Raw genomic sequence first — 57,671 nt, forward strand, 5'->3', positions numbered from 1 at the left:
GCGGGGGCCGGATTTGAACCGACGACCTTCGGGTTATGAGCCCGACGAGCTACCAGGCTGCTCCACCCCGCGTCCGTGGAAGCGCACTATACTCTCCGCGCTAATTGATGCAACCCCTTTTTGCAGATAAAAGCCAAATTAACAGCCAGTTGCTGAAGGATTCTCCCATCTGGTTAAATAGTGAACCGATCCGCACTCGCTCACCGCGGATGGATTTCATTCTGTCGGGGGCTTTGCTATCGTCGCGGGGCGAACAGTTATAAAAAGAGAAGATAATGAAAGCACATTGGGCGAAGTATGCACTCACTGGCGCGTTAATCACGCTGCTGGCAGCCTGTAGTTCTAAACCGACCGACCGCGGTCAGCAATATAAAGATGGCAAACTGGAACAGCCGCTGGCGCTGGTGAATCAGCCTAACGCCAAAGGCGCGCCGGTCAACGGCAAAGATTTTGGCGATCAGGTGCGGCAGATCCAGTCCGCCTCGTCGGGCCTCTATAGTCGTAACAACGGCACCTATAGCGCGATCGAAAGCTGGCTGATGGCGGGCGCAGATACCCGTCAGCTTCGCCAGTATGGCCTGAACGCCTGGCAGATGGAGGGGACGGATAACTACGGTAATGTGCAGTTCACCGGTTACTACACGCCGGTGGTTGAAGCGCGCTACACCCGTCAGGGCGAATTCCAGTATCCGATCTATCGCATGCCACCGCGCAAACGGGGTGAAAAATTACCGAGCCGCGCCTCTATCTATAGCGGCGGACTCGATGAGCGCTACGTCATCGCCTACAGCAACTCGCTGATTGATAACTTCATGATGGATGTGCAGGGCAGTGGCTATGTCGACTTTGGCGACGGCCGCCCGATGACCTTCTTTGGTTACGCCGGTAAAAATGGCTGGGGTTATCACAGTATCGGTAAAGAGCTGATCGATCGCGGTGAAGTGAAGCGCGAAGATATGTCGATGCAGGCGATTCGCCAGTGGGCGCAGGAGCACTCACCGCAGGAGGTGCGCGCGCTGCTGGAAACCAACCCATCGTTCGTCTTCTTTAAGGCGGAGCCGTTTACACCGGTGCGCGGGGCCAGTGCGGTGCCGCTGGTTGCCAAAGCGTCGGTCGCCTCTGATCGCTCCATCATCCCGGCGGGCACCGTGCTGCTGGCGGAAGTGCCGCAGCTGAATGAGAAAGGCAAATTCAACGGCAAATATGAGATGCGCCTGATGGTGGCGCTCGACGTAGGCGGTGCGATTAAAGGCCAGCACTTTGATATTTATCAGGGTATCGGCCCGGACGCCGCGCATCTGGCGGGCTTCTATAACCACTACGGCCGTGTCTGGGTAATCAAAGCCGCGCCGGGCGCCGGACAACCGCTGTTCTCCAGCCCGCAAAACGGTAATAATGGCTCACTGCTACTCGGTTCTAACTAATTTCTTCTCTGCGGGCCTGCGGGCCCGCACGACGTCACAGGTTCAACTATGAAAGTGTTAAATGACGCCTGGCATCAGCGCTTTGGCGGCACGGCGCGTCTCTATGGTCAGGACGCGCTGCAACGTTTTGCTGACGCGCACTTCTGCGTCATCGGTATTGGCGGCGTCGGCTGCTGGGCGGCGGAGGCGCTGGTGCGCACCGGCATCGGCAAAATCACCCTGATCGATATGGATGATGTCTGTATCACCAATACTAACCGACAACTGCATGCGCTGCATGGCAACGTCGGCAAAGCCAAAACAGAGGTGATGGCGGAGCGGCTGCGTGCCATCAATCCCGACTGCGAGGTGATCTCTATCGATGATTTTATTACGCCAGAGAACACGGCAGAGCTGATGGCCGCCGGTTTCGACTACGTCATCGATGCTATCGACAGCGTACGGCCTAAAGCTGCGCTGATCGCCTGGTGCCGCCGCAACAAGATCCCGTTGATCACCACCGGTGGGGCGGGAGGGCAGATCGATCCGACGCAGATCCAGGTAGCCGATCTGGCGAAAACCATTCAGGATCCGCTGGCGGCGAAGCTGCGCGAGCGGCTGAAGAGTCTGGGCGTGGTGAAAAACAGCAAAGGCAAACTCGGCATCGACTGTGTCTTTTCCACCGAAGCGCTGGTTTATCCGCAACCGGATGGCAGCGTCTGTGCTTCACGCAGCACGGCGGAGGGGCCGAAGAGAATGGATTGCGCCGCCGGCTTTGGTGCCGCCACCATGGTGACCGGCAGCTTCGGCTTTGTTGCCGTCTCACACGCGCTGAAGAAATTTCTGGCGCGTGCTGCGCGTCAGGCGTCAGCCAGCGCCTGACGTGCGGCGTGCTGAACCGCAGCGGCCAGCGCCTGTAAACCGCTGCTGCGGGAAGCGCTGAGCTGGGCGCGCAGGCCCAGTTCATCAAACAGCTGGAGCGGATCCGCTTCAAGCAGACTCTGCGGCGCTTTGCCTTCAACACCGGTCAGCAGTACCGCCAGCAGGCCGCGCACAATACGTCCTTCACTGTCGCCATAGAAATGCAGCGAACCATCGGGCCGCCGCTGACTGCCCAGCCAGACCCGGTTTTCACAGCCGCTCAGCTCAATGTCGGCGGTTTTCAGTTCCTCAGGCAACGCAGGCAACTGGCGGCTCAGCTGGATCAGCTGACGATAACGATCTTCCCACTGATGAAAGCGGCTGAAACTCTCCTTCAGGCTGGCAACGGTTATCTCCGTGCCAAACGGGTGTGGCGCTAACAGCGGTGAACTCATATTAAAACTCCGATAACAGCGAGATGGCGCTCTGCATGGCGCGCACCAGCGCCTCGACATCCTGCTGGTTATTATAGGGTGCAAACGAGGCGCGCAGCGTACCGCTGACCCCCAGCGCCGCCAGTAAGGGCTGGGCGCAGTGCTGACCGGCGCGCAGCGCGATGCCCTGTTCCGCCAGTAGCGTCACCAGATCGCTGTGATGCAGGCCGCTGAATTCAAAGGCCAGCAGACTGGCGTTGCCGCAGCGAAAACTGCGGAAGCCGGGCAGTTCCGCCAGCTGCGCTTCAGCCTGGCTGGCAAGCTGCTGACTCCAGCGCTCAGCGTCGCCGGAGTCATACTGCTGTAGCCAGTGGAGCGCGGCACTTAATCCCACCACGCCCGCCACATTCGGCGTTCCGGCCTCAAAGCGCCACGGTACGGGTTGCGGCGTGAAGCCATTGAAATCGACGTCGGTGATCATCTTACCGCCGCCCTGCCAGGGAGCCATCGCCTCCAGCAGCTCCGCTTTGCCATAGAGCACGCCAATACCCATCGGCCCGTAAATCTTATGTCCCGAAAAGGCGTAGAAGTCGATATTCAGCGCCTGCACGTCGGGCGGACAGTGCACCACGCCCTGCGCGCCATCGACCATGACTCTGGCACCGACCGCGTGCGCCAGCGCGATGGCCTGTTCCAGATCGGGACAGCCGCCGGTGACGTTTGACATCTGACCGACCGCCAGCAGACGGGTGCGGCTGTTGAGCAGGGCGGGTAACAGGCTGATGTCAGGCAGGCGATCCCCACCTATCGGCCATTTAATCACCCGTGCGCCGCACGCCTGAGCGGCCATCAGCCACGGCACCAGGTTAGCGTGATGCTCAGCTTCGCTGACCACAATCTCATCACCCGGCTGTAAGCGTGGACGCAGCCAGCTGTTGGCGACCAGGTTTATCGCCTCGGTGGTGCCGCGGGTCCAGACGATCTGGCGATCGTCGGCGGCGTTAAGCCAGCGGGCCACCTGGCTGCGCGCCTGTTCATACTCGGTTGTCAGCGCGCGCGCCGCCGCAAACTGACTGCGATGGACTGTGCCAGCGCTCAGGCTGTAAAACTGTTGGGTGCTGTCGATAACCGCCTGTGGCTTCAGCGTGGTCGCGGCGCTGTCGAGATAGACCCCGGCGTCGGCGAGCGCGGGAAACTGCTGGCGAAATGTGCTGGGATTAAATGCGGTCATGCCTGGCCCATGCTGAGAAAAAATAGGACCACACTGAAAGCGTGGCCGGTGTCTGGCAAAGCTGGAAAAGCGCGTTATGCTGATAAATGCAAGGTTTAAACCAACCCGGCATAACGATCGGACGTTACAGAGTCGATCCTGCTTATCGGCTGCCTCTGGTTAGCGTAACGCGGGTGGTTTGATGCAATCAATCTGCAAGGAGATAGAAGATGAAAAAACTTACCGCAGTACTGGCCGCGTGTACTCTGGCCTTTACCCTGGCTGGCTGTTCAAGCAATTACGTCATGCACACCAATGATGGTCGCACCATTGTGGCTGACGGCAAGCCGAAGGTCGACAAGGATACCGGTATGATCAGCTATAAAGATGCCAATGGCAACGAGCAGCAGATCAACCGTACCGATGTGAAAGAAATGGTTGAGATGGGCAAATAAGCAGCAAAAAAAAGCACCGCAATTTGCGGTGCTATTTAAAATCACTATGGACAGACAGGGTAAATCTACAGGAATTAAGAGTATGATCCGCAATCGTCGGATCAAAAATTGCAAACACAACATCACGACCACAAGCCAAAAGCTTTCAGAAAATCTGCGAACTCACTCACAAATCTAAAAACTTTTCGTTCCGGCTCAGGAAGTGCGGCAACTATAGGTATTTGCTGGAGGTTCCTCAACGGACAAATTATAATGCCTCGGATTAAAAATTCTAATACCTGGACGCTTTATATTAGCCCGCGTATTTTTTGCCGCTTCGGATACGGATAACCATGTCGAAACGCCTTCCTCCCCTCAACGCACTGCGTGTTTTTGACGCAGCCGCGCGCCATTTAAGCTTTACCAAAGCCGCTGAAGAGCTGTTCGTCACCCAGGCTGCTGTAAGCCATCAGATTAAATCTCTGGAAGATTTTCTGGGGTTAAAGCTGTTTCGCCGGAGGAATCGTTCGCTGTTACTGACCGAAGAGGGGCAAAGCTACTATCTCGACATCAAAGAGATCTTCTCGGCCATTAACGAAGCGACGCGCAAATTGCAGGCACGCAGTGCCAAGGGTGCGCTGACCGTCAGTTTACTGCCGAGCTTTGCCATCCAGTGGCTGGTGCCGCGCCTCTCCAGCTTTAATATGGCTTATCCGGGCATTGATGTGCGTATCCAGGCGGTAGACCGCGACGAAGAGAAGCTGGCTGACGACGTGGATGTGGCGATTTTTTATGGTCGTGGCAACTGGCCGGGGCTGCGGGTTGAAAAACTCTACGCCGAATATCTGCTGCCGGTCTGCTCGCCTGCGCTGATGACCGGCGACAATCCCCTGAAAACCCCGACCGATCTATCGCGCTTTACTCTGCTGCACGACGCTTCGCGCCGTGACTGGCAGTCCTATATCCGCCAGCTCGGGGTGCAGCATATCAATGTTCAGCAGGGGCCTATCTTCAGCCACAGCGCTATGGTGCTCCAGGCGGCAATTCACGGTCAGGGCGTGGCGCTGGCGAACAATGTGATGGCGCAGAGTGAAATAGAAGCCGGACGACTTATCTGCCCGTTTAACGATGTGCTGGTCAGCAAAAATGCTTTTTATCTGGTTTGTCATGACAGTCAGGCAGAACTGGGTAAAATAGCCGCCTTCCGACAGTGGATACTGGCGAAAGCCGCAAGCGAACAAGAAAAATTCCGCTTTCGTTACCAACAATAACATATTGATTTAACTGCATTACGATGCAATAGCACTCTGAGGATCGTTGAATGTCCAGTCGTGCCATGTTTATTTTTGCGGCCATCAGTGGATTTCTGCTGGTGGCGTTTGGCGCTTTTGGTGCCCATGTTCTGAGTCAGTCACTCGGACCAACCGAAATGGCCTGGATTCACACCGGGCTGGAATATCAGGCGTATCACACCTTAGCGGTGATGGGCCTGGGCGCCGCGATGTTACGCCGCGCCAATATCTGGTTTTACTGGAGCAGTGCGCTGATGGCGCTCGGCACCGTGCTGTTCAGCGGCAGCCTCTATTGTCTGGCGCTGTCGCATCTGAAGTTTTGGGTTTTTATCACACCCGTGGGCGGGGTCTGCTTCCTCGCCGGCTGGATATTGATGTTGATTGGCGCGCTGCGTCTTAAACGAAAGGCAGAACGCCATGAATAAAGTTTTACTCTATTGCCGTCCCGGCTTTGAGAAAGAGTGTGCGGCGGAAATCAGCGCCAAAGCGGCTGAACGTGAAGTCTACGGTTTCCCGCGGGTTAAAGATGACTCAGGCTATGTGCTGTTTGAGTGCTATCAGTTTGAAGATGCTGAGCGGCTGGCGCGTGAGCTGCCGTTTGACGAGCTGATCTTTGCCCGCCAGATGCTGGTAGTAGGGGAACTGCTGCGTGATCTGCCGCAGGAGGACCGCATTACGCCCATCGTGGGAATGCTGACCGGTGTGGTTGAGAAGGGCGGCGAACTGCGGGTTGAAGTACCGGACACCAACGAAGCGAAAGAGCTGACTAAATTCTGCCGCAAGTTTACCGTGCCGCTGCGCGCCGCGCTGCGTGAAAGCAAGATCCTGCTGAATTATGAGAGTCCGAAGCGTCCGGTGGTGCACGTCTTCTTCATCGCGCCAGGTACCTGCTACGTCGGTTATTCGATCCGGGAAAACAGTTCGCCGTTTTACATGGGTATTCCGCGGCTTAAATTCCCCGCTGACGCCCCAAGCCGCTCAACGCTGAAGCTGGAAGAGGCGTTTCACGTCTTTATTCCTGCGGATGAGTGGGATGAGCGCCTGGCCAGCGGCATGTATGCGGTGGATCTGGGGGCCTGCCCTGGCGGCTGGACCTATCAGCTGGTCCAGCGCAGCATGATGGTCTACGCGGTCGATAACGGCCCGATGGCACCGAGCCTGATGGACACCGGCCAGGTGATGCATGAAAAAGCCGATGGATTCAAATTCCGTCCGCCACGCACCAACATCAGCTGGCTGGTGTGTGACATGGTGGAGAAGCCGGTGCGCGTGGCGAACCTGATGACCGACTGGCTGGTCAACGGCTGGTGCCGCGAAACCATCTTCAACCTGAAATTGCCGATGAAAAAGCGTTATGAAGAGGTGACGCAGAATCTGGCGATGATGCAGGAACGGCTGAATGAGAATGGCATTAACGCGCAGATCCGCGCCCGCCAGCTCTATCACGACCGTGAAGAAGTCACGGTACATGTGCGCCGTATCTGGGCCGCCACCGGTGGACGTCGCGACGAACGTTAATTGCCAGGCTGAGTGCGGCTGCACTCAGCCGGTATAACGCAGCGTATTCAGATTGCCCTGCAACACCAGATCCCGCTTCAGGGTCGCCACCTGACGGCTGATCTCTGCCATCTGCTGACCCGCAGCTAATTTTTCACGCCATTTGGCGGGCACCTGATCCAGCTGCTGATAGATTCCTTCAAGCGAGTGAAACTCTGTCAGCAGCTGTTTCGCGCTTTTTGGGCCGATGCCGGTGATGCCCGGAATTTTACTGCTGCTGATGCCGCACAATCCCCAATAGTCGGGCAACCGCTGTGGTGCCACGCCAAATTCAGCCTCAATAAAGGGCAGATCGAGCCACCTTTTCTGGAAGTAGTCACGGATGCGGATCTCCGGGGCCAGCAGCTGGCAGTAGCCTTTATCGGTAGAGACAATCGTCGCCTGATGTCCCGCCTGCGCCATTTTAACCGCCAGCGTGGCGGCCAGGTCATCCGCCTCATCCTCGTCAGCGATCAGACAGCTCACCCCAGCCGCGCGAAAGGCCTCCTGAAGTGCCGGCATCTCTGCCTGTAAATCATCCGGCATCGGTGGACGACCGCTTTTGTAGTCCGGTAACAGCTGATGACGCCAGCCCTGATGGCGCGCTTCGCCGTCAAAGACCGCGACAGCATGGGTCGGCTGCGTATGCCCGACCACCTGACGCAGTGCGGCCATGCAGCCTTCAACACAGGGCGAGCCCTGTACCGCGTGCAGGCGGCGTATCAGATTGAGCGCATCAACAATAAGTAGATGAAAAGCCATGAGATTATGGGCAGCCTGACGGCTGCCTCCTGGTTTATTTGATAATTTCGTAGCAGGGGATGTAGGCGGTGCCTGGCAGCTTCATGCGTTGCTGAGCCACGAAGCCCTGAAGCAATTCATCCATGCGATGCATAATGTCGGCGTCACCGTGCAGTTTGTAGCGGCCCTTCTCGCGGATTTCGCGAATTCCGATCTCTTTCACGTTACCGGCGACAATGCCCGAAAAGGCACGACGCAGATCGGCAGCCAGTTTCTCCGGCGGCTGATTGGTGTAGAGATTGAGGTTAGCCATGTTTTCATGGGTCGGCATGAAAGGCACTTGCAGATCGGGTTCGATACGAATTGACCAGTTAAAGCTGTAGGCATCACCGGTTTCGCGCCGATTCTCTTTTACCTGAGGCATCGCCTTCTTCATCAGACGCGCGACTTCGGCTGCGTCGTCGATGATGACCTGATAATGCTTCCGCGCCTGTTCACCCAGCGTGTTGACGATAAAGTCATCCAGCACGCGGAAGTAGTCTGCGCTCTCTTTGGGGCCGGTGAGGATCAGCGGTAATACCTGATCGTCGTTTTGCGGATTCATCAGAATCCCCAGCAGATAAAGCAGCTCTTCAGCGGTGCCGACGCCGCCCGGGAAAATGATGATGCCATGGGCGATACGCACAAAGGCTTCCAGACGCTTTTCGATGTCCGGCATGATGATCAGCTCATTCACCAGCGGATTCGGTGGCTCCGCCGCAATGATTGAGGGTTCCGTCAGGCCGATAAAGCGGCTATCACGGTAACGCTGCTGAGCATGGCCTACCGCGGCCCCTTTCATCGGCGCTTCCATCACCCCCGGCCCGCAGCCGGTACAGATGTTCAGTTCACGCAGCCCGAGCTGGGTGCCGACATTGCGGCAATATTGATACTCCACCGCGTTGATGGAGTGCCCGCCCCAGCAGACCACGGTGTTGGGGTCTTCGCCGATGTGCAGCGCGCGCGCATTTCGCAGAATCGAAAAAACGGTGTTGGTGATGGTGGCGGAATCGTTCTCTTCGGCCGCGGTAAACCGGCCCGGCATATTGAGCTGGCCGCTGACAAACAGGATGTCGCGCAGCACCGCAAACAGGTTCGCCTGCAAGGAGCGGATGATGCGGCCATCGACAAACGCCTCTTCCGGTGGATTGATCAGCTCCAGTTTGACGCCACGCTCCTGGCGCAGCACGTTGATGTCGAAACTTTCAAAGCGGGAGAGCAGTTCGTGGCTGCTGTCAGTCTGACTGCCGGAGTTAAGCACCGCCAGAGAGCAGTTGCGAAACAGCTGATAGAGGTCGCTGCTGGCGGTACGTTTCAGCATATCGACTTCGAGCTGTGAGAGCAGATCCATTGAGCCAAGAGGGCTGATATGGGTAATCAAATGAACTCCTTAACACCCGCCGGGGTGACTGTTGACACTGCAAAAGGCAGTGACGAAAATCCCTGGTCGGCAACCCACTGATTGCCGCCATCTCCAGAGTAGCCTTGTCGACCTGCGCAGCTCAAGAGGAACCGTGCCTGCCGCATCCAGCCTGCGAGAGATCTCGCAAACTACTGACGCACCAGCCGCGAAAAACCGGGCGAGAAGGGCACGTTACTGCGCCACGGATTAATATCCAGACCGCCGCGCCGGGTGTAGCGTGCATAGACCGTCAGTGCTTCCGGGCGGCAGAAACGCAGCAGGTCGTTAAAGATGCGCTCGACGCACTGCTCATGGAATTCGTTGTGCTGGCGGAACGAGACCAGATAGCGCAGCAACGCTTCGCGATTGACCCGCGGGCCTGTGTAGCGAATCATCACGGAACCCCAGTCGGGCTGATGGGTGATCAGGCAGTTTGACTTCAGCAGATGGCTGACCAGCGTCTCTTCAACGATTTCGCTGCCCGCGGCATCGGCCAGATAGTCGGCATTGAAGCGATAGTCATCAATGGCAATATCCTGCTCATCAATGCAGTAACCGTCAAAATGGCCGATAGGCTGGCCTTCCACTTCATTGAGACGGAACAGCGCGACCCGCACCTCTCCTTCGGCGCAGGCGCTCAGATCGCGCTCCAGCGTCTGGCGAACCTCGCCCCAGTCGGCAAAACGGGTCTGGTTGAAACTGTTAAGATAGAGCTTGAAACTTTTCGACTCGATCAGATTGCGGCTGTGCGCATCCAGCACCACTTCGCCAACGGCGACCTGCGGCAGCCCTTTACTGTTGAGCCATGAGAGTTCATACAGGGTCCAGATGTCACTGCCGGTAAACGGCAGGCTATCGGGAAACAGACCCAGCGGTTCACGATTCAGGCTACGCGGAACCGCCTGCAACAGGCTGTTATCGTAGCGATCGTGATAGGCTGTAGGTTTGCCCAGCGTCAGGTTACTGAGCGCCTGATCCTGTTCGTGCGTAGTCATTGCGGTTACCACCAGAATTAATCAAAGTGGCTAAGTGTAACCCATCAGAAGTGAGAATATGAATGATGCAGCAAACTGCCGCCGCCCTGCGCGACTTCACCACCCGATATTGCCAGCAGTGGCAACAGCAGGCGGGCCATGCCCCGGCCAGCCGTGATCTCTATGGCGTGCCGTCGCCTTGTGCGCTGGAAGATCGCGATGAGCGGGTCGTGTGGCAGCCGCAGCCCTTTAGCCTCGACCCGACGCTGGATGCGGTCAGCCGGGCGATCGATATTCAGCTGCAACCGGCGATCACCGCCTTCTATACCACCCAGTTTGCCGGTGATATGTCAGCCCGTCTGGGGCAGAACCGGCTGACGCTGCTCCAGGTATGGAGTGAGGAAGATTTTCTGCGGTTGCAGGAGAATCTGATTGGTCATCTGTTAATGCAGCGCTGTCTGAAGCAGTCACCCACGCTGTTTATCGCCACCACCGATTCAGAGCAGGAGATTATCTCGCTGTCGAATCTCAGTGGCGAAGTGGTACTGGAGCAGCCGGGGGGTAAACCGCGTGAAGTTTTAGCCGAAAATCTTGAGACATTTCTTAAGCTATTACAACCGGTTATCGACTAAATCGCAGTGATCCGCTGCAAGCTCTGTGAGAGATCTCTTACATATGCTGTAAGAGATCGCCATATAACACTTCAGCGATCCTCATGGGGTGGATGTAAAAATATTGTGAATCATAAACTTAATGGCGTTTTTCTCATTTTGCGCTGCTCATCGCTCACCGGCATGCCGTAACCCCCTTGTGTACGTAACAGGTTCTGTCAAAATGTTTCCCACAGCAGGATGCTGAGGAAAAAGCTATCGTCAGGATGATGATAAGCCAGGAGGCAGGAACGTAACGGAGTTTACGGCACACGGAAGGTTTCAGGACGAAACAGGACAACTCAGGATTGAGTCAGGGACACCTCCAGGATGGAGAACGGGAGCCCCTCAGAAGAGGCGGTGGGCCAGGATGCTAAGGATACATCAGGACGATGCGCGACGGGAGTTCGCACGGGACAAGTTGTCAGGGAAGAGCAGGGAGCACTAACGTAGCGGGATGGCTGCAAACGAACCGGGAGCACTGTTTATACAGTGCTCCCTTTTTTTGTGCCTGTGCCAACAAGTGATATGCTTGCCGCCCAATTCTGACCGCTCGCTGGAGGTGGCTTATGACGCCAGAACAATTGATTACCCAACGGCTGGAGCAGGTTGAAGCGGTGATGCGTGAGCACCAGCTCTGGCAGAGCACGCCCCCGGCGGCCAGTGCGCTGGAGAGCCGCGAACCGTTTTGCCTCGATACCCTTGAGCCGTTGCAGTGGCTGCAATGGGTGTTAGTGCCGCGTATGCATGCGCTGATTGCCGCCAGACATCCGCTGCCGCAAAACTTTGCCGTTGCCCCCTATTACGAAATGGCCCTGGTGCCCGATCAGCCCGGCATTGCGCCGCTGCTGCTGACTCTGCGTCAGCTTGATGCGTTACTCAGGGATGCTGCCCGCTGATGCTGGAGATACTCTATCAGGATGAATGGCTGGTGGCGGTCAACAAGCCCAGCGGCTGGCTGGTGCATCGCAGCTGGCTGGATCGCCATGAAACGGTGTTTGTGATGCAGACGGTCCGCGATCAAATCGGTCAGCATGTGTTTACCGCGCATCGGCTCGATCGACCCACCTCCGGCGTGCTGCTGATGGGGCTTTCCAGTGAGGTCGGGCGTTTGCTCTCTCAGCAGTTTGAGCAGCACCAGATGCAGAAAACCTATCACGCGGTGGTGCGCGGCTGGCTGGAGAGCAGCGGAACGCTGGATTACCCGCTGCTGGAAGAGCTGGATAAGATTGCGGACAAGCATGCCAGTGAAGCGCGCACCGCGCAGCCCGCGGTGACCGATTATCAGGCGCTGGCGACGGTGGAGATGCCGGTCGGCATTGGTCGTTATCCCACTTCGCGTTATAGCCTGGTTGAACTGTCACCGAAAACCGGCCGCAAGCATCAGCTGCGCCGCCATATGTCTCATCTGCGTCATCCGATTATCGGCGATTCGGCGCACGGCGACCTGCGCCAGAACCGGGGAGCCGCGGAGCACTTTGGCGCTAACCGGCTGATGCTGCACGCCAGCAGCCTGGCGTTGACCCATCCGGTGACCGGGGAGCCGCTGCTGCTGCGCGCCGGACTGGATGGCGTCTGGCAGAACCTGATGACGCAGTTTGGCTGGCAGGATCGCATTCCTGAGGTGCCGCGGGTTGAGTTTGCGGCCGCATCAGGACAGGATAACGTTTCAGAATAGGGGAGAGAGCAGATGGCAAAGATTGGTATTTTTGTAGGGACGGTATATGGCAATGCGCTGCTGGTGGCGGAAGAGGCGGAGCCGATTCTGCAACAGCAGGGACACAGCGTAACCCTGTTTGAGGATCCGACGCTGGCAGACTGGCAGGCGTATGCAAACGACGTGGCGTTAATCATCACCTCGACCACCGGGCAGGGGGATTTTCCCGATACCATTTCGGGGCTGTATCATGCGATTAAAGATCAGCTGGGCTATCAGCCGACGCTGCGGTATGGCGTGATTGCGCTGGGTGACAGCAGCTACGACCACTTCTGTGGCGCGGGCAAAACTTTTGACGCACTGTTGCAGGAGCAGGGCGCACAGCGGGCCGGCGGGCTGTTACTGGTGGATGCCAGTGAGAACCCTGAGCCGGAAGTGGTGACGTCGCCGTGGGTTGAAGCCTGGGGCGCGCTGCTGTAACCGCGCGGCCAGGCTTATCTCTGCCGTGAGCGGAAGGATAAGCCTGGCCATTTTCAGGGTTTCCGCCCCGATCAGGTCACCGGCGCCGGGTTAAATACCGCCAGCTGGTTACGAATGCCCCAGCGATCGGACCAGGTCTGCTTCCGGCCACTCGCAATGTCCAGAATCAACTCAAACAGACGCCAGCCCACCTGCTCAATACTCTCTTCACCGGTGGCAATCGTCCCGGCATTGATGTCCATCAGGTCGTGCCAGCGCTCTGCCAGCGCATTGCGGGTCGCCATCTTGATCACCGGAATGGCGGCCAGACCGTAAGGCGTACCGCGACCGGTGGTGAAGACCTGTAACGTGATGCCTGACGCCAGCTGCTGTGTTCCGCAGACAAAATCACTGGCGGGCGTCGCCGCGTAGATCAATCCCCGTCGCGTCGGGCGCTGACCCGGCGAGAGCACTTCGACAATGGCGCTGCGCCCCGACTTGGCAATCGAACCGAGCGCTTTTTCCACCACATTCGCCAGCCCCCCTTTTTTATTGCCCGGCGACGGGTTGGCGCTGCGATCGGTCTGCCCCTGATTAAGATAGTCATCATACCAGGCCATCTCTTCCAGTAAGCGCTTACCGACTTCCTGATCAATCACCCGTGGCGTCAGCAGATGGATCGCGTCGCGCACCTCTGTCACCTCCGAAAACATCACGGTAGCGCCGCAGCGCACCAGCAGATCAGAGGCAAACCCCACCGCAGGGTTGGCGGTGACGCCGGAGAAGGCGTCGCTGCCGCCGCACTGCATACCGACAATCAGCTCCGAGGCTGGGCAGGTTTCACGCTGGCGCTGATTGAGGCGCTGGAGGTGACGCTCCGCGACCTGCAAAATTTCATCAACCATGGCGCCGAAGCCCACCAGTTTTTCATCCTGCAAACGCACAATGTCGTGATCGTCCAGCGAGATTGCCTGCACATCCGGGGTGCCGGTCAGCAGGCGCTCAGGCTGTAACTTTTCACAGCCGAGGCTGACGATCATCACTTCACCGCCGAAGTTGGCGTTCAGCGCCAGATTGTGGATCGTGCGAATCGGTACCACCGCCGCGGGAGCGTTGATCGCGACGCCGCAGCCATAGAGGTGGTTCAGCGCCACCACGCCATCGACATTCGGGTAGCGTGGCAGTAAATCCCGCTCAATCAGCTGCACCACGTGATCCACCACCCCCGCGACGCAGTGGACGCTGGTGGTGATACCGAGCAGGTTGCGGGTGCCGACGCTGCCGTCGGCATTGCGGTAGCCTTCGAAGGTATAGCCTTCAAGCGGCGGCAGCGCGGGCGGTACCTGAGTGGCTAACGGCAGACTCGCCAGCGGCGGGGCTTCAGGCAGCGCCACCAGCGACTCGTCGATCCAGCTGCCCTGGGCGATATTGCGCAGCGCATAACCAATCACTTCGCCATAGCGCACAATTTCTGCACCCTGATTAATCGCGCTCAGCGCAACTTTGTGGCCCTGCGGCACATGTTCAGTCAGCGTCAGGCCATCAGCGAAACGGGTGCCGGCAGGCAGCCCCAGGCTGTTGACCACAATCGCGACGTTGTCGTGCTCGTGGACTTTGATATAGAGCGGTTGTTCTTCTGTTCCGGGATTCATCGCTCACCTTCCGGTCTGTGGTGCCGTACTTATGCAGCACGCTTTAATGATAGGACCTGTCACGGGTTCATGGTTTGCCAGCTTCAGTATAAGGAGAGGGGGCGGGCGGCGCATTGTGCAATTGACCACCATTCCGCCGATTCAGCGCGATGTTTTGGGACGATTATCCAAAAGCAAGTGAAGGGCCTCACAAACGGCAGGGGAAAAGCGCTTTCTGACCGGTTTACGGCGTGGAATTTACCGCTTTCGTGAGCCATGCCGCAGGGTTTTGTGCATCCGCCAGAGAATCAGTTCATCTCACCGGCCATTCCAGGGCGATACGCCAATGTCATCGCGCCAGGCTGTTCTTATACTGATTGCCGTTAGCCAAAGTCAGGTTATCTGTCACGACGTATTACCCATCCTGTTTCAGTTACAGAGGTCCGCCTCGCCCCGACCTGCCTGCGCCCGTTGCGCCGGTGAGTTCAGCAAAGCAGGGCGTAGCACCGGCCGCTGCCGGCTGAAGTAGCGAAGGATAAATAAAGGTTTGCCACAACAAAAAAATCGCCGTGTTTAACCCAACTTCACTCTGATACCCAACGCGATGTGTATGCAGTCAGAGCGAATGTAGCTCACGCTATATTTCAGGAGTGCATCATGAATAGTTTCAGCCAGACCGCGGAAGCGGTGCAGAAACGCACCAACGCCCGCTACTGGATTGTGGTGATGTTATTTATCGTCACCTCATTCAACTACGGGGACCGTGCAACCATTTCGATTGCCGGTTCCGCGATGTCCAAAGAGATCGGCCTCGATTCGGTCGGACTGGGATATATCTTCTCGGCTTTCTCATGGGCTTATGTGATTGGTCAGATTCCGGGCGGCTGGCTGCTCGACCGCTTCGGCTCAAAACGGGTCTACTTCTGGAGCATCTTTACCTGGTCGCTGTTTACCCTGCTACAGGGGTTTGTCGATCTCTTCAGCGGCGTCGGCATCATCATTTCACTGTTTATGCTGCGCTTCCTGGTGGGACTGGCCGAAGCGCCTTCGTTCCCCGGTAACAGCCGCATCGTCGCCGCCTGGTTCCCGGCGCAGGAGCGTGGGACTGCGGTGGCGATTTTCAACTCGGCGCAATACTTCGCCACCGTCATCTTCGCACCGATTATGGGCTGGCTGGTCTCAGCGGTGGGCTGGGCGCACGTCTTCTGGTTCATGGGCGGCCTGGGCATCATCCTCAGCTTTATCTGGCTGAAAGTGATCCACGATCCCACCGATCACCCTGGCGTGAACAAAGCGGAACTGGAGTATATGGAGCAGGGCGGTGCGCTGATCAACATGGATGCCAAAAAGGCGCAGCAAAAAGTGAGCTGGAGTGAGAAATGGTTCCAGATCAAACAGCTGTTGACCTCACGCATGATGCTGGGCATCTACCTCGGGCAATACTGTATCAACGCCTTAACCTACTTCTTTATTACCTGGTTCCCGGTCTATCTGGTGCAGGCGCGCGGCATGTCGATTCTGAAAGCGGGCTTTATCGCCTCAATTCCGGCGGTGTGCGGCTTCCTCGGCGGCGTGCTGGGTGGGGTGATCTCCGACTGGCTGATGCGTAAAACCGGCTCGCTGAATATCGCGCGTAAAACGCCAATTGTGCTCGGCATGCTGCTCTCCATTTCGATGGTGATGTGTAACTACACCGACACCGAGTGGGTGGTGGTGTTCTTTATGGCGCTGGCCTTCTTTGGTAAAGGCATCGGGGCGCTGGGCTGGGCGGTGATGGCCGATACCGCACCGAAAGAGATCAGCGGCCTGAGCGGCGGTCTGTTCAATATGTTCGGTAATCTCTCCGGCATCGTGACGCCGATCGCCATCGGTTACATCATCGCCACCAGCGGATCTTTCGAGGGCGCGCTGGTCTATGTCGGTATTCACGCCTTTGTCGCCGCCTTCAGCTTCCTGGTCATTGCCGGTGACATCAAGCGTGTCGAACTGAAAACCAGGGCATAAAAGGACAGATTATGAATACGCAAAGTTCGCCGGTGATCACCGATATGCAGGTGATCCCGGTCGCCGGGTACGACAGTATGCTGCTCAATATTGGTGGCGCGCACAACGCCTGCTTTACCCGCAATATTGTGGTGCTCACCGACAGCGCCGGTCACACTGGCGTCGGGGAAGCGCCCGGCGGTGACACGATTTATCAGACGCTGGTGGCGGCGATCCCGCAGGTAAAAGGTCAGCAGATTGCCCGGATGAATCGTCTGGTGCAGCAGGTGCACAAAGGTAATCAGTCGGCTGATTTCACCACCTTTGGTAACGGTGCCTGGACCTTTGAGCTGCGGGTCAATGCGGTGGCCGCTCTGGAAGCCGCCCTGCTCGATCTGCTGGGGCAATGCCTGGGCGTGCCGGTCGCGGAACTGCTGGGGCCGGGCAAACAGCGTGATGAAGTGACGGTGCTGGGCTATCTGTTCTATCTCGGCGACCGCCGCAAAACCGATCTGCCCTATCTGAGTGGCGAGCAGGCGAGCCACGACTGGTATCACCTGCGGCATCAGGAAGCGCTGACCAGTGAGGCGGTGGTGCGGCTGGCAGAGGCGGCCCAGGATAAATATGGCTTTAAAGATTTCAAGCTCAAGGGCGGCGTGCTGCCGGGCGAGCAGGAGATCGCCACCGCCGCGGCGCTGAAACAGCGCTTCCCCGACGCCCGCATCACGGTCGATCCCAACGGTGCCTGGCTGCTGGATGAGGCGATAGCGCTCTGCAAAGGGATGCAGGATGTGCTGAGCTACGCCGAAGATCCCTGCGGCGCGGAGCAGGGCTATTCCGGGCGGGAAGTGATGGCGGAGTTCCGCCGCGCTACCGGCCTGCCGGTCGCCACCAACATGATCGCCACCAACTGGCGCGAGATGAACCATGCGGTGATGCTCAATGCGGTCGACATTCCGCTGGCCGATCCTCACTTCTGGACGCTGAGCGGCGCCGTGCGGGTCGCGCAGCTCTGTGACGAGTGGGGCCTGACCTGGGGCTGCCACTCCAATAACCACTTCGATATTTCTCTGGCGATGTTCACCCATGTCGGCGCGGCCGCGCCCGGCAATCCCACCGCCATCGACACCCACTGGATCTGGCAGGAGGGCAACCAGCGCCTGACCAAAAATCCGCTGCAAATCCGCAACGGCAAAATTGCCGTCCCGGACGCGCCTGGCCTTGGCGTTGAACTTGACTGGGATCAGGTGCACCAGGCCCATCAGCTTTATCAGTCACTGCCCGCGGGTGCGCGAAACGACGCCACCGCGATGCAGTATCTGATCCCCGGCTGGACATTTGACCGCAAGCGCCCGGCATTTGGCCGCGCGACAGCATAAGGAGCAGGAGATGAGTTCAACACCTAAAGTGACCGCCATGCAGGTGATCCCGGTTGCCGGCTACGACAGTATGCTGCTGAATCTCAGCGGCGCCCACTCACCGTTTTTCACCCGCAATATTGTGATTATCAAAGACAACGCCGGCCATACCGGCGTGGGCGAGATTCCGGGCGGCGAAAAAATTCGCCAGACGCTGGAAGATGCCGCCTCGCTGGTGACGGGCAAAACCATTGGTGAGTACAAAAATATTCTCAGCCTGGTGCGCAGCACCTTCGCCGACCGTGATGCGGGCGGACGCGGCACCCAGACCTTTGATTTGCGCACCACCATTCATGTGGTGACCGGCATTGAAGCGGCGCTGCTCGATCTGCTCGGTCAGCATCTTGGTGTCAACGTCGCTTCACTGCTGGGCGACGGGCAGCAGCGCGATCGCGTGGAGATGCTCGGCTACCTGTTCTACATCGGCGATCGCAATAAAACTTCGCTCCCCTATCAGCAGCAGCAGAGCGATCCCTGCGACTGGTATCGTCTGCGCCATGAAGAGGCGCTCACTCCCGATGCGGTGGTGCGTCTGGCGGAAGCGGCCTATGAGAAATATGGCTTCAACGACTTCAAACTGAAAGGCGGCGTGCTGCGCGGTGGTGAAGAGGCTGAGGCCGTCACGGCGCTGGCGAAGCGCTTCCCTGAGGCGCGCATCACCCTCGATCCCAACGGCGCCTGGTCGCTGAATGAAGCGATCATGCTCGGCAAACAGCTGAAAGATGTGCTGGCCTACGCGGAAGATCCTTGCGGGGCCGAGCAGGGCTACTCAGGTCGCGAAGTGATGGCGGAGTTCCGCCGCGCCACCGGGATGCCCACCGCCACCAACATGATCGCCACCGACTGGCGGCAGATGGGTCACACCCTGTCGTTACAGTCAGTGGACATTCCACTGGCCGATCCGCACTTCTGGACCATGCAGGGTTCGGTGCGGGTGGCGCAGATGTGTCACGACTTCGGCCTGACCTGGGGTTCGCACTCCAATAACCACTTCGACATTTCGCTGGCGATGTTTACCCACGTCGCCGCCGCTGCGCCGGGCGCAATCACCGCCATCGATACGCACTGGATCTGGCAGGAGGGCAATCAGCGCCTGACCAAAGAGCCGTTCCAGATCAAAGGCGGCATGGTGCAGGTGCCGCAGAAGCCGGGTCTTGGCGTGGAGCTGGATATGGACCAGGTAATGCAGGCGAATGCGCTCTATCAGAAACAGGGCCTGGGTGCGCGTAACGACGCCGAGGCGATGCAATTTTTAGTACCGGGATGGACCTTCGACAATAAACGTCCGTGCCTGGTACGTTAACTTTTCTGGCTCCCGCTGCGGAGCCATCGTCACAGGAGTAGAACCATGAGTAATGCAGCCTGGCCGAATGGATTTCGTCGTCGCTTACTGGCGGGCGACACCCTGATTGGCAGCTGGTGTGCGCTGGCCAGCCCAATCTCCACTGAAATTCTGGGACTGGCCGGTTTTGACTGGCTGGTGCTGGATGGGGAACACGCGCCCAACGACATCACAACTTTTGTGCCGCAGCTGATGGCGCTGAAAGGCAGCCACAGCGCGCCGGTGGTGCGTCCGCCCTGCAATGAGCCGGTGATCATTAAGCGTCTGCTGGACATCGGGTTCTACAACTTCCTGGTGCCGTTTGTCGAAACTGAAGAGGAAGCGCGGCGGGCTGTGGCCTCAACCCGCTATCCGCCCGCCGGGATCCGCGGCGTGTCGGTGTCGCACCGCAGCAACCTGTACGGCACCCTGCCGGAGTACAACAGCACCATCAATGACAACATCACAGTGCTGGTGCAGATCGAAACTCAGCAGGCGGTCGACAATATCGACGCTATCGTGGCCGTTGACGGCGTTGATGGCATCTTTGTCGGACCGGGCGATCTCTCGGCGGCGCTGGGCTACCTCGGTCAGCCCGCGCATCCCGACGTGCTGAAAGTGATTAAACACATTTTTGAACGTGCCAAAGCCGCCGGTAAGCCGAGCGGCATTCTGGCACCGGTGGAAGCGGATGCGCGTCGCTATCTGGAGTGGGGTGCCACCTTTGTCGCGGTCGGCAGCGATCTCGGTGTATTCCGTAACGCCACGCAGGCGTTATGCGACAAATTTAAGCGCTAATTAATTGAGGGGAAACGTAATGAAAATTGGATTTATCGGCCTGGGCATTATGGGCAAACCAATGAGTAAAAATCTGGTGAAAGCCGGTTATTCGCTGGTGGTGCGCGATCACAACGCAGAAACTGAAGCGGAACTGGCGGAGCTGGGCGCGACCGTGGCGAAATCGCCGAAAGAGGTGGCTGAGCAGTGCGACGTGGTGATTACCATGGTGCCCAATTCGCCGCAGGTTATCGACGTTTGCCTGGGCGAAAATGGCGTTATCGAAGGGGCGAAGCCGGGGCTGATTGTGATCGACATGAGTTCGATTGCGCCGCTGGCCAGCCGCGAAGTGCACGATGCGCTGGCGAAAAAAGGGATCAAAATGCTGGATGCGCCGGTCAGTGGCGGCGAACCCAAAGCGATCGAAGGCACGCTCTCAGTAATGGTGGGTGGCGACAAAGCGGTATTTGATCACTGCTACGACATCATGAAAGCGATGGCGGGCTCGGTGGTGCATACCGGCGACATCGGCGCGGGCAACGTCACCAAACTGGCGAACCAGGTGATTGTGGCGCTGAATATCGCAGCCATGTCGGAAGCGCTCTCTCTGGCGACCAAAGCGGGCGTCAGTCCCGATTTAGTTTATCAGGCAATTCGCGGCGGCCTGGCGGGCAGCACGGTGCTGGATGCCAAAGCGCCGATGGTGATGGACCGCAATTTCAAGCCCGGTTTCCGTATTGACCTGCATATCAAAGATCTGGCGAACGCGCTGGATACGTCGCACAGCCTGGGTGCGCATCTGCCGCTGACGGCGGCGGTGATGGAGATGATGCAGGCGCTGCGTAACGACGGACAGGGCTCTGCCGACCACAGCGCACTGGCCTGCTATTATGAGAAGTTAGCGAAGGTTGAAATCGCCCGCTAAAAGCCGGAGCCGGTCTCTGCGGAGGCCGGACCGGTTTCAGAGCATTTCAATTACTCAACTGCGCTCGGATTGCCTATGAAAATCGTAATCGCACCGGATTCATATAAAGAGAGTTTATCCGCCCTGGATGTGGCATCGGCGATTGAAGCGGGATTCCGTGACATTTTCCCCGATGCGCACTACGTGAAGATACCGGTCGCCGACGGTGGCGAAGGCACGGTAGAAGCGATGGTCGCGGCGACGAAAGGAAAGATCGTCAGGCTGAAGGTGACCGGGCCGCTGGGCTCGCCGGTTGATGCCTTTTATGGTCTGTCGGGAGATGAGCGTACCGCCTATATCGAAATGGCGGCGGCCAGCGGGCTGGAGCGGGTGCCTGCGGCGCAGCGCGACCCGCTGGTGACCACCTCCTATGGCACCGGGGAGCTGATCAGGAATGCGCTGGATAAAGGCGTCGGGCATATCATTATTGGCATCGGCGGCAGCGCCACCAATGATGGCGGCGCCGGGATGGTGCAGGCGTTGGGTGCCCGGCTGCTGGACGCCGCAGGCAACGAGATTGGTTATGGCGGTGGCGCGCTCACCGACCTCGCCACAATTGATATTGCGGCGCTGGATAGCCGTATTCATCAGTGCCGCATTGAGGTGGCCTGTGATGTCACCAATCCGCTGACCGGCAAAGAGGGTGCCTCGGCGATTTTTGGCCCACAAAAAGGGGCGACCCCGGCGCTGGTCGAGCAGCTCGATCAGGCGCTGGCGCACTACGCGGCGATTATCCGCCGCGACCTCGATATGGATGTGTTAACCCTCTCCGGCGGCGGTGCGGCGGGCGGTATGGGTGCCGCGCTGCATGCGTTTTGTCAGGCGGAACTGCGGCGCGGCATTGAGATTGTGACGGAAGCGCTGGGGCTGGCTGAAGAGGTAAAAGATGCCGATCTGGTGATTACCGGGGAAGGGCGCATCGACAGCCAGAGCATTAATGGCAAGGTGCCGATCGGGGTCGCCAGCGTGGCAAAGCGCTTTAATAAACCGGTCATCGGCATTGCGGGCAGTCTGACGGCCGATGTCGGTGTCGTGCATCAGCACGGTATTGATGCGGTGTTCAGCGTGCTCTATAGCATCTGCTCGCTGGAGGAGGCGCTGGCCAGCGCCGGAAAGAATGTCGAAATGACCGCGCGAAACGTGGCCGCCACGCTGAAGCTGGGCGGGTTTAAATAGCTGAGGGCCAGCCAGCGCTGGCTCTCTTTATCAGGCGGTGCTGCGCCCTGATCTCACCGCCATTGATCCTGCGGGCGGCTTAGCCGCCCTCTAACAGTCGCCGGGCTTCTCTGGCGACGTTCTCCATCTCATCCTGTAACTCCAGCAGTTCCGGTTCCAGTGCGGCAATATCGCTGGCCTGATGCAGCTCTCGCTCCAGCTGATGACAGAGCTGCTTCATGCGCGGTACGCCGCTGTAGCTGGCGCTGCCGTGCAGCTTATGGATGATCTCCCGCAGGGCGTTGACCTCGTTGGTGGACATAAACTGCGCCATCTTCGCGTGCACTTCCGGTAAAAACTCCAGCAGCATCCGCAGCAGATCCCGTGCCAGGTCGGGCTTATTGGCCGCCTGACGCAGCGCCAGCTGCCAGTCGAGCGTCGGCAGGATCTGCGGCAGTTCCGGCACCGCCACCACCGGCGGTGGCGTATAGCGCGCCAGCAGCTGGCTTAACTTGCTCTCATCAATAGGCTTGGCGAGGTAGTCGTTCATGCCCGCTTTGATCAGATGCTCGCGCTCACCGTCAATCGCATGGGCGGTCACCGCCACAATCGGCGTGTTGGCGTGGTTTGGCAGGCGACGGATAATTTCGCTGGCGCGAATACCATCGATCTCCGGCATCTGAATATCCATCAGGATCACATCCAGTGACTGCTGGCGCGCTTCGCGGATGGCGTGTTCAGCGCTGTTGCACAGCAGGATATGCTGCACCTGCTCCTCCAGTAAGGCACCAATCAGCTTGAGGTTGGCCGGGTTGTCATCCACCGCCATCACGGTCAGCGGCAGACGGGGTGAGACCGGCAGTTCGCTGATCTGACGGGTATGGAGATCCAGCAGCATCGGCAGTAAGCGCGTCAGGGAGATCGGCTTAGCGATACAGCCGTCAATTCCCCGCACCTTCAGCTCATCAGACAGCAGCATCATCGGGCTCGGCAGCGCCATCAGCACATTGTCCGCCCGCTCCAGCAGCGCGTTAATCAGGGAGGCATCCAGTAATTCAGGCTGGCTGATGGTAACCGGCATCGCCATCAGCAGCAGCGGATAGTGGCGCTCTTTTAATCCCTCCAGCGTTTCGCTGTAGTCGATCTGCAACGGGGTGGCGCTTAACATCTCCAGCGCGGCGCGGGCAACGGTGGCATCCGCTTCGACATAGGCGATGCGCGCATGGGAGAGCGCGTCAAGCACGCGCGGCATGCCGGGCGCGTTAGGATTGAGATCGAGCTGCACGCGGATCACAAAGGTGGAGCCGCGATCGGGCTGGCTGCTGAAGCTGATTTCGCCGCCCATCTCGCGCACCAGCTTCTGGGTGATCACCAGCCCCAGCCCGGTGCCACCGTGGCGGCGGGAGATGCTGGCGTCAGCCTGACGGAACGCCTGAAACAGCTGCGTCTGCTGCTGTTCAGAGATGCCTATGCCGCTATCCTCCACCTGGATCTCCAGCTCCACCCGCGACTGGGTGATCACCCGCTGACCAACCCGCAGGCCGATATGCCCCTGCTCGGTGAATTTAATGGCGTTACCAATCAGGTTGATCAGAATCTGTTGCAGGCGCAGCGCATCGCCAATCACGTTGTCCGGCACGCTGCTGTCACACACCACCGTCAGCTCCAGCCCTTTGTCGTGGGCCGAGGGGGCCAGCAGCACCAGCGTCTCATCCAGCGTGGCGCGCAGCGGGAAGGGGATCGCCTCCAGCATCAGCTTGCCCGCTTCCAGTTTCGAGAAGTCGAGCACATCATTGATGATGCTGAGCAGGTTATTGGCGGAACGCTCAATGGTCTGCATGTAGTCGCGCTGGGTGGTGCGCAGCTGGGTTTTCAGCATCTGGCGGGTAAAGCCCAGCACGCCATTAAGCGGCGTCCGCAGCTCATGGGACATATTGGCCAGAAACTCCGACTTGATACGCGCCGCTTCCTGGGCGCGTTTCTTCGCCAGATCCAGCTCGACGTTCTGAATCTCCAGCTGCTCCAGCGTCTCCCGCAGATCGTAGGTCGCCTGATCGATGTTGTGCTGCATCTCTTCGTGATAGGCGGTCAGCGACATCGCCATCGCGTTGATGCCGTTTTTCAGAATGCTGAGTTCCCCCAGCATATAGCCCTCGACCCGGCTGTCGAGCTGGCCGCGCCGGATGCGGTCGACGGTGGTGACCATATTGCGGATCGGGCCGGTGACATCGCGCATCAGGCGGTAGGCAAACAGCATCGCCAGACAGAGGCAGAACAGCAGCATCAGCGTGGCGACAAACACCTCTTTATACTGTTGCAGCCGCACCGATTGCAGATCCAGTTCAATCGCCACATAGCCGAGCGGATTGCCGGCGGGCTTGGCATCGTCACCGGGCACCTCATCTGCGTCGTAGCGTTCGGCGGTGATTGGGGTGCGCAGGATCAGAATGCTGCCATGCCGCTCCATCGAAACGTCGTCGGACAGGGCGCGAATATCCTGCTGTTCCGGCAGGCTGAGGTTCTGCTTGTGGTTGGAGGTGACATAGAGCTGGTTCTGATTGTCAAACACCGAGATCGCCCGCACGATGCCGGAGTGGCGGCGGTGCAGCAGGCTGACCAGTTCACGCATCCGGTCGCGGTTATGCCAGGTCATGCTGTATTCGCTGGAGATCGCCAGCGGTTCGATGATATTCGCCCCCGCATCGATCACCTGACGTTGCAGTTCGTTATAGCGATGTATCACAAAAAATGAGCTGAGCAGCAGGCCCACCATCAGCGTGGGGGCCAGTATTAAAATCATCATTCGCGCCCGCAGGCTGTATTTGGTCATAATAGTCGCCTGGCTACTCCGGCATTAACGTCCCTGTGCATTCTGTCGGCAAATCGGTGCACATCGTTTTCAGTAAAGAGAATTATCACACTATGGCGCAATTTTACGCTGCAAAACAGCGCGTGACGAGGCAACAACGGCTGACAGTCACCATTGAAGAGCTTGATCCCTTTGGTCAGGGCGTGGCGCGTCACAAGGGCAAAACCCTGTTTGTCACCGGTGCGCTGCCGGGTGAAGAGGCGGAAATCACGCTGACAGAGGATAAACGTCATTTTGCCCGGGCGAAAGTGACACGGCTGCTCAGCCATAGTCCGGCGCGCGTGACGCCGCGCTGCCCGCACTACACGCGCTGCGGCGGCTGCCAGCAGCAGCATGTGGCTGAGCCGCTGCAACAGCAGAGCAAAGCCCAGGCGCTGAGCCGGATGCTGAGTCAGGCCGCCGGCCAGCCGGTGGCGGTGGATGAAGTGATCGCCGGTCAGCCCTGGGGCTATCGCCGCCGCGCCCGGCTCGGTCTGCAATGGCACAACAGATCGCAGCGGTTGCTGATGGGATTTCGTCAGGAAGCGAGCAACGATCTGGTCGATATTCAGCAGTGCCCCATTCTGGTGCCCGAACTGGAGGCATTGCTGCTGCCGCTGCACCACTGCCTGAGTGGGTTACAGGCTGTCAGGCGTCTCGGCCATGTGGAGCTGGTGCTGGCGGACAATGGCCCGCTGATGGTGCTGCGCCATCTTGATGCGTTATCAGCGGACGATCGTGAAAAACTGGAACAGTTTTCGCATAAGCATCAGCTCATGCTGTTACTGGATGAGGGCACGGGATCGTTAACACCGGTCACGGCGGCGACGCCGTTTTACCAATCTCATCAACTTAAGCTAACCTTCAGCCCACAGGACTTTATTCAGGTTAACGATGCGGTTAACCAGCAGATGGTGGCGCAGGCGATAGCCTGGCTCGATCTGCAACCGGAAGACCGGGTACTGGACCTGTTTTGCGGCATGGGAAACTTCACATTACCTGTAGGATTATTCGTACAAAATGTGGTTGGTGTGGAGGGGGTAGCAGCATTAGTGCGGCAGGCAGCGTATAATGCTGATTTGAATAATCTTAAAAATGTCAGCTTTTTCCAGCATAATCTGGAGGAAGATGTGTCGGGCCAGCCGTGGGCGGCACAGGGGTTTAACAAGGTATTACTCGATCCGGCGCGCGCCGGGGCGGCGGGTGTGATGGCGCATGTGGTTAAACTTGCACCGCACCGCGTCGTCTATGTGTCGTGTAATCCAGCCACACTCGCGCGCGACAGCCAGACATTGCTGTCAGCGGGCTACCAATTGGAAAGGGTCGCGATGCTGGATATGTTTCCTCATACCCGTCATCTCGAATCCATGGTGCTGTTCAGAAAAACATAAGCGATGGGCTACGTCGTGGTGCAGGAGAGATTATGGTTGCGGTCAGAAGTGCGCATTTAAATACTGAGGGGGATTTCGCCCTCGACCAGTGGATCGCCAGTCTCGGTATTGCTAACCCGCAATCATGTCAACGTGTCGCCGATACCTGGCGCTACTGTGAAGCGCAAACTCAGGGCCACCCTGAACAATCGTTGCTGCTGTGGCGCGGCATTGAGATGGTCGAAATCCTCTCGATGCTCAGCATGGATATTGAGAGTTTGTGCGCGGCGCTGATTTTCCCGCTGGCGAACGATGAAGTCGTCAGTGAAGAGGAGCTGGAAACCGCGGTCGGCAAAGGGATCGTCTCGCTGGTGCATGGCGTGCGCGACATGGACGCCATCCGCCAGCTGAAAGCGATCCACAACGACTCCATGGCCTCGGAGCAGGTGGATAATGTCCGCCGGATGCTGCTGGCGATGGTGGAAGATTTCCGCTGCGTGGTGCTGAAGCTGGCTGAACGCATCATGAACCTGCGCGAAATGAAAGACGCGCCGGAAGATGAGCGGGTACTGGCCGCCAAAGAGAGCACCAATATTTACGCGCCGCTGGCTAACCGGCTTGGCATTGGTCAGCTCAAATGGGAGCTGGAAGATTACTGCTTCCGCTACCTCCATCCCGACGAATATAAGCGCATCGCCAAATTGCTGCATGAGCGGCGCATCGACCGTGAGCAGTATATCGACAACTTCGTCAGCAACCTGCGCAAAGAGATGGCCAAAGAGGGCGTGCGTGCCGAAGTCTATGGGCGGCCGAAACATATCTACAGCATCTGGCGCAAGATGCAGAAGAAGTCGCTGGCCTTTGATGAGCTGTTTGACGTGCGGGCGGTGCGTATCGTCGCCGACCGTCTACAGGATTGTTATGGCGCGCTGGGCACAGTGCATACCCTATACCGCCATCTGCCCAGCGAGTTTGATGACTATGTCGCCAACCCTAAACCCAACGGCTATCAGTCCATCCACACGGTGGTGCTGGGGCCGCAGGGTAAAACGGTGGAGATCCAGATCCGTACCCGCCAGATGCATGAAGATGCCGAGCTGGGCGTAGCGGCGCACTGGAAATATAAAGAGGGCCCCACCGCGGGCAGCGCGCGCGGTGCCGCCGGTCATGAAGAGCGCATCGCCTGGCTGCGTAAGCTGATCAGCTGGCAGGAAGAGATGGCGGACTCCGGCGAATTGCTGGAGGAGGTGCGTAGCCAGGTGTTTGACGATCGGGTCTACGTCTTTACGCCGAAAGGCGACGTGGTCGATCTGCCCGCCGGTTCGACGCCGCTCGACTTTGCTTACCATATCCATAGCGACATCGGCCACCGCTGCATCGGCGCGAAAATTGGTGGCCGCATCGTGCCGTTCACCTACCAGTTGCAGATGGGAGACCAGGTTGAGGTGATCACCCAGAAGCAGCCGAACCCGAGCCGCGACTGGCTCAATCCGAATCTCGGCTATATCACCACCAGCCGCGGCCGCTCGAAGATCCACAACTGGTTCCGTAAGCAGGATCGCGACAAGAACATTATCGCGGGCCGCCAGATTCTGGATAACGAACTGAATCAGCTGGACATCAGCCTGCGTGAAGCGGAAAAACTGCTGCTGCCGCGCTACAACGTCACCTCGCTGGAGGAGCTGCTGGCGGCGATTGGCGGCGGCGATATTCGCCTTAACCAGATGGTCAATTTCCTTCAGGCGAAGCTGAACAAGCCGAGCGCCGAAGAGGAAGATCGTGAAGCGCTGCGTCAGCTGACCCAGAAATCTTACACGCCGCCGTCGCGCAAAGAGAGCGGCCGGGTGGTGGTGGAAGGCGTGGGCAACCTGATGCATCACATCGCCCGCTGCTGCCAGCCGATTCCGGGCGACGATATTGTTGGCTTTATCACCCAGGGGCGCGGCATCTCGATTCACCGCGCCGACTGTGACCAGCTGGCTGAACTGATTTCGCACGCGCCGGAACGGATCGTCGATGCGGTGTGGGGCGAGAGCTACTCCAGCGGTTACTCGCTGGTGGTGCGCGTCACCGCCAACGATCGCAGCGGCTTACTGCGCGACATCACCACCATTCTCGCCAACGAGAAGGTCAATGTGCTGGGCGTCTCAAGCCGCAGTGACACCAAAAAGCAGCTGGCGACCATCGATATGGATATTGAGATCTACAACCATCAGGTGCTGGGTCGCGTACTGGCGCGGCTGAATCAGGTCTCTGATATTATTGACGCCCGCCGCCTGCACTAGTCATCATGCAGGCAGTCATGCAACTGACAGGGATGCGGTTGCGCGGAGAGTCTCTCTGGTCGTCCTGCCGGGCACCATTTATGGCGCCGGCAGGGCGCGCATCGCTTTTCGTGCCCGCGTCCTGTCTCCTGAATTCCAAACGCAAAGGACCCTCCTGAATGAACGCTATTGAGCGCCTGCTGGGCATAATGAAAACGCTGCGCGATCCGCAACACGGCTGTCCGTGGGATCGCGAGCAGACCTTCGCCACCATCGCGCCCTATACGCTGGAAGAGACCTATGAAGTGCTGGACGCCATTCAGCGCGAAGATTTTGACGATCTGCGCGGCGAACTGGGCGACCTGCTGTTTCAGGTGGTGTTTTACGCGCAGATGGCCAGCGAGCAGGATCGCTTTAACTTTGAGGATATTTGCCACGCCATCAGCGACAAGCTGGAGCGCCGTCATCCCCATATTTTTGGCGACGCCACCGCGGAAACCAGCAGCGAGGTGCTGAAAAACTGGGAGGCGATAAAAAGCGCTGAGCGGGCCGATAAGGCGCAGCATTCGGCGCTGGATGACATTCCCCGCGCACTGCCGGCGCTGATGCGCGCCCACAAGATCCAGAAGCGTTGTCACAACGTCGGCTTCGACTGGACCACGCTGGGGCCGGTGGTGGCGAAAGTGCATGAAGAGATCGATGAAGTGATGCACGAAGCGCAGCAGAGCGTGGTGGACGAGGAGAAGCTGGAAGAGGAGATTGGCGATCTGCTGTTCGCCACGGTGAACCTGTCGCGTCATCTTGGCAGCAAAGCGGAAACCGCACTGCAAAAGGCGAATGACAAGTTCGAGCGCCGCTTCCGTCAGGTTGAAGCGATCATCGCCGCGCAGGGGCTGAGCATGCCAGGCGCCACGCTGGAGCAGATGGAAGCGGCCTGGCAGCAGGTCAAATCGGGCGAGAAGTGCTGATTATTCCAGCGCTGCGCATAAAGTCGTCGCTTGCGCTTACACGATTCAGCGCGGCGACAACTTTGTGACGCACATCAACATTTCATTCACGGCTATCCGCTATGTTAGTCGCGGCAATGCGTTGGAGGATGGCAATGATTCATCAATTGTGGCTGATAGCGGTTTCCAGTATACTGTTTTCCCGTCCTGGTTATTCCACCGTCTTTAAACCTAAACTCTCAGGTTCAGCATGACAACGAATTATATTTTTGTGACCGGCGGGGTCGTATCCTCTCTGGGTAAAGGCATTGCCGCCGCCTCCCTCGCAGCCATTCTCGAAGCCCGTGGTCTGAACGTGACCATCATGAAGCTGGACCCGTATATCAACGTCGATCCGGGCACCATGAGCCCGACGCAGCACGGTGAAGTTTTCGTCACTGACGATGGGGCCGAAACCGATCTCGATTTGGGTCACTATGAGCGCTTCATCCGCACCAAAATGTCGCGTCGTAACAACTTCACCACTGGCCGTATCTACTCAGAAGTGCTGCGCAAAGAGCGCCGCGGCGACTATCTGGGCGCCACCATTCAGGTTATCCCGCACATCACCAACGCCATCAAAGAGCGCATTATTGAAGGCGGTGAAGGTCATGATGTGGTGCTGGTCGAAATCGGCGGCACGGTAGGGGATATTGAATCACTGCCGTTCCTGGAAGCGATTCGCCAGATGGCCGTGGATGTGGGTCGCGAACACACCATGTATATGCACCTGACGCTGGTGCCTTACATGGCCGCTGCCGGTGAAGTGAAAACCAAACCGACTCAGCACTCGGTGAAAGAGCTGCTGTCGATTGGTATCCAGCCAGACGTGCTGATTTGCCGTTCTGACCGTGCCGTACCGGCCAACGAACGCGCCAAGATCGCCCTGTTCTGTAACGTGCCGGAAAAAGCGGTTATCTCGCTGAAGGACGTTGATTCCATCTACAAGATCCCAGGCATGCTGAAATCGCAGGGCCTGGATGACTATATCTGCAAGCGTTTCAATCTGAACGCCCCGGAAGCCAATCTGGCCGAGTGGGAGCAGGTGATTTATCAGGAAGCTAATCCAGGCGGTGAGATCACCATCGGGATGGTGGGCAAGTATGTTGAATTACCGGATGCCTATAAGTCGGTGATTGAGGCGCTGAAGCACGGTGGCCTGAAAAACCGTGTGACTGTGAATATCAAGCTGATCGATTCGCAGGATGTGGAATCCCGCGGTGTCGAATTACTGAAAGATCTGGATGCGATTCTGATCCCAGGCGGTTTCGGTTACCGTGGTGTTGAAGGCAAGCTGATGACGGCGCAGTACGCCCGTGAAAACAACGTGCCTTATCTCGGTATCTGTCTGGGTATGCAGGTGGCGCTGATGGAGTTTGCCCGCCACGTCGCGGGGATGGCGGACGCCAACTCCACGGAATTTGTGCCAGACTGTAAATACCCGGTGGTGGCGTTAATCACCGAATGGCGTGACGAAAATGGCAACGTTGAAGTACGCAGCGAGCAGAGCGATCTGGGCGGCACCATGCGCCTCGGCAGCCAGCAGTGTCAGCTGACCCCAGGCAGCCTGGTTCACCAGCTGTATGGCAGTGACACCATCGTTGAACGCCATCGTCACCGCTATGAAGTAAACAATATGCTGTTAAAGCAGATTGAAGCAGCCGGTCTGCGCGTAGCAGGTCGCTCTGGTGATGATCAACTGGTTGAGATTATCGAGCTGCCGAACCATCCGTGGTTTGTGGCCTGCCAGTTCCACCCTGAGTTTACCTCGACCCCACGCGATGGCCATCCGCTGTTTGCCGGCTTTGTTAAAGCCGCGCAGGAGCATCAGAAGCGTTTAGCGAAGTAAGTTTCTCAAGCAGCGCGCGAACTTTTCGCGCGTTGTTTGTCTTAGGATTGACTAACTTGTACTGAGGAAAATCGTAATGTCCAAAATCGTAAAAGTCATCGGTCGCGAAATTATCGACTCACGTGGTAACCCGACTGTTGAAGCTGAAGTGCATCTGGAAGGCGGTTTCGTGGGTCTGGCTGCCGCGCCATCAGGTGCCTCTACCGGTTCACGCGAAGCGCTGGAACTGCGTGACGGTGACAAATCACGTTTCCTGGGCAAAGGCGTAACTAAAGCCGTTGCTGCGGTAAACGGTCCGATTGCTGAAGCGGTAAAAGGCAAAGACGCGAAAGATCAGGCGAACATCGATAAAATCATGATCGACCTGGACGGTACTGAGAACAAATCTAAATTCGGTGCTAACGCCATTCTGGCGGTTTCACTGGCGGCGGCGAAAGCGGCTGCGGCCTCTAAAGGTCAGCCACTGTATGAGCACATCGCTGAACTGAACGGCACCCCAGGCAAATACTCTATGCCACTGCCAATGATGAACATCATCAACGGTGGCGAGCATGCCGACAACAACGTCGACATCCAGGAGTTCATGATCCAGCCAGTTGGCGCTTCAAGCGTGAAAGAAGCGATCCGCATGGGTTCTGAAGTATTCCACAACCTGGCGAAAGTGCTGAAAAGCAAAGGCATGAACACCGCTGTTGGTGACGAAGGTGGCTATGCGCCAAACCTGGGTTCTAACGCCGAAGCACTGGCTGTTATCGCGGAAGCGGTAAAAGCAGCAGGTTACGAGCTGGGCAAAGACATCACCCTGGCGATGGACTGTGCGGCCTCTGAGTTCTACAAAGATGGCAAATACGTTCTGGCCGGTGAAGGTGGTAAAGCGTTCACTTCTGAAGAGTTCACCCACTTCCTGGAAGATCTGACTAAGCAGTATCCGATCGTTTCTATCGAAGATGGCCTGGACGAATCTGACTGGGATGGCTTCGCTTACCAGACCAAAGTGCTGGGCGACAAAATCCAGCTGGTGGGTGACGACCTGTTCGTGACCAACACCAAGATCCTGAAAGAAGGTATCGATAAAGGTATCGCTAACTCCATTCTGATCAAATTCAACCAGATCGGTTCTCTGACCGAAACTCTGGCAGCGATCAAAATGGCGAAAGACGCGGGCTACACTGCCGTGATCTCTCACCGTTCAGGCGAAACCGAAGATGCGACCATCGCTGACCTGGCGGTAGGTACCGCAGCGGGCCAGATCAAAACCGGTTCAATGAGCCGTTCTGACCGTGTTGCTAAGTACAACCAGCTGATCCGTATCGAAGAAGCGCTGGGTTCAAAAGCGCCATTCAACGGTCTGAAAGAAGTTAAAGGTCAGTAATGACCGCGCGTTGATGTCGCGCTAAGTGACATCACCGGCTTCTGAAGCCCCGCCTTGTGCGGGGCTTTTTGTTGGTAAACGGTGCTGCTTTGTTGGTGGGGCCGTGCCGCCGCGGATGGCAAGGCCCGATCGCAAAGACGCAAAAGCGGCATCCCTGCCAGCCCGGCCCGCGCGATTACGCACCTCATCCCTGAGGTGCGCCCGTTAACGGGCCAACGCTTTGCGTTGTTCAAAAATTTTGTCCCTTGCGCGGCTTTGGCTGTTACCGGCCAGGGTTTAGCGGGGGCAAAAGGCACAACACGAGGTTGAGCTGCGCGATAAATCTGCCATAATCAGCGCCCTGTTTTTTTCTAGCGAGTCCGTAATGCAATACCCGATTAACGAAATGTTCCAGACGCTCCAGGGCGAAGGTTATTACACCGGCGTGCCTGCCATCTTCATCCGTTTACAGGGGTGTCCGGTGGGCTGTAGCTGGTGCGATACCAAACACACCTGGGAAAAGCGGGCAGATCGGGAGACGTCGCTGGGCGATATTTTGATCAAGACGGTGGAGAGTGACGCCTGGGGCGATGCCGACGCATCGACTCTGCTTCACGCCATTGAGCAGCAGGGCTGGACCGCGCGTCATGTGGTGATCACCGGCGGTGAACCGGCGATTTACGATCTGCGTCCGCTAACCACCATGCTGGAGCAGCAGGGTTTTCAGTGCCAGATTGAGACCAGCGGCACCCATGAGATTCGCTGTTCCGAACAGACCTGGGTGACGGTTTCGCCGAAGGTTAATATGCGTGGCGGCTACGATGTGCTGCCGCAGGCGCTGAACCGGGCAGATGAGATCAAGCATCCGGTCGCTCGCCAGCGTGATGTGGAGGCGCTGGATCAGCTGCTGGCTGGCATTAATGACAGCAAATCGCGCATCATCGCGCTACAGCCGATTAGCCGTAAAGATGACGCGACCCGGCTCTGCATTGAGACCTGCATTGCCCGTAACTGGCGTCTGTCGATGCAGACCCATAAGTATCTGAATATCGCCTGATGCGCAGCGGCAGCACGTCCGCCAGCAGAGAGAAGGGTGTCGGATCGAGGGATTCGATCCGACAGCGTTAGCCGCGGTAAACGCAGCCGGCAGTGCAGGTTTCTTTGATCATCACCGCGCTTAACAGCGGCAGCTTCGGCTTCATCTGCTCCCAGATCCACTTTGCCAGCACTTCGCTGGTGGGATTTTCCAGGCCAGGAATATCATTCAGATAGTAGTGGTCAAGCCGATCGTAAACCGGCTTAAAGGCCGCTTTCAGTTCAGCAAAATCCATGACCCAACCGGTATGCGCATCCACTTCGCCGGTAATTTCCAGACGCACCAGAAACGAATGACCGTGCAGGCGGCCGCATTTGTGTCCGGCCGGCACATGAGGAAGATGGTGCGCGGCTTCGAACTGGAACTCTTTAAACAAGGTGGTAGACATAGTGGTTCTCAGACATTAAAAAACCGCTGGATTCTACCTGATAACCGCTTTTTTCGCACCCGTTCAGCACCGGGCGCGCCTTTTGTCTCCCGCCAGCCTGCCGGGTAACAGCTAATTAACTGATATATCGCCGCTTTGCTTACCACTTTTGTCGATTAACCCTACCTGAAAAACCATTTAGTCATTTTGGTTATTTGATATGTCGAAGGTGTATTTAATCGTTAATATACAGACCGGTAACCTACGTACTCTTCCGCCACTTTACGGTCCGGACTTCTGATACTGGAATTTTTAACGCGATGACGACTCAGGCCCCAGGTTCAATGCTTCCGCTCTCCCCGGAGCAACTCGCTCGCTTACAGGCGGCGACGACAGATTATTCCCCGACTCAACTGGCGTGGCTGTCAGGTTATTTCTGGGGCAGGGTAGAACAGACGCCGGGTAGCGCCGTGGCCACTGCGCCAGCGCCGGTCGCCGCCGAAGCGCCCGCTATTACGCTGCTCTCTGCGTCACAGACCGGCAACGCCCGCCGTCTGGCCGAGCAGCTGCGCGATGATCTGCTGGCCGCGAAGCTGAACGTCAACCTGGTGAATGCCGGGGATTACAAGTTCAAACAGATCGGTCAGGAGAAAATGCTGGTGGTGGTCACCTCCACCCAGGGCGAAGGCGAACCGCCGGAAGAGGCTGTCGCGCTGCATAAATTTCTGATGTCGAAAAAAGCGCCGAAAATGGCCGGTGCCGCCTTTGCGGTCTTTGGTCTCGGCGACACCTCTTATGAATTCTTCAGCCAGGCGGGTAAAGATTTTGATAACCGGCTGGCCGAGCTGGGCGCTGAGCGGCTGCTGGATCGCGTCGATGCCGACGTAGAGTATGCCGAGCAGGCCACCGCCTGGCGCAGCGCGCTGACAGAGATTTTAAAGCAGCGCGTTCCGGCTGAATCGCCGGCGCAGGCCGCTGCCACGGCAGCCGGTAGCGTTAATGAAGTCACCACCAGTCCCTATACTAAAGAATCACCGCTCAGCGCCGCGCTGTCAGTGAATCAGAAAATTACCGGGCGTGATTCCGACAAAGATGTGCGCCATATCGAAATCGATCTCGGTGACTCCGGTCTGCGCTATCAGCCCGGCGATGCGCTGGGCGTCTGGTATGAAAACGACGCGGCGCTGGTCAGCGAACTGCTGGAGCTGGTCTGGCTGAAGGGCGACGAGCCGGTAGAGATTCAGGGTACCACCCTGCCGCTGGCCGAAGCGCTGCAAAAACATTTTGAGCTGATGGTCAATACGGCGCAGATTGTCGCGAACTACGCCCAGCTGTCGCGCGACGCGGAGCTGCTGTCGCTGGTGGATGATAAAGCCCGGCTGCAACAGTATGCGCAGCGCTATCCGATTGTCGACATGATCCGTCTGGCACCGGCGGAGCTGAGCGCAGAGCAGCTGGCTGGCCTGCTGCGTCCGCTGACGCCGCGCCTCTACTCCATCGCCTCCTCGCAGGCGGAAACCGATACTGAAGTGCATATTACCGTTGGTGCAGTACGCTTTGATATTGAAGGTCGTCAGCGCGGCGGCGGGGCTTCGACCTGGCTGGCCGATCGCATCGAAGAAGAGGGGGAAGTGCGGGTGTTTATCGAGCATAACGATAACTTCCGCCTGCCCGCCAATCCTGACGCGCCGGTGATTATGATTGGACCGGGCACCGGCATCGCGCCGTTCCGCGCCTTTATGCAGCAGCGCGATAACGACGGTGCCAGCGGCAAAAACTGGCTGTTCTTCGGCAATCCGCATTTCACCGACGATTTTCTCTATCAGGTGGAGTGGCAGAAATATGTCAAAGATGGCCTGCTGACCCATATCGATCTCGCCTGGTCACGCGATCAGGCTGAGAAGATTTACGTACAGGATAAGATCCGCGCCAGAGGGGCGGAAGTGTGGCGCTGGATCGAAGAGGGCGCGCATCTGTATGTCTGTGGCGACGCCAATCGGATGGCGAAAGACGTCGAGCAGGCTTTGCTCGATGTGGTGGTCGAACACGGCGGAATGGATCGTGAAGCGGCCGACGAATTTTTAAGTGAGCTGCGCATTGAGCGCCGTTATCAGCGAGACGTTTACTAATGAGTGACAAACACCCTGGACCGCTGGTTGTTGAAGGCAAATTAACGGACGCTGAGCGTCTGAAGAAGCAGAGCAACTATCTGCGCGGCACCATCAAAGAAGATCTGGAAGAGGGTCTGACCGGCGGCTTTACCGGCGACAACTTCCTGCTGATCCGTTTCCACGGCATGTACCAGCAGGACGATCGCGACATCCGTGCCGAACGTGCGGAGCAGAAGCTGGAGCCGCGCCACGCCATGATGCTGCGCTGCCGACTGCCGGGCGGCATCATTACGCCGACCCAGTGGCTGGCCATCGACAAATTTGCCACCGACAAAACTATTTATGGCAGCATCCGTCTGACTAACCGTCAGACCTTCCAGTTTCACGGCATTCTGAAAAAGAACGTGAAGCCGACGCACCAGATGCTGCACGAAGTGGGGCTGGACGCGCTGGCGACCGCCAACGATGTGAACCGTAACGTACTCTGTACCTCCAACCCGGTGGAGTCCGAACTGCATCAGGAAGCCTACGAGTGGGCGAAGAAACTCTCTGAGCATCTGCTGCCACGCACCCGCGCCTATGCGGAGATCTGGTGGGATCAGGAGAAAGTGGCGACCACTGACGAAGAGCCGATCCTCGGTGAGACCTATCTGCCGCGTAAGTTTAAAACTACCGTGGTGATCCCGCCGCATAACGATGTGGATCTGCACGCCAACGACCTGAACTTCATCGCGGTGGCTGAGCACGGCAAGCTGGTGGGCTTTAACCTGCTGGTGGGCGGCGGGCTGTCGATTGAGCATGGCAACAAGGCGACCTACGCGCGCACCGCCAGCGAATTTGGTTACTTCCCGGTTGAGAAGATCCTCGACGTGGCCGAGGCGGTGGTGACGACCCAGCGCGACTGGGGGAACCGTACCGATCGTAAAAACGCCAAAACCAAGTACACCCTGGAGCGCGTTGGCGTCGAGACCTTTAAAGCGGAAGTTGAAAAACGTGCAGGCGTGACGTTTGCGCCGATCCGCCCCTATGAGTTCACCACCCGTGGCGATCGTATTGGCTGGATCAAGGGCATCGACAATAAATGGCACCTGACGCTGTTTATCGAGAATGGTCGCCTGCTCGACTATCCGGGCCGACCGCTGAAAAGCGGCATCGCCGAAATTGCCAAAATCCACCAGGGCGATTTCCGCCTGACCGCCAATCAGAACCTGATTGTGGCGGGCGTGCCGGAGAGCGAGAAAGCACAGATTGAAGCGATTGCCCGCGCACATGGTCTGATGGATCAGGTTACGCCACAGCGTGAAAACTCGATGGCCTGCGTCGCCTTCCCGACCTGTCCGCTGGCGATGGCGGAAGCCGAGCGCTTCCTGCCCGCGTTCGTGACCAAAGTAGAGGGCATCATGCACGCGCATGGCGTCGGCGATGAGCACATAGTGTTACGTGTAACCGGTTGTCCTAACGGCTGTGGCCGTGCCATGCTGGCTGAGCTGGGTCTGGTGGGCAAAGCGCCAGGCCGCTACAACCTGCACCTGGGCGGAAACCGCATCGGCACACGCATTCCGCGCATGTATCGTGAAAACATTACCGAAAGCGAAATCCTCTCCACCATTGATGAGCTGGTGGGACGCTGGGCCACCGAGCGCCAGGCCGCAGAAGGCTTTGGTGACTTCACCATCCGCGCAGGCATTGTTGCGCCGGTGCTGGACCCGGCACGCGACTTTTGGGAGGAGGCAAAATGAGTCATCCTGACCTCGCAGCACTGAATGAGATGTCCAAAGTCCAGCGCGCGATGGCGCTGGCGGCGACCAACGCGCAGCTGGAGAAGTCTTCGGCGGAAGAGCGGGTCAGCTGGGCGCTGGAGAATCTGCCGGGTGCCTATGTACTCTCCTCCAGCTTCGGCATTCAGGCCGCGGTGTCATTGCATCTGGTGACACGTCAGCAGCCCGATATTCCGGTGATCCTGACCGATACCGGCTATCTCTTCCCGGAGACCTATCGTTTTATTGATGAGCTGGCGGACCAGCTCAATCTCAACCTCAAGGTGTTTCGCGCCGAAACCTCACCGGCCTGGCAGGAAGCGCGCTATGGCAAACTGTGGGAGCAGGGCGTCGAGGGGATTGAGAAGTACAATGAGATTAATAAAGTCGAGCCGATGAATCGCGCCATCGAAAGTCTGGGCGCGCAGACCTGGTTTGCCGGTTTGCGCCGCGACCAGTCCGGCAGCCGGGCGAATCTGCCGGTGCTGGGCGTGCAGCGTGGTGTGTTTAAGCTGCTGCCGATTATCGACTGGGATAACCGCCAGATTCATCAGTACCTGGAACAGCATAAGCTGAAGTACCATCCGCTGTGGGATGAAGGCTATCTTTCGGTGGGCGATACGCACACCACCCGCAAGTGGGAGCCGGGTATGGCAGAAGAAGAGACCCGCTTCTTCGGTCTCAAGCGCGAGTGTGGTCTGCACGAAGGTTAAGTGTCAGATCCGACCGCTCTGCCAGCCAGCGGGCAGAGCGGTCCAGGCTAGATCCCTTTTAACTCTGCAAACCTTTCTGCTGCACGGGTGACATCCACTTTCGTCACCTCATAGTGCGCCACGGCGACAAAAGGGTCCTCCGCCAGCAGCGCATCCAGCCGTTCCCGTTCCATCTCCCTGACCAGTAATATCCCGCCGGTGCGCGGATCTTTTCGTCCTGCGGCAATAAAAAAATCTGCCGCGAAATAGCGATCCAGCCAGGCGATATGGGCGGGCAGCAGCGCTTCCACCTCTGCTATCGGCCGGAAATAGTCGAGAGAAACAATATACATACTCAATCCTTATACGCGGGGGTTGGTCAGTTCGCTGAGCAGCGGCAGCAGCACGCTGACACAGTCGCGGGTTCGCTGCGTGATCTGGCCGGGCAGCCAGCGGTCAAGATAGCTCAGATTATCCCGGTCAGTCTGATGGCGGGTGGTGCCCTCTGGAAAGTGGCGGCTGCGATGACGCTGCGGTTCGCCCTCTTTGCTGCCCGGCGTCCCGCTGCTGGCGGTGACATCCAGCAGCGGAAAACCGGCGCTGTCGAATGCGTTAAGCCCTTTGGGGTTCTGACGATGCGTGGCAGCGGCGATCCCGAGCTGGCGAGCCAGTGACAGGGCGCGATCGCGGGTCTGCTTACGCACCGGCAGCGGCGTATTTACGCCGCTGTCAAAATAGAGGCGTTCGCCGGTGATCAAGCTGTTCAGGTCGACGACCAGCAGGGTGTTCTGCTTCTCACGCTGGCTCATCCGCTCAACGTAGTCTTCCATGCCGTGCAGCGCGCTCTCGCCGGCGCTCAGCGCCACAAAGCGCACGCCGTAGTGCAGCGGTTTCCGGCTCAGCTGCTGCGCCAGTTCCAGCATCACCCCCAGCCCGGAGGCGTTATCATCAACGCCCTGCAAGCGCAGACCGCCGAGGTTGCGATGGGACTCGCTGCTGTTCTGCGGCGTCCAGGTATCCAGATGCGCGACGATCAGGATCTCCTGCGGCACGCTGCCCGCCTGCGCCGCAATCACTGAGGTGGCCGTTAGCTTGTGCCAGCGTAACGAGCCATCCTCTTCCTGCCAGTGATAGCCGGTGTTGAACTGGCGGGTATTGGTCTTAAAACCGAGCGCGCTGAATTGCTGTCGCAGATAATCAGCCGCCATCAGTTCCGCCGGACTGCCGCTCATCCGGCCAGGGTAATAGGTGGCGATATGCCGGATCTGCTGCTCGGCGAAATGGCCAGGCGGGCTGGCGAGTGCCAGCGGGGAAATGAGTGCGCCAGTCAGAACTGTCGCGACCCTCAGCCAGAGGGGACCAAACATAGTGCATCCTTTTTCTATATTATCCGGGGCCGATCAGCGTGCGGCTCCGGGCCAGTCATGCCGGGCGCATTATAGCCTTTTTGCCCTGGTGAACGCTGCGCAGAATCAGGGATTCGCCGCGCTCGCCGGGCGCTTCAGCGAGAGACTGGCCTGGAGCGGGCAGTTATCTGCTTTTGCTGCCTGAGCGGTGTTGATTAATATGTGAGCCTGCTCACGAAAAAGCCATTAAAATTCATCTGTTAAGATCAAATTGTTCTGTGCTTTGCGGTCCCGTTATTCCATTCGGTAACTACTCATTCCAATTCGTCATTTCAACTGGATAAACTCCGGGACGTATAGTCGCGTTAATACAAAGTTAAAACATCAGGGTTAACGTGGACTATTTGCCTCTTTTTGCCGATCTCTCTGGCCGCCCGGTTCTGGTTGTCGGCGGTGGAGATATTGCTGCGCGAAAAATTGAACTGCTGCGCCGCGCGCGCGCGCGGGTTCAGATCGCATCGCGTGAACTCTGTCCTGAACTCCAGGCGCTGCTGGATGAACAGCAGCTGGAGTGGCTGGCGACCGAATTTGACCCGGCCCAGCTGGATGGCGTCTTTCTGGTGATTGCCGCCACCGACGATAACCTGCTTAACGCGCAGGTGTTCGAAGCCGCTAACGCGCGGCAGAAGCTGGTGAACGTGGTCGATGACCAGCCCAAATGTACCTTTATCTTCCCCTCTATCGTTGACCGCTCACCGCTGGTGGTGGCGATCTCCTCCAGCGGCACCGCTCCGGTGCTGGCGCGGATGCTGCGCGAAAAAATTGAAACGCTGCTGCCTGCCAGCCTCGGTCAGATGGCGGAGGTCGCCGGGCAATGGCGCGATAAAGTCAAACAGCGCTTCAGCCGGATGTCAGATCGCCGACGTTTCTGGGAGCGGGCTTTTAACGGCCTGTTCGCCAGCCAGATGTCAGCCGGAAACGTTGATGAGGCGAAACGGACTCTGGATCGCGAACTGCTGGAGGAGCCGACCCGTCAGGGCGAGATTACGCTGGTGGGGGCCGGTCCGGGCGACAGCGGTCTGCTGACGCTGCGGGGGCTTCAGGTGATGCAGTTGGCGGACGTGGTGCTCTACGACCATCTGGTGAGCGACGAGGTGCTGGATCTGGTGCGTCGCGACGCCGACCGCATCTGCGTCGGCAAACGGGCGGGCGCGCATTCGGTGCCGCAGGATGAGATCAATCAGATGCTGGTAACGCTGGCGCTCAAGGGGAAACGGGTAGTGCGCCTTAAAGGTGGCGATCCCTTTATCTTTGGTCGCGGCGGTGAAGAGCTACAGGCGGCGCAGCAGGCGGGCATTCCGTTTCAGGTGGTGCCGGGCGTTACCGCCGCCGCTGGCGCTACCGCCTATGCCGGGATCCCGCTGACCCATCGCGATTATGCCCAGAGCGTCATGTTTATAACCGGTCACTGCCGCCCCGATGGTGATGACATCGACTGGCCCTCACTGGCGCGCGCACGGCAGACGCTGGCGATCTATATGGGCACCGTCAAGGCGGCCGCCATCAGCGAAGCGCTGATTCAGCACGGTCGCGCGCCGTCAACGCCGGTGGCGGTAATCAGTCGTGGCACCCGTCAGGATCAGCAGGTGCTGACCGGCACCTTAGAACAACTGGAGGCGCTGGCCGCCTCTGCGCCCACTCCGGCACTGCTGGTGATTGGAGAAGTGGTCAATTTGCACGGGCAACTCGCCTGGTTTCAACATTCAGCACAGCAGGGGACTCGTGAGTCCGCCGTTGTCAATCTGGCTTGAGGGAAAATCATGGACCAAAAACGACTCACTCATCTGCGTCAGCTGGAAGCGGAGAGTATCCATATTATTCGCGAAGTGGCGGCAGAGTTCAGCAATCCGGTGATGATGTACTCCATCGGCAAAGACTCTTCAGTCATGCTGCACCTGGCGCGTAAAGCCTTTTATCCGGGCACGCTGCCGTTCCCGTTACTGCATGTGGATACCGGCTGGAAATTCCGTGAAATGTATGCCTTCCGCGACCGCACCGTGAAAGCGATGGGCGCGGAGCTGCTGGTTCACCGCAACCCGGAAGGGGTGGCGATGGGGATCAACCCCTTTGTCCACGGCAGCGCCAAACATACCGACATCATGAAAACCGAAGGGCTGAAGCAGGCGCTGAATAAATATGGTTTTGACGCGGCCTTTGGCGGCGCGCGTCGTGACGAAGAGAAGTCACGCGCCAAAGAGCGTATCTATTCGTTCCGCGACCGCTTCCACCGCTGGGACCCGAAAAACCAGCGTCCTGAGCTGTGGCACAACTACAACGGCCAGATCAACAAAGGCGAAAGCATCCGCGTCTTCCCGCTGTCGAACTGGACCGAGCTGGACATCTGGCAGTACATCTTCCTGGAAAATATCGAGATCGTGCCGCTCTATCTCGCCGCGCCGCGTCCGGTGCTGGAGCGTGATGGCATGCTGATGATGATCGATGACGATCGCATTAATCTGCAACCGGGTGAAGAGATCACCGAGCGGATGGTGCGGTTCCGTACCCTCGGCTGCTGGCCGCTCACCGGAGCGGTGGAGTCGGAAGCGCAGACGCTGCCGGAGATCATCGAAGAGATGCTGGTTTCCACCACCAGCGAGCGTCAGGGCCGCATGATCGATCGCGACCAGTCCGGTTCGATGGAACTGAAAAAACGCCAGGGTTATTTCTAAGGAGACGCCAGATGAATACCGTAATTGCACAACAGATCGCTGACCAGGGCGGCGTGGAAGCCTGGCTGACCGCCCAGCAACACAAGAGCCTGCTGCGTTTTCTCACCTGCGGCAGCGTTGACGACGGCAAAAGCACCCTGATTGGGCGTCTGCTGCATGACACCCGTCAGATCTATGAAGATCAGCTCTCGTCGCTGCACAATGACAGCAAACGTCACGGCACCCAGGGCGAAAAGCTCGATCTGGCGCTGCTGGTGGACGGGCTTCAGGCTGAACGCGAGCAGGGCATTACTATCGATGTCGCCTACCGCTACTTCTCGACTGAAAAGCGTAAGTTTATTATCGCCGATACGCCGGGACATGAGCAGTACACCCGTAACATGGCGACCGGCGCCTCAACCTGCGATCTGGCGATCCTGCTGATCGATGCGCGTAAAGGCGTACTGGATCAGACCCGCCGCCACAGCTTTATCTCGACCCTGCTGGGGATCAAACATCTGGTGGTGGCGATCAACAAGATGGATCTGGTGGAGTACAGCCAGGATCGTTTCGAGCAGATCAAACAGGATTACCTCGATTTTGCGGCCCAGCTGCCGGACGATCTCGATATTCGCTTTGTGCCGATGTCGGCGCTGGAAGGGGATAACGTCGCCTCCGCCAGCCAGACCATGCCGTGGTACAGCGGCCCGACGCTGCTGGATGTGCTGGAAACCGTGGAACTGAAGCGCGTGGTCGATCATCAGCCGATGCGTTTTCCGGTGCAGTACGTCAACCGTCCAAACCTCGATTTCCGTGGCTATGCCGGTACGCTGGCGTCGGGCAGTGTGCGGGTAGGCCAGCGGGTTAAAGTGCTGCCGTCCGGGGTGGAATCCACCATCGCCCGCATTGTGACTTTCGATGGCGATCTGCCTGAAGCGGGCGCAGGGGAAGCGATTACCCTGGTGCTGCACGATGAGATTGATATCAGCCGGGGCGATCTGCTGGTGGATGCCAGCGAAGAGCTGGCCGCGGTTCAGTCGGCTAGCGTTGACGTGGTGTGGATGGCGGAACAGCCGTTGCAGGCCGGTCAGAGCTATGATCTGAAAATCGCCGGTAAGAAAACCCGTGGCCGGGTTGAGAAAGTGCTGCATCAGGTTGAAATTAACTCACTGGAGAAACGCCAGGTTGATGCGCTGCCGCTGAACGGTATTGGCCGGATCGAGATCACTTTTGATGAGCCGATGGTGCTCGACAGCTACCAGCAGAACCCGGTGACCGGCGGGATGATCTTTATCGATCGCCTGAGCAACGTCACCGTGGGTGCCGGCATGATCCATCAGCCGAACCACGACGCGCCGCTTAACACCGGTGAGTTCAGCGCCTTTGAGCTGGAACTGAATGCGCTGGTGCGTCGTCACTTCCCACACTGGAACGCGCGCGATCTGCTGGGTGGTCAGTAATGGCTCAGCACGATGACAACGTGGTATGGCATGACCACCCGGTGACACGCGCCGCTCGCGAGCAGCAGCACGGTCATCAGGGCGTGGTGCTCTGGTTCACCGGGCTGTCAGGCTCGGGGAAATCAACGGTTGCGGGCGCGCTGGAGCAGGCGCTGCACCGCATCGGCGTCAGCACCTATCTGCTGGATGGCGACAATGTGCGTCACGGCCTCTGTCGCGATCTCGGTTTCAGCGACGAGGATCGCAAAGAGAATATCCGGCGGGTTGGCGAGGTGGCGAAACTGATGGTGGATGCCGGGCTGGTGGTACTCACCGCCTTTATTTCACCGCATCGCGCCGAGCGTCAGATGGTGCGCGATCTGCTGGAGCCGGGGCAGTTTATCGAGGTGTTTGTCGATACCCCGCTGGCGGTGTGTGAAGCGCGCGACCCTAAAGGGTTATATCGCAAAGCACGCGCCGGTGAACTGCGCAATTTCACCGGTATCGACAGCGTCTATGAGGCCCCGGAGAGCCCGGAAATCGCGCTGGATGGCGAACAATTGGTTACAAAACTCGCCGCCCGATTGTTAGACCTGCTGCGTGACCGCGATATTATCAGATCCTGAAAAGATAGCGGCAGATCGAGCTGATTTGCCGCCCTCGCCTCAACAGGATGCTTATGCAGAACATTACCCCGATGCTGGCCCGTAAAGATGACTCTCACCCGGATGAGCCGCGCTCATTGCTGCCGGGCGGCGTTATCGGCTTTCTCGCCTACTGGTGCGCACTGGCGATCCCTTTCCTGTTGTTCGGCTCTAACACGCTGTTTTTCTTCCTCTATACCTGGCCATTTTTCCTGGCGCTGCTGCCGGTCGCGGTAGTGACGGGGATCGCGCTGAACACCCTGCTGGGTGGACAACTGCTGTGGACCACGCTCGCGACGGTGATTCTGGTGGTCTCGCTCTTCTGGCTGATGTTCTCATTTCTCTCCGGCTGGTAATCTCCGGGAAGGCTGTGCTGATGTGCAAACGCATCGGCCGGTTACAAATCTTTTCCCACTTAAATCGCCACTGATTCATATTTTGTGCAGCTGCCACGCAAAGCGGGCCATTTTCTCTGCCGGTGTGGAGTCCTGTGCAAAGTTATGGGATGATTGGGCCGTTTTTAGGGGGCGGGATGGGAAAACTGACGTTACTGTTACTGGTGCTGCTTGGCTGGCTGCAATATTCATTGTGGCTGGGGAAAAATGGCATTCATGACTATACGCGCGTCAATGATGATGTCGCGGTACAACAGGCGAATAATGCCAAACTTAAATCGCGAAACGATCAGCTGTTTGCCGAAATTGACGATCTCAATGGCGGCTCAGAGGCGATCGAGGAGCGTGCACGCAATGAACTGGGCATGATTAAGCCGGGTGAAACCTTCTATCGTCTGGTGCCTGACCAGAACAAACGCAACGCGCAACAAGCCGCGCAAAACCAACAACGATAAAACATGAACAATCATGCCTCCCTTGCGGATGTGATTGCCGTGGTGCCCGCTGCCGGGATCGGCAGCCGCATGCAGGCAACCTGTCCGAAGCAGTATCTGACAATTGGTCAGCACACCCTTCTGGAACACAGCATCGCACGTCTGTTTTCCCATCCCGCGATTAAGCAGGTGATTGTCGCCCTCAGCCCCGACGACCAACACTTCGCCGCGCTGCCGCTGGCCCGCGATCCGCGTGTGGTCAGCGTTATCGGCGGCGAGACGCGCGCCGGGTCGGTGCTGGCGGGCTTGCAGGCCGCTCAGGGATCGGCCTGGGTGCTGGTTCACGACGCCGCGCGCCCCTGTCTGCACCCGGACGATCTTCAGCAGCTGCTGAACGTCCGTCACCAGAGCCATGTCGGCGGGATTCTGGCCGCGCCGGTGCGCGACACCATGAAACGCGGTGAGCCAGGCAAATCCGCCGTGGCGCACACCGTTGAACGCGACGACCTCTGGCATGCGTTAACCCCACAATTTTTCCCTCATGCGCTGCTCACCGCCTGCCTGACGCGGGCGCTGGCTGAGGGCGCAACCATCACTGACGAAGCCTCGGCGCTGGAGTATTGCGGCTACCATCCGCTGTTAGTCAGCGGACGCAGTGATAACATCAAAGTGACCCGGCCAGAAGATCTGGCGCTGGCCGCTTTTTATCTGAGTCAGATCCACTTAAAGGAGAGCACATGATGCGTATCGGTCACGGTTTTGACGTTCACGCCTTTGGCGGAGAGGGTCCGTTAGTGATTGGCGGTGTGCGGATCCCGTTTGAACAGGGTTTTATCGCCCACTCCGATGGTGATGTGGCGCTGCATGCGCTGACGGACGCGCTGCTGGGCGCGGTGGCGATGGGTGATATTGGCAAGCTGTTCCCCGATACCGATCCCGCTTTTAAAGGCGCGGATAGCCGCGGCCTGCTGCGTGAGGCCTGGCGTCGTATTGAAGCCAAAGGCTATCGCATCGGCAACGTCGACGTCACGATTATTGCTCAGGCACCGAAAATGCTGCCGCATGTGCCGCAGATGCGGATCAATATCGCTGAAGATCTCGGCTGCCACATGGATGCGGTCAATGTTAAAGCGACCACTACCGAGAAGCTGGGGTTCACCGGGCGCGGCGAAGGCATCGCCTGTGAAGCGGTCGCGCTGCTGCTTAAAGCCGACAGCCAATGAGCCTGACTTATCTGCACGGTAAACCGGCGGCAACCGGCATCATCAAAGCCAGCCCGGACGATTTCGTGGTGGTGGAAGATCTCGGCTATGGCGCGGATGGCGAAGGTGAGCATCTGCTGGTGCGCATCCGTAAGGTGGGGGCGAATACCCGCTTTGTCGCCGAGGCGCTGGCGAAGTATCTCGCCATTCATCCGCGCGACATGAGCTATGCCGGGATGAAAGACCGCCATGCGGTGACGGAGCAGACGCTCTGTTTTCGTCTGCCGGGCAACGCCATGCCCGATCTGCGCGGTTTCGCGCTGGAAGGGGTGGAGATTCTGGCGGCGGTGCGCCACAAGCGTAAGCTGCGCATCGGAGCGCTGGCGGGCAATGCCTTCCGGCTGATCATCCGCCAGGTCAGCGACCCGGCGGCGGTTGAAGCGCGTCTGGCGCAGATCCGCGACGCCGGCGTGCCGAACTATTTTGGTGAGCAGCGTTTCGGACGCGGCGGCAACAACCTGGTGATGGCGGAAAAGTGGGCGCGCAATGAGATTGTCATTCGCGACCGCAACAAGCGCAGCCTGATGCTCTCTGCGGCGCGCAGCGCGCTGTTTAATCAGGTGACCAGTGCGCGTCTGCAACAGCAGGGCGGGCTGACTCAGGTGCTCAACGGCGATGCCTTGCAGCTGACCGGTCGGGGCAGCTGGTTTGTCGCCCAGCCCGATGAGCTGGCAGCGCTACAGCAGCGGGTCGATCAGCATGAGCTGCGCATTACCGCGCCACTGCCAGGGCGGGGCGAGGCCGGTCCGCAGGCGGAGGCGCTGGCCTTTGAGCAGCAGGCGCTGGCAGAGGCGACCCCGTTACTCAGCCTGATCGAGCGGGAGCGTGTTGATGCAGCCCGCCGCGCCATGCTGGTGGTGCCGCGCGATTTGCACTGGCACTGGCGGGATGAGGCGACGCTGGAGATGGCGTTCTGGCTGCCAGCGGGCAGCTTTGCCACCAGCGTGGTCCGCGAGCTGATTGCCCACGGCGACGCGCTTGATCAGATTGATGAGTAATCCTCGCCGTAACACTACCCGCATTGTGGGTATTGTTGCGGCAAACCCCCGCTGTCGGGTGATTTACGCCTACCACTTCCTTGCGCGCCTCGCTAGAATGCAAAAATCGCCGTCCGCTCATCACCTGTTGCCATGCTGTTGAAACAGGTTCAGTCACGGCGACCAGTCGAATAAAAAAAGGTCAGAACGAAATGCGGATATTGCTCAGCAACGATGACGGCATTCATGCGCCAGGTATTCAAACGCTGGCGAAAGCCCTGCGGCAAATTGCTGAGGTGCAGGTTGTGGCACCCGATCGTAACCGAAGCGGCGCCTCGAACTCCTTAACGCTGGAAACACCTCTGCGCACTTTCACCCATGAGAATGGTGATATTGCGGTTCAGCTGGGCACGCCCACTGACTGCGTCTATCTGGGGGTGAACGCGCTGATGCAGCCGCGTCCCGATATTGTGGTGTCGGGTATCAACGCCGGTCCCAATCTGGGGGATGATGTGATCTACTCCGGCACGGTCGCCGCTGCGATGGAGGGACGTCACCTCGGTCTGCCGGCGATAGCCGTGTCGCTCAATGGTCATCAGCACTACGCCACGGCGGCCGCGGTAACCTGCGCTATCCTTAAAGCCCTGAGCCGGGAACCGCTCCGCACCGGGCGCATTCTCAATATCAACGTGCCGGACCTGCCGCTGGAGGCGCTGAAAGGCATTCGCGTGACGCGCTGTGGCAGCCGTCATCCTGCCGATCAGGTTATCGCGCAGCAGGATCCGCGCGGCAATACGCTCTACTGGATTGGGCCGCCGGGTGAAAAGCTGGACGCCGGCCCGGATACCGACTTCGCCGCGGTGGATCAGGGATATGTTTCGGTGACCGCACTGCATGTCGATTTGACTACGCACAGCGCGCAGGATGTGCTGCATGACTGGCTGGCTAATGCTGAGGTGAACCTGGCATGGTGAATCGGCGTATTGAGACGTTGCTGTCACAACTGCGTCAGCAGGGCATTGATGATGAAAACCTGCTGAAAGCCATCAGCGAAGTGCCGCGTGAGCGTTTTGTCGACGAAGCCTTCGAGCATAAAGCCTGGGATAATATGGCGCTGCCGATTGGTTCCGGTCAGACCATCTCTCAGCCCTATATGGTGGCGCGGATGACCGCGCTGCTGGCGCTGAATCCTCACTCCCGCGTGCTGGAGATCGGCACCGGCTCCGGTTACCAGACGGCGATTCTGGCTCACCTGGTCGATCACGTCTATTCGGTGGAACGGATTAAGGGGCTGCAATGGCAGGCTAAACGCCGTCTGAAACAGCTCGATCTGCACAATGTCTCCACCCGTCACGGTGATGGCTGGCAGGGCTGGCCTTCGCGCGGTCCGTTTGATGCCATCATTGTTACCGCCGCGCCGCCGGAAATTCCGATTGCGCTGATAGCACAACTGGCAGAAGGCGGCATTATGGTGCTGCCGGTTGGCGAGGAGCAGCAGGTACTGAAGCGCCTGCGTCGTCAGGGCAAAGAGGTGACGGAAGAGATCATTGAACCGGTCCGGTTTGTGCCGCTGGTGCAGGGCGATCTGGCCTGACTCTCTTCGTATTTCTTCACAACTGTTTCATGGCACCACCTACCCGATATTGTTACTATCCAGTTTATTCAGCAAAAATGCAGATTTTATCGCGCTGTGCAGAGCATTCTGCTGGCAGGGTACAGTGAAACAGTTACATCAGGGTTGCCATCACGGGGGATCAATGAGCACGGGAAGCACACTATTTAAGTTACGCCGTCTGGCGGCACTTTCACTGGCAGGTATTTGGCTGGCAGGCTGTAGCTCCAGCGACAACACACAGGCGCCTATCAGTCGCGTTGGCGACAATAGCGGCATGATGAACGGCGGCAGCCAGAGCGGATCAGGTGGCGGCGTACCCGCAACGCCCGCTCAGGGACAAATGTTAAGCAGAAATACAGTTTCTTCCCCTAACAATGGGGGAATGATTAGTACCAGCAGTAATGTTGAGACCCAGAATGGCCGGATTGTATACAATCGCAGTTATCAGAACATTCCTAAGGGTAGCTACTCCGGTGAAACATATACCGTTAAGCGCGGTGACACATTATTTTACATCGCCTGGATCACCGGCAATGATTTCCGCGATTTAGCCCAGCGCAACAATGTTCCTGCGCCCTATAACCTGAATGTCGGGCAAACTTTGCAGATCAGTAATGGCTCAGGTCAGCCGATTACCGGTGGAAATCCCATTACCGTTGCTGATGCAACGCAGGGCGGGATTCCTGTTGCGCCACAAATTAAATCTCCTGCTGTTGCACAGCAACCTGTTATTACGTATTCTGATGATTCGGGTAATTCGGGTGGCAGTAAATTGTTGCCTTCCAGAGGAGCAAATGTTGCAACGACAACAGCTCCAGTCGTTACCGCACCCCCAACGGTTAGCAGTACAACCAACAGTTCAACGCCGGTAGGAAGCTGGCGCTGGCCGACCGATGGGAAAATTATCGATAACTTCTCTGCCGCTGAAGGTGGCAATAAAGGTATCGATATCGCCGGAACGCGCGGACAATCTGTGGTCGCCACTGCTTCAGGAAGGGTGGTATACGCAGGTAACGCACTCCGGGGTTACGGTAATTTAATCATCATTAAACACAACGATGATTACCTGAGTGCCTACGCCCACAACGATACAATGCTGGTTCGGGAACAACAGGAAGTTAAGGCGGGGCAAAAAATCGCTACCATGGGTAGCACCGGAACCAGTTCAGTAAGGTTACATTTTGAAATTCGTTACAAGGGGAAATCCGTAAACCCGTTGCGTTATTTACCGCAGCGATAATCCGGCAGAACAGATCCCTTTTATGTTCTGCCCTGGAATCACGGGTAGGAGCCGCTTATGAGCCAGAATACGCTGAAAGTAAACGAGTTACATGAGAACGCGGAATTCGATGAGAACGGAGCTGAGATTTTTGACGAGAAGGCACTCGTTGAAAACGAAGCCAGCGATAGCGACGTAGCGGAAGAAGAGTTGCTATCACAGGGTGCGACGCAGCGTGTATTAGATGCGACGCAGCTCTATCTCGGGGAGATTGGCTATTCTCCGTTGTTAACGGCAGAGGAAGAAGTTTTCTTCGCTCGCCGTGCATTGCGGGGTGATATCCCTTCCCGTCGCCGTATGATCGAAAGTAACTTACGCCTGGTGGTGAAAATCGCCCGTCGTTACAGCAATCGTGGTTTAGCTTTGCTGGACCTGATTGAAGAAGGTAACCTCGGCCTGATTCGCGCCGTAGAGAAATTTGACCCGGAGCGCGGGTTCCGTTTCTCAACGTACGCCACCTGGTGGATTCGTCAGACTATTGAACGGGCGATCATGAATCAAACCCGTACCATTCGTCTGCCGATTCATATTGTTAAAGAGCTGAACGTTTATCTGCGTACTGCGCGTGAACTCTCCCACAAGCTCGACCACGAGCCAAGTGCGGAAGAGATTGCCGAGCAGCTGGATAAACCGGTTGATGACGTAAGCCGTATGTTGCGTCTCAACGAACGCATCACCTCAGTTGATACGCCATTAGGCGGTGATTCTGAAAAAGCGCTGCTGGACATTCTGGCCGATGAAAAAGACAACGGCCCGGAAGACACCACGCAAGACGATGATATGAAACAAAGCATCGTTAAATGGCTGTTCGAACTGAACGCCAAGCAGCGTGAAGTGCTGGCGCGTCGTTTCGGCCTGTTAGGCTATGAAGCGGCAACGCTTGAGGATGTTGGCCGTGAAATCGGTTTAACCCGCGAGCGTGTTCGTCAGATTCAGGTTGAAGGTTTGCGCCGTCTGCGCGAAATCCTGCAAGCGCAGGGACTCAACATTGAAGCACTGTTTCGTGAATAACTAAGCTGAGTACGAATGCAAAAAGCGGTGGTGAAAACCACCGCTTTTTTTATGCCTGCGGATCGCCACGCTGGCGGAGAGAACCACAGTGCGCCGCGCAGCCCTGCGCGACGCGGCGAAGCGTCAGACCAGCGATTTAAGGCGATAGATCCAGTCCAGCGCCTGACGCGGCGTCAGCGTATCCGGGTCGAGCGCCTCCAGCGCTTCAACGGCGGGTGAGGTCTCCTCCACCAGCAGCGGCAGCTGTGAGCCATCCACCGTTGATGAGGCGGCGTGACCCGAGACGCTCTCCAGCTCTTTGAGCTTATTACGCGCCCGTTTGATCACCTCTTTGGGTACGCCCGCCAGAGCCGCGACAGCCAGGCCGTAACTCTTACTCGCGGCACCCTCCTGCACGCTGTGCATAAAGGCGATGGTGTCACCATGCTCAACCGCATCCAGATGCACGTTGACCACGCCTTCCATTTTTTCCGGCAGGGTTGTCAGCTCAAAGTAATGGGTGGCAAACAGCGTCATCGCCTTGATGCGGTTCGCCAGATTCTCGGCACAGGCCCAGGCCAGCGATAAGCCGTCGTAGGTTGAGGTGCCACGTCCAATCTCATCCATCAGCACCAGGCTGTTTTCGGTGGCGTTATGCAGGATATTGGCCGTTTCGGTCATCTCGACCATGAAAGTGGAGCGCCCGGAGGCGAGATCGTCCGCTGCGCCGACGCGGGTAAAGATACGGTCAAGCGGACCAATCAGCGTCTCGTCGGCGGGCACATAGCTGCCAATCCATGCCATCAGGGCGATCAGCGCCGCCTGCCGCATATAGGTACTCTTACCCCCCATATTGGGACCGGTAATGATCAGCATTCTGCGCTGCGGCGCCAGCGCCAGCGGGTTGGCGATAAACGGCTCTTTCAGCACCTGTTCGACCACCGGATGGCGGCCACCGCTGATTTTAATGCCCGCTTTGTCCTGCAATATCGGACGACAATAGTTGAGGCTCCAGGCGCGCTCGGCCAGGTTACTCAATACGTCCAGCTCTGCCAGGGCGGCGGCGCTGAGCTGTAACGCTTCCAGATGCGGCAGCAGCTGATCGAACAGCGCCTCATAGAGGCTTTTCTCCAGCGCCAGTGCTTTACCTTTTGAGGTCAGCACCTTGTCTTCATACTCTTTCAGCTCAGGTATGATGTAGCGCTCGGCGTTTTTCAGCGTCTGGCGGCGCACATAGTGCATCGGGACCAGGTGGCTCTGCCCGCGACTGACCTGAATGTAATAACCATGCACGCCATTAAAGCCGACCTTCAGTGTATCCAGCCCCAGCTTCTCGCGTTCGCGGATCTCCAGCCTGTCGAGATAGTCGGTGGCACCATCGGCCAGCGCGCGCCACTCATCCAGCTCCGCGTTGTAGCCTGGCGCAATCACACCACCGTCACGGATCAGCACCGGCGGCGACTCAATCACCGCCTGCTCCAGCAGTTCGCGTAAATCAGTGAACTCGCCCATCCGGGCGCGTAACTGCTGCAAATGGGTCGCTTCGACATTGGCCAGCAGCTGGTTAAGTTCCGGTAACTGCTGGAAAGCGTGGCGCATCCGGGCGAGATCGCGCGGCCGTGCCGTGCGCAGGGCCAGACGAGCCAGAATACGTTCCAGATCGCCAACCTGACGCAGCACCGGTTGCAGCACCTCGCTGAGATTTTGCAGTTCAGCGATCGACTCCTGCCGCTGATTGATGATGCACGCATCACGCAGCGGCATATGCAGCCAGCGCTTCAGCATCCGGCTGCCCATCGCGGTCACGGTTTTATCCAGCACGGCGGCTAAGGTATTGTCGGTGCCACCGGCCAGGTTCTGGGTGATCTCCAGATTACGGCGGGTGGCGGCGTCCATAATAATGCTGTCCTGCTGCCGCTCCATGCTGAGCGAGCGGATGTGGGGCAGGGTGGTACGCTGGGTATCTTTAGCATATTGCAGCAGGCAGCCCGCGGCGCTCAGTCCGAGGTGCGCATTCTCCACGCCGAATCCGTTCAGATCGCGGGTACCGAATTGCAGGTTCAGCTGCTGACGCGCGGTGTCGAGTTCAAATTCCCACAGCGGGCGACGACGCAGACCCCGCCGCTGGTCAATCAGCGACATCGCCTCAAAGTCTTCCGGGTAGAGCAGCTCGGCGGGATTGGTGCGTTGCAGCTCGGCCGCCATGGTTTCGGCATCGGCTGGTTCACTGAGGCGGAAACGGCCGGAGCTGATGTCCAGCGTGGCGTAACCAAACCCTCTGGCGCTCTGCACAATCGCCGCCAGCAGGTTGTCCTGCCGCTCCTGGAGCAGCGCCTCATCACTGATGGTGCCGGGCGTTACGATGCGCACCACTTTGCGTTCGACCGGACCTTTACTCAGGGCCGGATCGCCTATCTGTTCACAGATGGCAACCGACTCGCCCAGCTGCACCAGTTTAGCCAGGTAGCCTTCAACGGCATGGTGAGGCACACCCGCCATCGGAATGGGTTCGCCCGCCGACGCGCCACGTTTGGTAAGTGAGATCTCCAGCAGCTGCGAGGCGCGCTTTGCGTCGTCGTAAAACAGCTCATAGAAGTCACCCATGCGGTAAAACAGCAGGATGTCGGGATGCTCAGCCTTGAGGCGCAGATACTGCTGCATCATCGGCGTATGGGAACCGAAGTTTTCTGATGTACTCATAGTGTTGAGATGTCCATTATCTTACAAATTAGAGAGTTAAGTGATTTTATGGGTATCATTTGCTCTCACTTTATCTCACTGGCTCTCATGAAATCCCGCCTTTTACCGCAGGTTAAAGCGCCGCTTATCAGACTATGAATGGATAAAATGTCGTTTTAAGCGCAGCAGCTTATATTTCCTTTCACGAGTACGTGACGGACATGATAACGAAGTCTGTATGACAGGAAAACCAGCGCTGAAGCCACTTTCTTCGAGGGCGCTCGAAAGATTGGAATTGGGTGGGGGGATAGGGCAGATGTCAGTGAAAATCGAAGTCTTCGCGTATTGACTTGCTCTCCGTTGATTAATATACATTGCTGTCAGTAATGTCTTCATAAGTCACATGAAGAAGCATTTTTACGACGAACTGATCATTAGTATTCTCCCGCGGGACCGAAGTCAGGATTTCAGGCCGGGAACTCTGCCGCAGGCATGCTATTTCAGACTCCACCTTTCATGTCAGGCACAAGGAGTTTGGCGGCATGGAAGTCTTCTGACTAAAGCGACTCAAGTCCCTTAAAGAGGAGCACGCCCATTTAAGGAAGCTATCCACTAAAGCCATGTTGGATGAAGAGGCGCTTCAACTGACTCCGAGCTGAAAAGAGCAGAAGCGTGAAGCTGTGGAAATTATGTGTGAGACAACTGGTCTGTCGCAACGTTGTGCTGGCAGATCTGTCTCTATCAACGAGTCGTTATTCGGCTCAGCGTTCGGTTGCTGATGCGCAGCTATCCCTGCGCATCATTGAGCTTGTACCTGAAAGCCGCCGCTTTGGTTACAGGCAGATCTGATAGATTCTGAGTTATGAAGGTCTTTGCGTGAATCACAAGCGGATTTACCACATCTATCACCTTAATGACCTGAGCGTAAAACCTAGACGGTGTCCTAAACCGCTGGCGATTGAGGGGCTTCCGCTTCTGCGGCCCGATGCAACGAACCTGACCGGATCAATGGATTTTGCCATGAATGTACTGTGCAGCGGCCTCCAGATTAAGTGCCTTGCATGCGTGGATTATTTTGCGAAAGAGTGCCTGACGATTACCACCGCTTTCGAGATTACTGGCGTGCACATTGAGCGTATTCTTGACAGCATCGCGCTGTGTCAAAGCTATCCAGCGACGTAAGAACCGATCAGGGGGCTGAATTCACCTGCCGCGCGCTGGATCAATGGGCGTTTGAGCATGATGTGGAACTAAGGCTTATCCAGCCTGGCAAGCCGACTCAGAACGGATTTATTGAGAGGTTTAACGGACGCTTTAGAGATGAATGCCTGAACAAGCACTGGTTCAGCGATATTGTTTACGCCAAGCAAACACTGAATGACTGGCGGCAGTATTATAACGATTGCCGCCCACATTAATCGCTAAATTATCAGGCTCCGGCTGAATTTGCAGCAGAGTAGAGAAATGCAAATTTGACGGTAAACAAACCGACATTGCTAACCGGCCGTTGTGTCTAAAACTGGGGACAGGTCATACTATTTGCTCAATTGATAAAATAGCTCAATATCCACTGATTAACCGTATTGCTGCGTTTCGGGATTTGCTAACACAAATTAACTCCAGCATAGATTAGCCTTCAAAAATATTTGATTTCCAAATGGTTACATCTGTGGAATGGCTCTCAGGCTGAGTGGTTGGTCTGACACGACCAGTTTTCTCAATCAATCCTTCTTCTCTTGCGCGGCGCATCACTCCACCTAAAGCTCTGGCTTCTTCTGGTTTTTCGAGGCCTGCCGCCCAGATTTCGTCTGGTGTAAACTCTTGATGGGTTCTGGCTACGTTTAATACAACGGTATATGCTTTTTGTTTCCAGGCTTGCATGTCCATTAATTCATTCCAATTTTTCGTGATGGGCCGTTATCTTACCAGCAACCTGAACAATTCAGAAACTCGTTTTTGCACTTGATAAACATAACATTTGAGGTATACATGTTGGTACATAACTGTATACGTGTTTCAGGTAAATAACCGGATTTTTTAAAAGTTGAATTCCATTAAATAGCAAAAATTTAGGTTATAACGTGATTTTACCCGGTAGTAAAAACATTAGATTAATGAAATGTTATACACCAATGCATCATGAGGGTTCTGGAACGAAGGTTTTCTGATGTACTGAAAGCATTAAGATGTACACTATCTTATATTAGATAGTAAAGTGATTTTATAATCATCATTTGCTCTCACTTTATCTCACCAGCTCTCATGAAATCCTGTCTTTAACCGCACGCCATAGCACCACTTTACTCTCCCGCACAACTCAAATTTTGCCAGACTGCGCAATGCGTTACTACGCACTTAGAAAATAGACGTCCCGTGCATGAGGAAATTACTGGCATACGGTACGATTGAGGCGATCGCCAATGGCAAAACATGCCCTTAGTTTACTCATCAAAATAGTATTCTTTGCTGCGGTTATGCTGATTGTTGCTAAGGCCATTACTTATGATTAATTAGTCTAATTTCTCAAGGGCTTATATGATTTTGAAAATGTCAGTCGCGTTACCGGTTTTATATTGGATGAGCCAGATTCAGAAGTATGGGAATCGTTACATGATTATTTTGGTATCCTGATTAACACGCTTATCAGTGTTCTTGCCTGTAGCGTGACAATTACCGCTTACAATGTACTCGCACACAAGGTTAATCATTAGGCTATACCAAAAGCATGGGCGGCATCTACCTTAAGAGGTTTTGCAAAAATCTTCGGTTTTACCTTCCTATTTTGGTTGTTTTTCCGCTTTCTGCCCTATCAATTTGTCTTGCCTTACGAAGAAAGATATCCGGCATTGATATCTGGTTGGGGAGTGGGTT

Annotated in this window: 50 protein-coding genes and 1 pseudogene; 39 read left to right on the forward strand and 12 right to left on the reverse strand. The window is 57.4% G+C overall.

Annotated elements, in window-relative coordinates; genetic code table 11:
* The first annotated feature begins 275 nt into the window (after positions 1–275).
* Positions 276–1,424 (forward strand): murein transglycosylase A, encoded by a 1,149-nt coding sequence (gene mltA / locus ACCW71_RS18070; protein ID WP_436373765.1) that lies wholly within the window; start codon positions 276–278, stop codon positions 1,422–1,424.
* 48 nt (positions 1,425–1,472) lie between these two features.
* The gene (tcdA, locus tag ACCW71_RS18075; protein WP_436373767.1) at positions 1,473–2,285 is read left to right on the forward strand and encodes a tRNA cyclic N6-threonylcarbamoyladenosine(37) synthase TcdA; all 813 of its coding nucleotides are present in this window, start codon (positions 1,473–1,475) and stop codon (positions 2,283–2,285) included.
* Here tcdA and csdE read toward each other — a convergent pair.
* A complete protein-coding gene (csdE, locus tag ACCW71_RS18080; RefSeq protein ID WP_436373769.1) occupies positions 2,264–2,719 on the reverse strand; it encodes a cysteine desulfurase sulfur acceptor subunit CsdE in 456 nt (151 codons plus the stop codon). The genes tcdA and csdE overlap by 22 nt on opposite strands.
* Position 2,720: 1 nt before the next feature.
* Complete coding sequence (csdA, locus tag ACCW71_RS18085; RefSeq protein WP_436373771.1) at positions 2,721–3,929, reverse strand: cysteine desulfurase CsdA; 1,209 nt, start codon at positions 3,927–3,929, stop codon at positions 2,721–2,723.
* Between the two features lie 209 nt (positions 3,930–4,138).
* On the opposite strand from csdA, the gene ACCW71_RS18090 reads away from it, so the two are divergent.
* From ACCW71_RS18090 to rlmM, 4 genes are all read left to right on the forward strand, one after another.
* On the forward strand, positions 4,139–4,363 hold the full coding sequence (locus ACCW71_RS18090; RefSeq protein WP_436373773.1) for a YgdI/YgdR family lipoprotein: 225 nt from the start codon (positions 4,139–4,141) through the stop codon (positions 4,361–4,363).
* Between the two features lie 332 nt (positions 4,364–4,695).
* Positions 4,696–5,613, forward strand: a complete 918-nt coding sequence (locus tag ACCW71_RS18095; protein ID WP_436373775.1) for a transcriptional regulator GcvA — start codon at positions 4,696–4,698, stop codon at positions 5,611–5,613.
* A gap of 50 nt (positions 5,614–5,663) precedes the next feature.
* Complete coding sequence (locus ACCW71_RS18100) at positions 5,664–6,059, forward strand: DUF423 domain-containing protein (RefSeq protein ID WP_436373777.1); 396 nt, start codon at positions 5,664–5,666, stop codon at positions 6,057–6,059.
* A complete protein-coding gene (gene rlmM / locus ACCW71_RS18105) occupies positions 6,052–7,152 on the forward strand; it encodes a 23S rRNA (cytidine(2498)-2'-O)-methyltransferase RlmM (RefSeq protein WP_436373779.1) in 1,101 nt (366 codons plus the stop codon). The genes ACCW71_RS18100 and rlmM overlap by 8 nt, the downstream gene beginning before the upstream one ends.
* A gap of 24 nt (positions 7,153–7,176) precedes the next feature.
* On the opposite strand, the gene xni is transcribed toward rlmM, so the two are convergent.
* The 3 genes from xni to queF form a co-directional block, all read right to left on the reverse strand.
* Positions 7,177–7,932 (reverse strand): flap endonuclease Xni, encoded by a 756-nt coding sequence (gene xni, locus ACCW71_RS18110; protein WP_436373781.1) that lies wholly within the window; start codon positions 7,930–7,932, stop codon positions 7,177–7,179.
* Between the two features lie 34 nt (positions 7,933–7,966).
* Positions 7,967–9,331 carry a nucleotide 5'-monophosphate nucleosidase PpnN gene (gene ppnN / locus ACCW71_RS18115; protein WP_436373783.1) on the reverse strand — a complete coding sequence of 455 codons (1,365 nt, stop codon included), beginning with the start codon at positions 9,329–9,331 and terminating at the stop codon, positions 7,967–7,969.
* Positions 9,332–9,501: 170 nt separating this feature from the next.
* Positions 9,502–10,347 carry an NADPH-dependent 7-cyano-7-deazaguanine reductase QueF gene (queF, locus tag ACCW71_RS18120; RefSeq protein WP_436373785.1) on the reverse strand — a complete coding sequence of 282 codons (846 nt, stop codon included), beginning with the start codon at positions 10,345–10,347 and terminating at the stop codon, positions 9,502–9,504.
* A gap of 62 nt (positions 10,348–10,409) precedes the next feature.
* Here queF and syd point away from each other — a divergent pair, with 62 nt between their 5' ends.
* From syd to ACCW71_RS18140, 4 genes are all read left to right on the forward strand, one after another.
* Positions 10,410–10,958, forward strand: coding sequence for a SecY-interacting protein (syd, locus tag ACCW71_RS18125; RefSeq protein WP_436373787.1), 549 nt, complete (start codon positions 10,410–10,412; stop codon positions 10,956–10,958).
* Positions 10,959–11,545: 587 nt separating this feature from the next.
* Positions 11,546–11,875: a YqcC family protein gene (locus tag ACCW71_RS18130; protein WP_436373789.1), complete on the forward strand. Its 330-nt coding sequence runs from the start codon at positions 11,546–11,548 to the stop codon at positions 11,873–11,875.
* Positions 11,875–12,654 (forward strand): tRNA pseudouridine(65) synthase TruC, encoded by a 780-nt coding sequence (gene truC, locus ACCW71_RS18135; RefSeq protein ID WP_436373791.1) that lies wholly within the window; start codon positions 11,875–11,877, stop codon positions 12,652–12,654. The genes ACCW71_RS18130 and truC overlap by 1 nt, the downstream gene beginning before the upstream one ends.
* A 12-nt stretch (positions 12,655–12,666) precedes the next feature.
* The gene (locus tag ACCW71_RS18140) at positions 12,667–13,113 is read left to right on the forward strand and encodes a flavodoxin (protein WP_436373793.1); all 447 of its coding nucleotides are present in this window, start codon (positions 12,667–12,669) and stop codon (positions 13,111–13,113) included.
* Between the two features lie 71 nt (positions 13,114–13,184).
* Here the strand turns inward: ACCW71_RS18140 and garD are convergent, their stop codons facing one another.
* Positions 13,185–14,744 (reverse strand): galactarate dehydratase, encoded by a 1,560-nt coding sequence (garD, locus tag ACCW71_RS18145; RefSeq protein WP_436373795.1) that lies wholly within the window; start codon positions 14,742–14,744, stop codon positions 13,185–13,187.
* Positions 14,745–15,380: 636 nt separating this feature from the next.
* Between garD and ACCW71_RS18150 the strand changes: the two genes are divergently transcribed.
* The 6 genes from ACCW71_RS18150 (at position 15,381) to ACCW71_RS18175 (ending at position 22,362) form a co-directional block, all read left to right on the forward strand.
* The gene (locus ACCW71_RS18150; protein ID WP_436373797.1) at positions 15,381–16,727 is read left to right on the forward strand and encodes an MFS transporter; all 1,347 of its coding nucleotides are present in this window, start codon (positions 15,381–15,383) and stop codon (positions 16,725–16,727) included.
* An 11-nt stretch (positions 16,728–16,738) separates the two neighbouring features.
* Positions 16,739–18,085 carry an enolase C-terminal domain-like protein gene (locus ACCW71_RS18155; protein ID WP_436373799.1) on the forward strand — a complete coding sequence of 449 codons (1,347 nt, stop codon included), beginning with the start codon at positions 16,739–16,741 and terminating at the stop codon, positions 18,083–18,085.
* Positions 18,086–18,095: 10 nt separating this feature from the next.
* On the forward strand, positions 18,096–19,427 hold the full coding sequence (gene gudD / locus ACCW71_RS18160) for a glucarate dehydratase (RefSeq protein WP_436373801.1): 1,332 nt from the start codon (positions 18,096–18,098) through the stop codon (positions 19,425–19,427).
* A gap of 45 nt (positions 19,428–19,472) precedes the next feature.
* Positions 19,473–20,243 carry a 2-dehydro-3-deoxyglucarate aldolase gene (gene garL, locus ACCW71_RS18165; protein WP_436373803.1) on the forward strand — a complete coding sequence of 257 codons (771 nt, stop codon included), beginning with the start codon at positions 19,473–19,475 and terminating at the stop codon, positions 20,241–20,243.
* A gap of 19 nt (positions 20,244–20,262) precedes the next feature.
* A complete protein-coding gene (gene garR / locus ACCW71_RS18170) occupies positions 20,263–21,147 on the forward strand; it encodes a 2-hydroxy-3-oxopropionate reductase (protein WP_436373805.1) in 885 nt (294 codons plus the stop codon).
* A 75-nt stretch (positions 21,148–21,222) separates the two neighbouring features.
* Positions 21,223–22,362, forward strand: coding sequence for a glycerate kinase (locus tag ACCW71_RS18175; protein ID WP_436373807.1), 1,140 nt, complete (start codon positions 21,223–21,225; stop codon positions 22,360–22,362).
* A gap of 79 nt (positions 22,363–22,441) precedes the next feature.
* Here the strand turns inward: ACCW71_RS18175 and barA are convergent, their stop codons facing one another.
* The gene (barA, locus tag ACCW71_RS18180) at positions 22,442–25,171 is read right to left on the reverse strand and encodes a two-component sensor histidine kinase BarA (RefSeq protein WP_436373809.1); all 2,730 of its coding nucleotides are present in this window, start codon (positions 25,169–25,171) and stop codon (positions 22,442–22,444) included.
* A gap of 92 nt (positions 25,172–25,263) precedes the next feature.
* Between barA and rlmD the strand changes: the two genes are divergently transcribed.
* The 6 genes from rlmD to queE all read left to right on the forward strand — a co-directional run bounded on the left by rlmD (position 25,264) and on the right by queE (position 34,066).
* On the forward strand, positions 25,264–26,580 hold the full coding sequence (rlmD, locus tag ACCW71_RS18185) for a 23S rRNA (uracil(1939)-C(5))-methyltransferase RlmD (RefSeq protein ID WP_436373811.1): 1,317 nt from the start codon (positions 25,264–25,266) through the stop codon (positions 26,578–26,580).
* 32 nt (positions 26,581–26,612) lie between these two features.
* Positions 26,613–28,844, forward strand: a complete 2,232-nt coding sequence (gene relA, locus ACCW71_RS18190; protein WP_436373813.1) for a GTP diphosphokinase — start codon at positions 26,613–26,615, stop codon at positions 28,842–28,844.
* 158 nt (positions 28,845–29,002) lie between these two features.
* Entirely contained in the window at positions 29,003–29,791 is a 789-nt protein-coding gene (gene mazG, locus ACCW71_RS18195) for a nucleoside triphosphate pyrophosphohydrolase (protein ID WP_436373815.1), read from the forward strand.
* 229 nt (positions 29,792–30,020) lie between these two features.
* Positions 30,021–31,658, forward strand: a complete 1,638-nt coding sequence (gene pyrG / locus ACCW71_RS18200) for a glutamine hydrolyzing CTP synthase (protein ID WP_436373817.1) — start codon at positions 30,021–30,023, stop codon at positions 31,656–31,658.
* 76 nt (positions 31,659–31,734) lie between these two features.
* The gene (eno, locus tag ACCW71_RS18205; protein WP_436373819.1) at positions 31,735–33,030 is read left to right on the forward strand and encodes a phosphopyruvate hydratase; all 1,296 of its coding nucleotides are present in this window, start codon (positions 31,735–31,737) and stop codon (positions 33,028–33,030) included.
* Between the two features lie 364 nt (positions 33,031–33,394).
* Positions 33,395–34,066: a 7-carboxy-7-deazaguanine synthase QueE gene (gene queE / locus ACCW71_RS18210; RefSeq protein WP_436373821.1), complete on the forward strand. Its 672-nt coding sequence runs from the start codon at positions 33,395–33,397 to the stop codon at positions 34,064–34,066.
* Positions 34,067–34,133: 67 nt separating this feature from the next.
* On the opposite strand, the gene queD is transcribed toward queE, so the two are convergent.
* Positions 34,134–34,493 (reverse strand): 6-carboxytetrahydropterin synthase QueD, encoded by a 360-nt coding sequence (gene queD, locus ACCW71_RS18215; protein ID WP_436373823.1) that lies wholly within the window; start codon positions 34,491–34,493, stop codon positions 34,134–34,136.
* Between the two features lie 299 nt (positions 34,494–34,792).
* Here queD and cysJ point away from each other — a divergent pair, with 299 nt between their 5' ends.
* From cysJ to ACCW71_RS18230, 3 genes are read left to right on the forward strand one after another with little or no spacing between them, the layout of a single operon-like run.
* Positions 34,793–36,601: an NADPH-dependent assimilatory sulfite reductase flavoprotein subunit gene (cysJ, locus tag ACCW71_RS18220; RefSeq protein ID WP_436373825.1), complete on the forward strand. Its 1,809-nt coding sequence runs from the start codon at positions 34,793–34,795 to the stop codon at positions 36,599–36,601.
* On the forward strand, positions 36,601–38,322 hold the full coding sequence (gene cysI / locus ACCW71_RS18225; protein WP_436373827.1) for an assimilatory sulfite reductase (NADPH) hemoprotein subunit: 1,722 nt from the start codon (positions 36,601–36,603) through the stop codon (positions 38,320–38,322). Before cysJ ends, cysI begins: the two co-directional genes overlap by 1 nt.
* On the forward strand, positions 38,319–39,053 hold the full coding sequence (locus ACCW71_RS18230; protein ID WP_436373829.1) for a phosphoadenylyl-sulfate reductase: 735 nt from the start codon (positions 38,319–38,321) through the stop codon (positions 39,051–39,053). Before cysI ends, ACCW71_RS18230 begins: the two co-directional genes overlap by 4 nt.
* A gap of 47 nt (positions 39,054–39,100) precedes the next feature.
* Here ACCW71_RS18230 and ACCW71_RS18235 read toward each other — a convergent pair whose 3' ends face one another.
* Together ACCW71_RS18235 and ACCW71_RS18240 are read right to left on the reverse strand one after the other, a co-directional pair.
* Positions 39,101–39,385: a YciI family protein gene (locus ACCW71_RS18235; protein WP_436373831.1), complete on the reverse strand. Its 285-nt coding sequence runs from the start codon at positions 39,383–39,385 to the stop codon at positions 39,101–39,103.
* A gap of 9 nt (positions 39,386–39,394) precedes the next feature.
* Entirely contained in the window at positions 39,395–40,399 is a 1,005-nt protein-coding gene (locus ACCW71_RS18240; protein WP_436373833.1) for an aminopeptidase, read from the reverse strand.
* Between the two features lie 374 nt (positions 40,400–40,773).
* Between ACCW71_RS18240 and cysG the strand changes: the two genes are divergently transcribed.
* The 13 genes from cysG (at position 40,774) to rpoS (ending at position 52,142) form a co-directional block, all read left to right on the forward strand.
* A complete protein-coding gene (gene cysG / locus ACCW71_RS18245) occupies positions 40,774–42,189 on the forward strand; it encodes a siroheme synthase CysG (RefSeq protein WP_436373835.1) in 1,416 nt (471 codons plus the stop codon).
* A gap of 9 nt (positions 42,190–42,198) precedes the next feature.
* The gene (gene cysD / locus ACCW71_RS18250; RefSeq protein WP_436373837.1) at positions 42,199–43,107 is read left to right on the forward strand and encodes a sulfate adenylyltransferase subunit CysD; all 909 of its coding nucleotides are present in this window, start codon (positions 42,199–42,201) and stop codon (positions 43,105–43,107) included.
* Between the two features lie 11 nt (positions 43,108–43,118).
* A complete protein-coding gene (cysN, locus tag ACCW71_RS18255; RefSeq protein ID WP_436373839.1) occupies positions 43,119–44,546 on the forward strand; it encodes a sulfate adenylyltransferase subunit CysN in 1,428 nt (475 codons plus the stop codon).
* Complete coding sequence (gene cysC / locus ACCW71_RS18260; protein WP_436373841.1) at positions 44,546–45,151, forward strand: adenylyl-sulfate kinase; 606 nt, start codon at positions 44,546–44,548, stop codon at positions 45,149–45,151. Before cysN ends, cysC begins: the two co-directional genes overlap by 1 nt.
* A 53-nt stretch (positions 45,152–45,204) precedes the next feature.
* The gene (locus ACCW71_RS18265) at positions 45,205–45,525 is read left to right on the forward strand and encodes a DUF3561 family protein (protein WP_436373843.1); all 321 of its coding nucleotides are present in this window, start codon (positions 45,205–45,207) and stop codon (positions 45,523–45,525) included.
* Positions 45,526–45,701: 176 nt separating this feature from the next.
* Positions 45,702–46,019, forward strand: a complete 318-nt coding sequence (gene ftsB, locus ACCW71_RS18270) for a cell division protein FtsB (RefSeq protein ID WP_013358867.1) — start codon at positions 45,702–45,704, stop codon at positions 46,017–46,019.
* Between the two features lie 3 nt (positions 46,020–46,022).
* On the forward strand, positions 46,023–46,739 hold the full coding sequence (gene ispD, locus ACCW71_RS18275) for a 2-C-methyl-D-erythritol 4-phosphate cytidylyltransferase (protein ID WP_436373845.1): 717 nt from the start codon (positions 46,023–46,025) through the stop codon (positions 46,737–46,739).
* The gene (gene ispF / locus ACCW71_RS18280) at positions 46,739–47,221 is read left to right on the forward strand and encodes a 2-C-methyl-D-erythritol 2,4-cyclodiphosphate synthase (protein ID WP_086906370.1); all 483 of its coding nucleotides are present in this window, start codon (positions 46,739–46,741) and stop codon (positions 47,219–47,221) included. Before ispD ends, ispF begins: the two co-directional genes overlap by 1 nt.
* Positions 47,218–48,258 (forward strand): tRNA pseudouridine(13) synthase TruD, encoded by a 1,041-nt coding sequence (gene truD, locus ACCW71_RS18285; RefSeq protein ID WP_436373847.1) that lies wholly within the window; start codon positions 47,218–47,220, stop codon positions 48,256–48,258. The genes ispF and truD overlap by 4 nt, the downstream gene beginning before the upstream one ends.
* A 191-nt stretch (positions 48,259–48,449) precedes the next feature.
* Positions 48,450–49,211, forward strand: coding sequence for a 5'/3'-nucleotidase SurE (surE, locus tag ACCW71_RS18290; protein ID WP_436373849.1), 762 nt, complete (start codon positions 48,450–48,452; stop codon positions 49,209–49,211).
* Positions 49,205–49,831, forward strand: coding sequence for a protein-L-isoaspartate(D-aspartate) O-methyltransferase (locus tag ACCW71_RS18295; RefSeq protein WP_436373851.1), 627 nt, complete (start codon positions 49,205–49,207; stop codon positions 49,829–49,831). Before surE ends, ACCW71_RS18295 begins: the two co-directional genes overlap by 7 nt.
* 163 nt (positions 49,832–49,994) lie before the next feature.
* Positions 49,995–51,092: a murein hydrolase activator NlpD gene (gene nlpD, locus ACCW71_RS18300; protein WP_436373886.1), complete on the forward strand. Its 1,098-nt coding sequence runs from the start codon at positions 49,995–49,997 to the stop codon at positions 51,090–51,092.
* A gap of 57 nt (positions 51,093–51,149) precedes the next feature.
* Complete coding sequence (gene rpoS / locus ACCW71_RS18305; protein WP_009086923.1) at positions 51,150–52,142, forward strand: RNA polymerase sigma factor RpoS; 993 nt, start codon at positions 51,150–51,152, stop codon at positions 52,140–52,142.
* Between the two features lie 123 nt (positions 52,143–52,265).
* Here rpoS and mutS read toward each other — a convergent pair whose 3' ends face one another.
* A complete protein-coding gene (gene mutS, locus ACCW71_RS18310; RefSeq protein WP_436373854.1) occupies positions 52,266–54,821 on the reverse strand; it encodes a DNA mismatch repair protein MutS in 2,556 nt (851 codons plus the stop codon).
* A gap of 382 nt (positions 54,822–55,203) precedes the next feature.
* Between mutS and ACCW71_RS18315 the strand changes: the two are divergent.
* Positions 55,204–56,215, forward strand: a pseudogene (locus ACCW71_RS18315) (IS3 family transposase); the annotation flags it as partial.
* Between the two features lie 214 nt (positions 56,216–56,429).
* Here the strand turns inward: ACCW71_RS18315 and ACCW71_RS18320 are convergent.
* Positions 56,430–56,687 carry a hypothetical protein gene (locus ACCW71_RS18320; protein ID WP_436373856.1) on the reverse strand — a complete coding sequence of 86 codons (258 nt, stop codon included), beginning with the start codon at positions 56,685–56,687 and terminating at the stop codon, positions 56,430–56,432.
* Positions 56,688–57,671: the final 984 nt, after the last annotated feature.

The organism is Pantoea sp. C2G6, from assembly GCF_051336815.1.
Lineage (GTDB): Bacteria > Pseudomonadota > Gammaproteobacteria > Enterobacterales > Enterobacteriaceae > Pantoea.

Bases quoted from the DNA above. Each gene is read 5' to 3' on its own strand.
- rlmM (WP_436373779.1), top strand. From the start codon at position 6,052: ATGAATAAAGTTTTACTCTATTGCCGTCCCGGCTTTGAGAAAGAGTGT.
- garD (WP_436373795.1), bottom strand. From the start codon at position 14,744: ATGAATCCCGGAACAGAAGAACAACCGCTCTATATCAAAGTCCACGAG.
- ACCW71_RS18230 (WP_436373829.1), top strand. From the start codon at position 38,319: ATGAGTCATCCTGACCTCGCAGCACTGAATGAGATGTCCAAAGTCCAG.
- mazG (WP_436373815.1), top strand. From the start codon at position 29,003: ATGAACGCTATTGAGCGCCTGCTGGGCATAATGAAAACGCTGCGCGAT.
- ACCW71_RS18235 (WP_436373831.1), bottom strand. From the start codon at position 39,385: ATGTATATTGTTTCTCTCGACTATTTCCGGCCGATAGCAGAGGTGGAA.
- ftsB (WP_013358867.1), top strand. From the start codon at position 45,702: ATGGGAAAACTGACGTTACTGTTACTGGTGCTGCTTGGCTGGCTGCAA.
- queD (WP_436373823.1), bottom strand. From the start codon at position 34,493: ATGTCTACCACCTTGTTTAAAGAGTTCCAGTTCGAAGCCGCGCACCAT.
- ACCW71_RS18295 (WP_436373851.1), top strand. From the start codon at position 49,205: ATGGTGAATCGGCGTATTGAGACGTTGCTGTCACAACTGCGTCAGCAG.
- truC (WP_436373791.1), top strand. From the start codon at position 11,875: ATGCTGGAGATACTCTATCAGGATGAATGGCTGGTGGCGGTCAACAAG.
- eno (WP_436373819.1), top strand. From the start codon at position 31,735: ATGTCCAAAATCGTAAAAGTCATCGGTCGCGAAATTATCGACTCACGT.
- ACCW71_RS18320 (WP_436373856.1), bottom strand. From the start codon at position 56,687: ATGGACATGCAAGCCTGGAAACAAAAAGCATATACCGTTGTATTAAAC.
- ACCW71_RS18150 (WP_436373797.1), top strand. From the start codon at position 15,381: ATGAATAGTTTCAGCCAGACCGCGGAAGCGGTGCAGAAACGCACCAAC.
- truD (WP_436373847.1), top strand. From the start codon at position 47,218: ATGAGCCTGACTTATCTGCACGGTAAACCGGCGGCAACCGGCATCATC.
- queF (WP_436373785.1), bottom strand. From the start codon at position 10,347: ATGACTACGCACGAACAGGATCAGGCGCTCAGTAACCTGACGCTGGGC.
- relA (WP_436373813.1), top strand. From the start codon at position 26,613: ATGGTTGCGGTCAGAAGTGCGCATTTAAATACTGAGGGGGATTTCGCC.
- ACCW71_RS18130 (WP_436373789.1), top strand. From the start codon at position 11,546: ATGACGCCAGAACAATTGATTACCCAACGGCTGGAGCAGGTTGAAGCG.
- cysD (WP_436373837.1), top strand. From the start codon at position 42,199: ATGGACCAAAAACGACTCACTCATCTGCGTCAGCTGGAAGCGGAGAGT.
- cysC (WP_436373841.1), top strand. From the start codon at position 44,546: ATGGCTCAGCACGATGACAACGTGGTATGGCATGACCACCCGGTGACA.
- mltA (WP_436373765.1), top strand. From the start codon at position 276: ATGAAAGCACATTGGGCGAAGTATGCACTCACTGGCGCGTTAATCACG.
- barA (WP_436373809.1), bottom strand. From the start codon at position 25,171: ATGACCAAATACAGCCTGCGGGCGCGAATGATGATTTTAATACTGGCC.
- ispD (WP_436373845.1), top strand. From the start codon at position 46,023: ATGAACAATCATGCCTCCCTTGCGGATGTGATTGCCGTGGTGCCCGCT.
- garR (WP_436373805.1), top strand. From the start codon at position 20,263: ATGAAAATTGGATTTATCGGCCTGGGCATTATGGGCAAACCAATGAGT.
- queE (WP_436373821.1), top strand. From the start codon at position 33,395: ATGCAATACCCGATTAACGAAATGTTCCAGACGCTCCAGGGCGAAGGT.
- ACCW71_RS18100 (WP_436373777.1), top strand. From the start codon at position 5,664: ATGTCCAGTCGTGCCATGTTTATTTTTGCGGCCATCAGTGGATTTCTG.
- ACCW71_RS18265 (WP_436373843.1), top strand. From the start codon at position 45,205: ATGCAGAACATTACCCCGATGCTGGCCCGTAAAGATGACTCTCACCCG.
- cysJ (WP_436373825.1), top strand. From the start codon at position 34,793: ATGACGACTCAGGCCCCAGGTTCAATGCTTCCGCTCTCCCCGGAGCAA.
- gudD (WP_436373801.1), top strand. From the start codon at position 18,096: ATGAGTTCAACACCTAAAGTGACCGCCATGCAGGTGATCCCGGTTGCC.
- surE (WP_436373849.1), top strand. From the start codon at position 48,450: ATGCGGATATTGCTCAGCAACGATGACGGCATTCATGCGCCAGGTATT.
- ACCW71_RS18090 (WP_436373773.1), top strand. From the start codon at position 4,139: ATGAAAAAACTTACCGCAGTACTGGCCGCGTGTACTCTGGCCTTTACC.
- csdE (WP_436373769.1), bottom strand. From the start codon at position 2,719: ATGAGTTCACCGCTGTTAGCGCCACACCCGTTTGGCACGGAGATAACC.
- cysN (WP_436373839.1), top strand. From the start codon at position 43,119: ATGAATACCGTAATTGCACAACAGATCGCTGACCAGGGCGGCGTGGAA.
- syd (WP_436373787.1), top strand. From the start codon at position 10,410: ATGATGCAGCAAACTGCCGCCGCCCTGCGCGACTTCACCACCCGATAT.
- ispF (WP_086906370.1), top strand. From the start codon at position 46,739: ATGCGTATCGGTCACGGTTTTGACGTTCACGCCTTTGGCGGAGAGGGT.
- nlpD (WP_436373886.1), top strand. From the start codon at position 49,995: ATGAGCACGGGAAGCACACTATTTAAGTTACGCCGTCTGGCGGCACTT.
- ACCW71_RS18175 (WP_436373807.1), top strand. From the start codon at position 21,223: ATGAAAATCGTAATCGCACCGGATTCATATAAAGAGAGTTTATCCGCC.
- ACCW71_RS18240 (WP_436373833.1), bottom strand. From the start codon at position 40,399: ATGTTTGGTCCCCTCTGGCTGAGGGTCGCGACAGTTCTGACTGGCGCA.
- xni (WP_436373781.1), bottom strand. From the start codon at position 7,932: ATGGCTTTTCATCTACTTATTGTTGATGCGCTCAATCTGATACGCCGC.
- rpoS (WP_009086923.1), top strand. From the start codon at position 51,150: ATGAGCCAGAATACGCTGAAAGTAAACGAGTTACATGAGAACGCGGAA.
- pyrG (WP_436373817.1), top strand. From the start codon at position 30,021: ATGACAACGAATTATATTTTTGTGACCGGCGGGGTCGTATCCTCTCTG.
- ACCW71_RS18095 (WP_436373775.1), top strand. From the start codon at position 4,696: ATGTCGAAACGCCTTCCTCCCCTCAACGCACTGCGTGTTTTTGACGCA.
- ACCW71_RS18140 (WP_436373793.1), top strand. From the start codon at position 12,667: ATGGCAAAGATTGGTATTTTTGTAGGGACGGTATATGGCAATGCGCTG.
- cysI (WP_436373827.1), top strand. From the start codon at position 36,601: ATGAGTGACAAACACCCTGGACCGCTGGTTGTTGAAGGCAAATTAACG.
- garL (WP_436373803.1), top strand. From the start codon at position 19,473: ATGAGTAATGCAGCCTGGCCGAATGGATTTCGTCGTCGCTTACTGGCG.
- mutS (WP_436373854.1), bottom strand. From the start codon at position 54,821: ATGAGTACATCAGAAAACTTCGGTTCCCATACGCCGATGATGCAGCAG.
- ACCW71_RS18155 (WP_436373799.1), top strand. From the start codon at position 16,739: ATGAATACGCAAAGTTCGCCGGTGATCACCGATATGCAGGTGATCCCG.
- csdA (WP_436373771.1), bottom strand. From the start codon at position 3,929: ATGACCGCATTTAATCCCAGCACATTTCGCCAGCAGTTTCCCGCGCTC.
- tcdA (WP_436373767.1), top strand. From the start codon at position 1,473: ATGAAAGTGTTAAATGACGCCTGGCATCAGCGCTTTGGCGGCACGGCG.
- rlmD (WP_436373811.1), top strand. From the start codon at position 25,264: ATGGCGCAATTTTACGCTGCAAAACAGCGCGTGACGAGGCAACAACGG.